Genomic DNA, 56958 nt, shown 5'->3' with positions numbered 1-56958 from the left:
CTGATTCTTGAGCAGCAAGTGCTCCAACCTCAGGAGAAGCTCCTGCCCCAAGACCTCTAGTCGTAGAAACACCGAGTTGTATTTTATTAGTGCATAAAGAATGTTCAAGCGATTGTGCATCAGTATTAGCTACTACAAAATTAGCACCTTGCAGATTAGCATTAATCATATTATTTACTGCATTACTACCTGCCCCCCCAATGCCAAAAACTGTAATGGTCGGCTTTAATACTATATTTTCAGGAGCTTTGATATTTAAAACCATGATACTCTTTATATTTTATATAATTAATGTTTAAGTATAATAAAAGATTTAGAAATTTCCATAAACTTTTTATGAAAAATGTGGATTATTTTATTTTATAGTGAATTCGCGTGAATTAGGGATGATATAGAAATTGTCCATAATTCACGCGAATTCACTATAAAATAGTGGAATGCCGTTATTATGACATGCTTTGATTAATGCTTTATCGTTAGTGGCTATAGGAAGTCCTTCATGCATGGCAGTTAATAAATAAGTTGTATCATATGCAGTAAGATTATTGGTTCTTGCAGTTTGTATAATTTCATGTATGGAAAAATTTAAATTTGATATATTAAGGGGGAGGAAAAAATCTATTATTTTAATAACCTCTACTAATTTTATTCTAGCACGTTTTTCTGCTATTAATATTACATTAGTTACTTCAAGTCTCCAAAGAGGCGGTACTATAAACTTATAACAATAATCTAATGTAAAATCTGAATATTTATCACGTTCATCATAAAAGAACCATGAGACAGTTATGGAGCAATCAGCTATAAACGGTTTAGGATTCACTATTTTCTACCTTCATCTCTAAGCTCGTTAATAGTATAAGGAGCTAATCTTTTGCCTTTGTGGAATTCTCATATTTGCTCTGCTATATTATCCATTTTAGGTTTTTGAGCTATAACTTTTACAACCGGCGTATTATGCTTACAAATGGTAATTTGCTCTCCATCTTGTACACGCTGTATTAGATCAGAAAAATGAGTTTTCGCTTCAAGTAGGTTAATTTGATAAGATAAATTTTGTTTCACATAGGTAATATAATAAATAGACTAATTTAATATTATCCTATTTATAAGATTTTGTACAGTAACATTAATAGTTTAAATTAATATCTTTATATCAAATCTAAGATTGACCAACCATTTTTTCAGGTACTATTATTTTATCAAATTCTGCTTCCGATAGAAAATTGAGTTTTTTAGCTGCTTCTTTTAAAGTGATCCCGTGCTTATACGCTTCTTTAGCAATTTTTGCGGCATTATCATAGCCTATATGCGGATTAAGAGCTGTAACAAGCATTAGAGATTTATCACGTAAATCATTAATGCGTGCTATATTGGGTTCTAATCCTTTAACACAGTGAGTAACAAAGCTATTTACGCTATCGGATAATAGCTCTATAGATTGTAGGATATTGTATATTATTACGGGTTTAAATACGTTAAGTTCAAGATGTCCGTTTGAGCCGGCAATAGTAACCGTAACATGATTTCCCATCACCTGACTGCACACCATTGTTAAAGCTTCGACTTGTGTAGGGTTTACTTTACCGGGCATAATAGAAGAACCAGGTTCATTTTCAGGTAAATGTAGCTCACCAAGACCGCATCTTGGACCGGAGCCGAGCAGTCTTATATCATTTGCTATTTTCATTAAGCTAACTGCTATAGTATTAAGAGTTCCTGAAAATTCTACTAGTGCGTCGTGAGCAGCTAGATTTTCAAATTTATTAGGAGCCGTCTTAAAGGGTTGTTTAGTAAACTCTGCTACTTTCTCGGCAAATTTTATATCAAAGCCTATTTTTGAGTTAATACCTGTACCAACTGCCGTTCCTCCTTGAGCAAGTAGATAAACTTTTTGTAGTGCATTTTCTATGCGTTCTAAAGCATACTCTATTTGTGTAATATATCCGGAGAATTCCTGTTTAAGAGTTAAAGGAGTTGCATCTTGCAAGTGGGTACGTCCTATTTTTATGATTTTGTTCCAATCTTTTGACTTATCCTGCAAAGAGGTAAGTATATTATTCAAAGCTGGTATCAGTTGCTGTTTAGTTGCAAGTACGGTTGCTATATGCATAGCGGTTGGAAAAGAGTCGTTGGATGATTGTCCTTTATTAACATGATCGTTAGGATGTACCGGAGATTTGCCGCCCTTCTTGCCTGTTAGTTCTTCGTTGGCAATAGAGGCAATAACCTCGTTCATATTCATGTTTGTTTGCGTTCCTGAACCTGTTTGCCAAACTACTAAAGGAAAATTATCCTCAAATTCGCCTTCTAAGATTCTATCCGTGGCTTTATCTATACTTATAGCGATTTTAGCTTCTAAATCACCAAACTCATGATTAACCTGTGCTGCACATTTTTTTAAAATAGCAAGAGCACGAATTAAAATTTTAGGCATTTTTTGCTTGCCTATTTTAAAATTTTCTAAAGATCTTTGAGTTTGAGCTCCCCAATAAAATTTTTCTTCTATTTGAATTTCTCCAAAAGAATCACTTTCGGTTCTGTAATTTTTCATAAATTGTTAAATGTTATATAATTATCTATTTTTTTCATAAAATGATCACTTACTGCATTCAAGTCTAATTGCTGGGCTAATTTAGCAAAGCTATAATATAATTTGTCTGTTAAAGAAGCTTTTTTTAGATTCTTAGCAATAAATATTAATGTGTTTTCTATCATAAGATTACGATTAAAACTATAAAATTTTTGCCAATGTTCGTTATATTTAGGTTCGGAAGATGCTATATAATCGGAATATATAGGTTTAGTAATTACTGCTTTACCTTGATATATATCAAATATAGTATCATTAATTAATCTTTCATTCTTGAGGTTATTGATCACTTTATCAAAAAAATTGTTTAATATAGCTGTTGTTATCTCTTTTTCTGTCAGTGCATTTATAAATATGTCTAATTGTTTTTCAACACTCTCGATAATTTGTTCATTTTGTCCCCTTTTCATGACTTTTTTCGCAAATTAATTGATATAATAAAAGTTTATGACTTTAATTTTATTAGACTAAATATTTATATCGAAGTAAATAAAAAACGATATTTGATTTATTAAAAATACTATTTATGTAATGAATAAAAAATTATAGAAGCGGCATTTGATACATTAAGACTTTCTACTTTCTGAGAAATAGGGATTTTGGCTAAATAATCACATGTTTCTGCGACTAATCTTCGTATGCCTTTATCTTCTGAGCCAAATACCAATACTATTTTGTCGGAAATTAATTTATCGCTAAAGTAGTCATTTGCAGAACCTGTTAGACCTATAATCCAAAAGCCGTGTTTTTTAAGATAATTCATACATGAGCGTAAGTTAGTAACTTTAATTATAGGTATTAATTCTAAAGTACCGCAAGCCGCTTTAGCAATGCCGCCGCTTTCATTCGGAGAATTATCTTGAGGTAATATTATAGCATTTATATCAAAAGCAGCGGCACTACGAATAATTGCTCCAATATTTTGTGTGTCTGTTATTTGATCAAGAATCGCAATTTTACATTTTGGGTTTGTTATATCTATGTCTTCTAAATTATAAGAAAAAATTGGTCTAATTTTTGCAGCTATTCCTTGATGTGTTTGGTTTCCCAGTAATTTAGATAAAATATCGTTATTAACAAGTTCATAAGATCTAGTACCTATTAATTTTTTGTTTGTATCAAAAATTTCCCTAGTGCATAAAATATTGTCAATTTGACGTTTTGGATTATTTAGAGCAGAAAATACAGGATGTTTCCCATACATATAATAACAATCTTTAGAATCAAGTTTTTTATTTTGCATCTTATTGAAAACCGTCAATAATTTGTTCTTGACAGAAACTACTATTTATTATAGAAAGTTACAATAAATAAATGTGCAAGCTGCCATTTGTTTATTTGATGATTCGGCAAGGAGTTTTATTAAGTCCTGATACTAATTATATATTGTATTTTACAGTGAATTAGTCTATTTAATACAGTAAAGTTCTTTAGGAGGGGTGGCCGAGTGGTCAATGGCAGCAGACTGTAAATCTGCCCGCGTGAGCGTTCGAAGGTTCGAATCCTTCTCCCTCCACCACTTAAATGGTTCAGGGAAGCATATCATTTTATTTAAAAATAAAACATAGTTGTATATATTTATAAATCTGAATAAAATTGATATGGCATTGTTAACAAAATAACTTTGAAATTATTTTATTAATAGTGCCACAATGCGGGTGTAGCTCAATGGTAGAGTTCCAGCCTTCCAAGCTGGCTGTGTGGGTTCGATTCCCATCACCCGCTCCAGAGATTAGTGGTAACAAATAAATTTAGCAAAAAAAATGCACTTATAAAAAATTAACTTGTATTAAACCTAAAAAATTGTAGAGAGTAATAATATGGCAAAAGCAAAATTTGAACGAACTAAACCGCACGTTAATATAGGTACGATTGGCCACGTAGATCATGGTAAAACTTCCTTAACAGCAGCAATAACTATAGTACTTGCTAAGACAGGTGGAGCACAAGCTACAGCGTATGATCAAATTGATGCTGCCCCTGAAGAAAAAGAAAGAGGTATAACTATTTCTACTGCACACGTAGAATATGAGACTAAAAATAGACACTATGCACACGTAGATTGTCCGGGACACGCTGACTATGTAAAGAACATGATAACTGGTGCCGCTCAGATGGACGGTGCAATATTAGTAGTTTCTGCTGCTGATGGTCCTATGCCGCAAACTAGAGAGCATATATTACTAGCAAAACAGGTAGGTGTACCTGCTATGGTAGTATTCTTAAATAAAGTAGATATGGTGGATGATCCTGATCTATTAGAATTAGTAGAGATGGAAGTAAGGGAATTATTATCAAAATATGGTTTCCCGGGTGATGAAATACCTATTATTAAAGGTTCTGCACTTCAAGCTTTAGAAGGAAAGCCTGAAGGTGAAAAAGCTATTAATGAGTTAATGGATGCAGTAGATAGCTATATACCGCAGCCTGTAAGAGCTACGGATAAACCTTTCTTAATGCCGATAGAAGATGTATTCTCTATTTCAGGAAGAGGTACTGTTGTAACTGGTAGAGTAGAGTCAGGAATAATTAAGGTAGGTGAGGAAATTGAAATAGTCGGTCTAAAAGATACGCAAAAAACTACCTGTACCGGTGTAGAAATGTTCAGAAAATTACTTGATGAAGGACAAGCCGGAGATAATGTCGGTATATTACTACGCGGTACAAAAAGAGAAGAAGTTGAAAGAGGACAAGTTCTCGCAAAACCTGGCAGCATAAAACCGCATGATAAGTTTGAAGCTGAAGTATATGTGCTTAGTAAAGAAGAAGGTGGACGTCATACCCCATTTACTAATGACTATCGTCCGCAGTTCTATTTTAGAACAACAGATGTTACCGGTACAATAAAATTGTCTGCTGATAAACAGATGGTTATGCCTGGAGATAATGCTACTTTTACAGTGGAATTAATTAAACCAATTGCAATGCAGGAAGGGTTAAAATTCTCTATACGTGAAGGTGGTAGAACAGTGGGTGCCGGCGTAGTAACTAAAATAAATAATTAATTTTATAAATACCTATTATTAAAAAATAATAGGTATTTATATTTTAAGATGTAATAGACATTTTTTTGAACCGGCTTATAGAGAAAAATTTGAAAGAGGTACGGAATGCAGAACCGCAGCGTATTAACAGACGTGAGGATTCGAGTACCGGATCGACATACAAATTACCTCTAGAAGTAAAGTTTGGAAAGATGTCTAAAAAATATCTTGCTGTTTAAATATTAGGTTTACTGAATGAAAAATAAAATCAAAATTCGTTTAAAATCATTTGATCACCGTAGTCTTGATCAAGCTACAAAAGAGATAGTTAGTGCTGTTAAAAGAACGTTTGCTAACATTAATGGTCCTATTCCTTTACCTAGAAAAATTGGAAGATTTACCGTAAATAGGTCTCCTCATGTACATAAGAAGTCAAGAGAACAATTTGAAATTAGAAAGCATAAAAGGTTATTAGTTATAGGTGATCCGAATCCGGCGGTTGTCGATGCTTTAAGTAAAGTTGATTTAGCAGCAGGTGTTGATGTAGTGATTGAATTAGAGAGTGGAGAATAAATGAGAACCGGTATAATTGCTCAAAAAGTTGGGATGACTAGTATTTTTAATGATAAAGGTGAAAGAATTTCTTTAACATTGGTCAAAGTTGATGATTGTCAAGTAGTAGGACATAAAACTCTAGAAAAACATGGATATAATGCTTTGGTTATAGGTGTAAAAGATAAAAAAATATCTAGAGTAACTAAACCTATGAAACAAGTTTTTGTTAATGCTAAAATAGCTCCTAAAACTAAATTAAAAGAATTTAGAATTTCTGAAGAGAATTTTATTGATATAGCAGCAAGTCTAGAAGTAGACCATTTTACGGCAGGACAATTTGTGGATATAACAGCAACTACTATAGGTAAAGGATTTGCCGGTAGTATGAAAAGACATAATTTTAGAGGTCTTGAAGCTTCTCACGGTGTTTCGATATCCCATCGTTCACATGGTTCTACAGGACAAAGACAAGATCCAGGAAAGGTTTTTAAAGGCAAAAAAATGGCTGGTCATATGGGATGTAACCAAGTTACTATTCAAAATTTGAAAATATTTGCCGTTGATAAAGAGCGTAAGCTTATTATGATTCAGGGTAGTATACCCGGTCACAAAAATTCGTATCTTTCAGTAAAAGATGCAATAAAAAAGATTGCAATAACTGTATAATAGATATTTAGACATGTTTGTTAAGGTTAAAGATTATCAAATTAACAAAACGCCATGCAATATTATTTATATAAAAGTTTTATATAAGACTGTATAAGGTTAAATAAAGATGAAAACTAAAATATTAAGTCTTGCTCATGAAGAAGTTGGTGAGATTAGCTTAAATGAAGAGATATTTGCTGTTGAATTTATCAGAGATGATATAATAAAGCAGGTTATTGATTGGCAGAGAGCTAAGGCAATGTCTGGTAACCACAAAACTAAAACAGTATCAGAAGTATTAGGAACCACAAAAAAACCTTTTAGGCAAAAAGGTACAGGTAATGCAAGACAAGGTTCCCTTAGATCGGTACAGATGCGTGGTGGTGGTGTGGCTCATGGACCTAGAGTACGTAGTCATGCAACAAAATTACCTAAAAAAGTACGAAAACTTGGTTTAATTCATGCTTTATCCGAGAAATGCGCTGAAGGAAAATTATTAGTAATAGATTCTTTAAGGCTAGATAAGCCTAAAACTTCTACTCTTGTAAATATATTAAACAAATTTCAAGGGAAAAGTTTCTTTATAATAGACGGCAATGAAGTAGATATTAATTTTTCTTTAGCTGCAAAAAATATTTATAATACTGTGATTGTTCCACAAATAGGAGCAAATGTTTATGATATAATACGACATGAATATGTCCTATTATCACAAGAAGCAGTGAGCGTTTTAGAACAGAGGTTAAGATGAGTTCTTATAAATACTACGATTTAATTAGAAAACCTATTATTACAGAAAAAACTACAACCCTTTCGGAACAAAATAAATATGCTTTTTATGTAGATAAATTTGCTGAAAAACTTACCATTAAAAAGGCTATAGAAGAAATATTTAAAGTAAAAGTAAAAAAAGTAAATATTTTAAACGTTAAAGGTAAGAAGAAAAGATTTAAAAGAATTATAGGGACTCAAATTAATAGAAAGAAAGCTATTGTTACATTAGAAAAAGACCATAATATCGATTTTGCCGGAGGAATTAAATAAATGGCTTTAAAAAACTTTAATCCAATTACTCCTTCTCTTAGAGAGTTAGTTCAGGTTGATAAAACTAGTTTATGGAAAGGCAGGCCTTTAAAGTCTTTGACCAAAGGTATATCTAAAACCGGTGGACGAAATAATCAAGGTAGAATTACTTCTTGGCACAGAGGTGGAGGACACAAAAAATTATATCGTATTATTGATTTTAAAAGAAATAAAATCGATATTTCTGCTATTGTTGAAAGAATAGAGTATGACCCTAATAGAACTGCTTTTATTGCTTTAATAAAATATGAAGATGGGGAATATTCTTATATTCTAGCACCGCAAAAATTATCTATAGGTGATAGAGTAATATCAAGTCAAGATGCTGATATAAAAATAGGAAATTGTTTACCTTTAAAGTTCATTCCTGTCGGTACTACTTTACATAATGTTGAAATGAAAGTCGGTAAGGGCGGGCAAATTGCAAGATCTGCAGGTACTTCAGTGGATCTAGTGGGTAAAGATTCAGGATATGCTCAGATTAAATTAAGATCAGGTGAATTGAGGTTAGTACCTTTAGATTGTAAAGCTACTATAGGTAGTATATCTAACCCAGATCAAAAAAATATTAATTTAGGCAAAGCAGGTAGAAATAGATGGTTAGGCTGGAAACCGCATGTTAGGGGTGTAGCAATGAATCCTGTAGATCATCCTCATGGCGGTGGTGAAGGTAAAACTTCAGGAGGTCGCCATCCTGTTACTCCTTGGGGGTTCCCAACAAAGGGTAAGAAGACACGTAAAAATAAACGTACTTCAAAATTTATCGTAAAGAAAAGAAAATAGATTTTAAATTAATTAGGTGTTAGTATGGCACGTTCAATATGGAAAGGGCCTTTTGTAGACGGTTATTTAATAAAGAAAGTTCAAAAATTAATGGAATCAGGTAAATCTGAAATGATTAAGACTTGGTCTAGAAGATCAACGATTTTACCTATTTTTGTAGGGTTTACCTTTTCTGTTCATAATGGAAATAAATTTATTCCGGTTTCTGTAAATGAAGAAATGGTTGGAAGGAAATTAGGTGAGTTTGCTCCTACTAGAACATTTCACGGTCATGGTGCAGATAAAAAAGTCAAAAGAAAGTAAAGATTTATATGGTACAGGAAAATAAAAATTTTGCTACGGCACAAGCTAAATCTATTAGAGTAAGTTCAAGGAAGCTCAATTTAGTTGCAGCCTTTATTAGAAATATGAAAGTATCTGAAGCATTGGTACAATTAACTTTTTCTCCTAAAAGAATTGCAAAAGTTGTAAAAGGTTGTTTACAATCTGCTGTTGCAAATGCTGAAAATAATTTAGGTTTAGATATAGATAGATTGGTTATTACTAAAGCGACTGTAGGTAAGGCTTTAGTAATGAAAAGAGTTATGCCAAGAGCCAAAGGAAGAGCAACTAGAATAAATAAGTTTTTTAGTAATCTTTATATAACTGTTACAGAAAAAGAGGATAATTAAAATGGGGCAGAAAGTTTGTGCACATGGTTTTAGAGTTGGACCGACTTTAATTAAAGGTTGGGATTCCGTGTTATATGCAGAAAAACATTATAAAACTCTTTTTATACAAGATTTAAAAATTAGGGGTTTAATAAATAAGGGTTTTAATCAAGCTCAAATTAGCAGAATTTTAATTGAACGTCCTTCTAATAAAAGTATTATAATTAATATTAATGCCAAAAAAGCAAATCTCATTATCGGTAGAAACGGTAGTGAAATTGATAAGCTAAAAAAAGCTATCGAGAAAATGACTTTTTTAAAAGAAGTTTATATAAATATTCACGAAGTCAGAAAATTTAATATAGATGCTGCTATAGTAGCTCAAACTATAGCACTACAGCTTGAAAAAAGAGTTTCTTTTAGAAAAGCCATGAAAACAGCAATTCAGGCTTCATTTAAACAAGGTGGACAAGGTATCAGGGTTAGTTGTTCAGGACGACTTGGAGGTGCTGAAATTGCTAGAACTGAATGGTATATAGAAGGAAGAATGCCGTTACATACTTTAAGAGCTGATATTGATTATTCAACAGCTGAGGCTATAACTACTTATGGAGTTATAGGGGTTAAAGTTTGGATTTATAAAGGTGAATATACAGAAAATAAAAGATATAATTAATTTTAAGTATTAAAATGTTAGCTCCAAAAAAACAAAAATTTAGAAAAGCTCATAAGGGTAGAGTTGCTTCAAAAGCAAAAGCAGGTACGACGCTTGCTTTTGGATCATTTGGTCTAAAATCTATAGACGGTTGGCGTGTTACTGCAAAACAAATAGAAGCAGGAAGAAAAGCTGCTACTAGATGTATGAAAAGGCAAGGAAGATTATGGATTCGCATTTTTCCAGATGTCCCCGTTTCTAAAAAGCCTGCCGAAGTAAGAATGGGTAAAGGTAAAGGTTCTCCTGAATTTTTTGCAGTTAGAGTTTCGCCTGGAAGAATTATGTTTGAAATTGAAGGGGTAGAAGAAAATGTTGCATTTAGAGCTTTGGAGCTTGCAAGTGCAAAATTACCTGTTAGAACAAGGATAGTGAGACGTTATGAATGATTTAAAATTATTAAGAAGTAAGTTATCTACTGAAACAATAGAAGAGCTTTATAAAAACCTTAATCTTTTAAAAAAAGAATTGTTTAATTTAAGATTTCAACAAGCTTTAGGTGACTTAAAAAATACTAGTAGGTTTTCGTTAGTCAAAAAGTCTATAGCACGTATTAAAGCTGAATTAACAAGAAGAGCTAATAGTGAGGGGTATTAAAATGCCGAAAAGAGTGTTACAAGGCGTGGTTATAAGTTCAAAAGCTGATAAGACGGTTACAGTAAAAGTAGAAAGAAAGTTTAAGCATCCTATTTATAAAAAATTTGTGAAAGTATCTAAAAAATATGCTGCTCACGATTCAGAAAATAAATATCAAGAAGGAGATAAAGTTAGTATAATTGAAAGTCGTCCTATCTCAAAAACCAAAACATGGTTAGTGGTAAATGAGGAATAAGGTTTTTAATCTTTGACTTTATAAGGTAGATTATTTATTTTATTGCTCATGTATAAAAAATTGGAAGTAGTTTATGATTCAAATGCAGAGCATCTTGGAAGTTGCAGATAATTCCGGTGCTAAAAAAGTTATGTGTATTAAAGTTTTAGGTGGCTCTCACCATATGGTGGCAAAGCTGGGTGATGTTATAGTTGTATCTGTTAAAGACGCTGTACCCGGCGGTAAGGTTAAAAAGGGTGATGTTTATAAAGGCGTGATTGTTCGTACAAAGACTGGAATAGTAAGACCTGACGGTAGTACAATAAAATTTGATAAAAACGCATTAGTGCTTTTGAATAAGCAAGATGAGCCTATCGGTACTAGGGTTTTTGGTCCTGTTACAAGAGAACTTAGAGCAAAAAAATATGTTAGAATAATGTCGCTTGCAGAGGAAGTATTATAAATGATTAAATTAAAAGTAAAAAAAGGTGATGAAGTTGTTGTTATTACCGGGAAGCACAAAGGAAAAAAAGGTAAAATATTAAAAGTTTTCCCGGAGGACAGTAAAGTAATTGTTTCTGGAGTAAATTTAGTAAAAAAGCATACTAAATCTAATCAAATGAGTGAAGGCGGGATAATAACTAAAGAATCACCTATACATATCTCAAATATTGCACACATCGATCCAAAAACCGGTAATCCTACCAAGGTAGCTTTTAAATTCTTAGAAGACGGTTCTAAGGTTAGAGTAGCAAAAAAATCAGGGGAAATTATCGGTAAGGAAGGTAAATAATGTTAAGATTTAAAGAATTATATCAGCAAAAAATTATTAAAAACTTACAAAAAAATTTTTCTTATAAAAATAAACACGAAATACCGCAAGTTAAGAAAATTGTTATAAATATGGGAGTAGGGGAAGCAACAGCCGATTCCAAAGTAATTAATAATGCAGTAAATGATCTTACTTTGATTTCCGGTCAGAAGCCAGTTGTAACGTTAGCAAGAAAATCTATTGCAGCTTTTAAGTTACGTGCAAATATGAAAATAGGTTGCAAGGTTACATTACGTAAAGATAGAATGTATGATTTTTTAGAGAGGTTAGTAATTGTTGCATTACCCCGTGTTAAGGAATTTCGCGGTTTTTCTTATAAAAGTTTTGATGGTAAAGGGAATTTTACTTTTGGATTAAAAGAGCAGATAGTTTTCCCTGAAATTAATTACGATAAAATCGATATAATAAGGGGTATGGATATTACAATCGTTACATCTGCTAAAACAGATCAGGAGAGTAAATTTTTGTTATCAGGGTTTAATTTACCTTTTTATAATTAATTTTTAGGATATATACAATGGCAAAAGTAAGTTCTATAAAAAAGAACGAAAGTAGGAAAAAAAAATCACAAAGTTTACATAATAAACGTTTAGCACTAAAAAGTAAAATTTATGATAAAAATATTTCATTAGAAGAGCGTTTTTCTTTGGTAATGTCGCTTGCACAATTACCTAGAAATTCATCATCTACTAGAATAAGAAATAGATGTGAGCTTACAGGTAGACCAAGGGGTGTTACAAGAAAGTTTGGTATATCGAGGAATAAGCTTAGAGAATTAATAGGCAGAGGCTTAGTTCCTGGTGTAGTTAAGTCAAGTTGGTAAAAGTCGATAGGTAAATCATATGTCAATGACAGATAATGTAGCAGATATGTTAACTAGAATTAGAAATGCTTATAAAAGCAAATTGATAAATGTTTCTTTTCCTAGTTCTAAAATTAAAACTTCAATTTTAGATGTTTTGCAAAAAGAAGGCTATATAAGAGATTATATAACTACTCACAAAAATAATATTAGTTATACTGAGGTAGCTTTAAAATACTCTGTTAATGGCGATGCTTCTATATGCGAAATTCATAGAGTATCAAAGCCTGGAAAAAGAGTATATTCTGCTATTAAAGATTTGAAAGGATATTATAATAATATGGGTATATATATTCTTTCTACTCCTTACGGTGTTATGTCTGATAGAGAAGCTCATATTAAAAATGTCGGCGGCGAAGTAATTTGTAAAGTATTTTAAGGTAAAAAATGTCACGTGTTGGAAAATTGCCGATTACTATACCTGAAGGTGTAAAAATTGGTTTAAATGATTTAGAAGTAAAAATATCCGGACCTAAAGGCGAATTATCAAAAACTTTTAAAGGTAATATAGCAATTTCATTGGCAGAAAATAAGCTTTTAGTAAAACCTTTAGCCGCAAATAAAAATGCACGTGCTATGTGGGGTACTGCAAGAAGCATAATATCAAATATGGTTACCGGCGTTAAAGAAGGTTTTAAGCTTAAACTCGAAATTAACGGAGTTGGTTACAGGGCGATGGTGAAAGGTAAATATTTAAATTTAATGCTTGCTAAAAGCCATAATACAAAAATTGAAATACCTTCAGATATTAAAATAGAGATGCCTAAGCAAAATATTATTATTCTTGAGGGAACAGATAAAGAAAAATTAGGACAATTTGCTTCAATTATTGTAAAACAGAGACCACCTGAGCCTTATAAAGGAAAAGGAATTAAATTTGAAAATCAATTTATACCACGTAAAGAAGGTAAGAAAAATTAAATTTAAGAGTTAAATATGCGTAGTGCTAAGCTAAAATTTGAAAAAAGAAAAAGTAGAATAAGACATAAAATATCTAAAACATCTAATAGAGTTAGATTATCAATATTTAAGTCAGGTAGACATATATATGCACAAATTATTGATGATTCTAAGTCTATAACGATTGCTTCTGCTTCAACTTTAGATGAGAAAATAAAAAAATTAAAAAAATCGTGTTGTAATATTGAAAATGCTATCAAAGTAGGCAAAGAAATAGCAAAAAAAGCTGATTCTGCAGGGATAAAAGACGTAGTGTTTGATAGAGGCGGATATAAGTATCATGGTATTGTAAAAGCTCTAGCTGATGCAGCTAGAGAGAAAATAAAATTTTAGGTTATAAGGTTGTAGTAATGTCTAAAGTTAAAAAAAATGACGAGACTTTAAGTGAAGTTTTAGTTGATGTAAATAGAGTCACAAAAGTAGTAAAAGGCGGTAGAAGCTTTGCTTTTTCTGCTTATGTAGTTGTCGGTGATAAAGCCGGCAGAGTCGGAGCGGGACACGGAAAAGCTAAAGAAGTCAATGAAGCTCGAGGCAAGGCAAAACAAGCCGCTAAAAAGAGAATGATAAAAGTGCCGTTATATCAAAGTAGGACTATTCACCATGACGTTGTCGGTAAAAGTGGAGCTGCTAAAGTGATTTTAAGAAGAGCTAAAGCAGGTACAGGCGTTATAGCCGGAGGATCTATGAGAGCAATTTTTGACTCTTTAGGCGTTCATGATATTGTTGCTAAATCAATAGGTTCAACGAATGTTTACACAATGATTGCTGCAACATTTGATGCATTAAATAAACTTGCATCACCAAAGTCTATTGCTATGAGAAGAGATAAAAAAGTAAATGAAATATCTGTAAAATCTGCTAACATTCAAGTTAATGGATAATGTTGCGTAAGTAAGGTGAAGTTATGAATAATAAGATCAATAATATAAAAATTACTCAAGTTCAAAGTGCTATAGGCCGTAAGTATAATCAAAGATTGATATTAATTGGGCTTGGTTTAAACAAAATTAATAAGAGCGTTATTCTTGCAAATACTAATTCAATCAAAGGGATGGTTGAAAAAGTAAAGCATTTATTAAAAATAGAGGATATGTAATTAGAGTTTTTCAATGAAATTAAATGAATTATATAATAATATAGGTGCTAAAAAAAATAAGAAAAGAATAGCACGCGGTATTGGTAGTGGTAAAGGAAAAACCGGCGGTAGAGGAATTAAAGGTCAAAAATCTAGATCTGGCGTTGCAATAAAAGGCTTTGAAGGTGGTCAAACACCCATGATCAAAAGACTACCTAAAAGAGGATTTAATTGTATTTCAACTAAAAAATACAATATAATAAATATTTATAATATTGAAGAAGCATTAGCTGATGGGCGTTTAAGTACTGATGATACTATTACGAAAGAAAAATTGGTAGAAGCCGGAGTAGTTAATAATAAAAATAATAAGAAATTAGTGAAATTATTATCTATTTGTAGTGATGATTTCGCTGCTCCTCTATCATTAAAATTAGATGCTTATTCTTCTAAAGCTAAGGATTTAATCAAGAAAGTAGGTGGGAAATTATTATAGTATATGGGGCAGAATTTTTCTAAAAAATCTGGTAATGATTTAGTTAGTCGCATTGTTTTTACTATTCTCATTCTTATAGTATGTAGATTTGGGGCTTTTGTACCTATACCTGGTATAGATTCCATTGCTTTAAGTAGTGTGGCTGCAAAGAATCAATCTGGAATACTCGGAATGTTTAATATGCTATCCGGAGGGTCACTAGGTAGAATGTCCATTTTTGCTTTAGCAATTATGCCATATATTACCGCCTCAATTATTATCCAATTAATGTCGGTTGCATATAAACCTTTGGAAAATTTAAAAAAAGAAGGGGAAGTCGGCAAAAGAAAAGTAAATCAGCTATCGAGATATTTAACAGTTCTGCTTGCTGCTTTTCAGGCTTATGGAGTTGCTATAAGTTTAGAGTCGATTGTAACAAATACCGGTCCTGTAGTAATTTTAGCAGGTTTTTTCTTTAGAGTTACAACTGTAATTACTTTAGTTGTAGGCACGATGCTATTAATGTGGTTAGGAGAACAAATTACACAACGTGGAATAGGTAATGGTACGTCTTTAATTATATTTATAGGTATAATTTCGGGAGTACCTAGTGCTATTATTAGTATGTTTGAATTATCAAGAAAAGGAGTATTATCGCCTTTAATAGCGATAGCTGTTTGTATTGGGGTATTTGTGTTAATAGCTATAATTATTTTTTTTGAAAAAGCCCAAAGAAGGTTATTGGTGCAGTATCCTAAAAGACAAGTAGGAAATAAAATTTATGGAGGCGAAGCAACCCATATGCCGCTCAAGTTAAATACTTCTGGTGTAATACCTCCAATATTTGCTAGTTCAATTTTACTATTTCCTGCTACGCTTGCTAATTTTTCTAATAGTAATTCAGAAACTATGGGCATGCTTACTTATTACTTAGGGCATGGAAAACCTGTGTATATTTTATTATATGTAGCATTAATTATGTTTTTTAGTTTTTTTTATACTGCAATAGTATTTAATTCTGAAGAAACTGCTAATAATTTAAGAAAATACGGTGCTTATATTCCAGGTAAAAGACCAGGAAAAAGTACGTCTGATTATTTTGATTATATACTTACAAGGCTTACGGTTATAGGTGGGATATATTTAAGTGTAATATGTGTAATTCCGGAGCTATTAATGAATAAATATGTAATCTCTCTTTCTTTAGGAGGTACGAGTTTTTTAATTGTAGTGAATGTGGTACTTGATACTATGACTCAGATTCAAACTTACTTATTTAGTAGTAAGTATGAAGGTTTAATGAAGAAAGTAAAATTAAAAAATTAAAGATGAGCTTAAGTAGTGATAGTAATTTTTTTAGGTCCTCCAGGAGCGGGAAAGGGAACACAAGGAAAAAAGATAGCTAAAAAAATTGATTTATCACATATAGCAATCGGTGATATATTTAGAACAATTATTAAAACATCAACTAGTAAAGCAGAGTTAATTAATAATTATGTTAAGCAAGGGGAGCTTATCCCTAATGGAATAGTTAATCAAGTAATCAAAAATTTTTTATTATCCTCTGAATATAAAAACGGTTACATATTAGATGGATATCCGCGTAATTTAGAGCAAGCGAAATTTTTTGAATCATTTATTAAAGAAAAAATTAAAATAATATATTTTGATGTTTCAGATGAATTATTAATTAAAAGAATTTTAGGAAGATATAATTGTAAAAATTGCGGTAAAATATATAATAGTTACTTCTTGCAGCCTAAAACTGATAATGTATGTGATATTTGCGGTTCAAGTACATTTGATTATAGAAAAGACGATAATGAAGAAGTAATAAAAAAAAGAATTGAAGTATATAAAACAGAAACATATCCGTTAATAGGTTATTATAAAAATAGTGGTAATTTTTATATAGTTAATGGAAGTAAAAATGAACAAGAAATAGAAATTGATATACAGAAAATACTAAAAATAAATTGACTTTATCAAAGATTTTTATATTATTTTTTAGTTACTAGTAAAATTTTGGAGATTATTTGTGGCGAGAATTGCAAGTGTTAATATTCCTGATAATAAACGTTTAGTTGTAAGTTTAACTTACATTTACGGTCTTGGGCCTACTATTGCAGCAGAGATCTGTAATAAAGCAAAAATATCGAAAGATAAAAAAGTAAAAGAATTGACAGATCAAGAGTTAGTAAGCTTACGTAATATTATTGAAAGTGAGTATAAAGTTGAGGGTGATTTAAGACGAGAAGTTACGCTTAATATTAAGAAAAAGAGAGATATAAGATGTTATCAAGGACTTAGACATATACGTAAGTTGCCGGTGAGAGGACAGAACACGCATTCTAATGCTCGAACTAGAAAAGGTAAAGCTATTGCGATAGCCGGAAAGAAAAAAGCTGTAAAATAATAGTTTAAGTATAGAGTATAAATAATGAATCAGACGGTTAAAGTTAAGAAAAAGAAAAAAACTATCACTCTTGGTGTTGTGCATATCCGAGCATCATTTAATAATACTATAGTAACATTTACTGATGTCCAAGGTAATACTATTTCTTCTGCATCGGCAGGAGGTAATGGGTTTAAAGGGGCAAGAAAAGCAACACCTTATGCAGCTCAAGTAACAATTGATAGAGCATCGGAAAAAGCAAAGGAATATGGTCTAAAAACTATTTCTATTAGGATTGGAGGACCGGGGGCTCAGCGTGAATCAGCAATGAGAGCTTTATTCGGACAAAATTTTGTGGTTACATCAATTTTAGATGTATCATCAATTGCTCATAATGGAGTAAGACCGCCAAAAAGAAGAAGAGTATAAGAGAATCATAGGTATTAAATGTTATTGTTAAGTAAAAATTGGAATACTTTAATAAAGCCGAATAAAGTCGCTTATGAAAATTTTCCAGAAACCAATAATAAAGCTAAAATTGTAGTTGAACCTTTAGAAAGAGGCTTTGGTTTAACACTCGGTAATGCTATGAGAAGAGTATTACTTTCTTCTTTACAAGGAGCAGCTATCACTTCTATAAAGATTCCTGCTATAGAACATGAATTTTCTTCTATACCCGGTGTAAAAGAAGATGTATCGGAAATGATTTTAAACATTAAAGGTATTGAAGTAAAAATGTATGTTGCGGAAAAACGTATCATGAAATTAAAAGCAACAGGACCTTGTGTTGTAACGGCCGGTATGATTGAAACAGGTCATGATGTAGAAATACTGAATCCGGATCATGTAATTTGTGATCTAGCTAAGGACAAGCAGCTTGAAATGGAATTAACTTGCAAGGTTGGTAAAGGATATGTACTTAGCACAAATAGTTATGAGGATAATTTACCTATTGGTGAAATAGCTATAGATGCTTTATTTAATCCGGTAAAGAGTGTTACTTATAAGGTAGAAAATACTAGGGTAGGTCAGGTTACTGATTATGATAAATTAATTATGTTGGTAGAAACTAACGGTGATTTATTGCCTGAAATGGCTGTAGGTTTAGCTGCACGTATTTTACAGGAGCAATTACAATTATTTATTTCTTTTGAAGAACAGGAAGAAGATAAGCAAGTTAAAACTGATGCTTTACCATTTTCACCTTATTTACTTAAGAGGGTTGATGAATTGGAATTATCGGTTAGATCGGCAAATTGTTTGAAAAATGATAATATAATATATATAGGGGATCTAGTAAAAAGAACGGAATCCGATATGCTGAGAACTCCAAATTTTGGTAGAAAATCTTTAAATGAGATTAAAGAAATATTGGCAAAGTTTAATTTAAGATTCGGTATGGATATACCGGATTGGCCACCGGAAAATATTCAGGAATTATCTAAACGTTATGAAGATTCTTATAATTAAGGACTAAAAAATGCGACATAAAATTAAAGGCAGAAAGTTAAATGTAACAAGTAGTCATCGGCAAGCAATGCTCGCTAATATGGCTGTAGCGCTTGTAACCCATGAGCAAATTAAAACTACTTTACCAAAAGCTAAGGAATTAAGACCTTATATTGAAACTCTAATTACTAAAGCTAAAAAAGCTGATTTAACGGTAAGAAGAAGCGTTTTATCAAAAATAAAAGATAAAACAGCAGTAGAAAAGCTTATAAATATTTTAGGTACCAGATATAAAGATAGACCTGGCGGTTATACTAGAATAATAAAAGCCGGATTCCGTTATGGTGATTTAGCACCGATAGCATATATTGAATTTGTAGATAGAGATATTAATGCTAAAGGAAATATACAGCAAGATGCTAATGAAGAAATTAAAAATTAAAATATAAGGGACTCGGTGATGGCTAATCATTCTTCAGCAAAAAAAGCTGCTAGACAAACAGTAAAAAGAACTCTAATCAATAAAAAACGATCTAGTGCAATAAAAACTTTTATAAAGAAAGTTGTACATGAAATCAGTCTTGGTAATAAAGAAAATGCTAATATAGCTTTATCTATTGCTCAGTCTAAGATAATGCAAGGTGTGAAAAAAAATATAATTAAATTAAATACCGCCTCAAGAAAAATCAGCAGATTATCAAGGCAAATAAAAAGTTTAAACGAAAGTAAATGATACTTTATAGTAATCTAAAAGCAAAAACTAATAAAATTTTGCTAAATTATTTATGTACTTCTTATTAATTATAAATGATGTTATTTTACTAATTAATAAAAAATATGGGCGATTAGCTCAGCTGGTAGAGTATCTCGTTTACACCGAGAGTGTCGGCGGTTCGAGTCCGTCATCGCCCACCAATCAAAAGTTTTTAGTATTTCAACGAAAATATCAAACAATGAGTGGAGCTTAAACTCAAGCTTTGCAGTTTTAAATGTTACAATAGTTAAACCTATTAAGAAAAACAGTATCTTTGTGAAATGCTAACTAAGTATATATTAGTTAATAATTTAATGCCATTGCTAGAAAATTACAAAGTAATTTTTTAAATTCCCAGGTTCTTCTATAGTTATAGTTTTTTATTGTGTAAATCAGGAAACATGTTCAATGTCATACAATAGACCTCTTCAGAAATTCTACTTCTAGAGGTAATTTGTATGTCGATCCTTACCACTCATCCTCACATACTAGTATGTACGCTCCGGTTCAAAGTGCAGTGTCTCTTTCAAATTCCTCTCTAAATCCTTATTTCTGAAGAAGTCTAATAAAGTTTATGTTAATTTGTTGACAAGAAGAAAATGAGAAGAGATTGTCCATTTAGAGATTGATATAGTTAGGGTTAAATAAAAATGGTATGCTATTAATTTGTCATCCCATGGCTTGATCACGGTATCCAAAACTTTTTGAGGTTGCCTGGATACCAGGAACAAGTCTTGGTATGACAGTTTATATCTTTTTTATCTCGCTTTAGCCATAGTTACGTATTAATATTACTACATTACTTGGCTATTGTTTTTGGAACCTGCGGTCAAGTAAGCTAGGATGACATAGGCGGAATCGATCCGCGTAATAATGCTATAGCGTGGTCAACAAGCCATGGTATAACACTGAATAAATTTCCTGATTCATACGATTTTTTAGAATCTTTCATATATAGCATAATTCATAAAGCTTGATACAAGCGAATTTTGTACTATTGCCTTTGCTCACATATTAATATACGCCTAGCTCGCTCGCCTTTAAATTTATCTTGTCAGCACCTTTCTGAATTCTACTGTAATTCTTTTCCGCATTATTTATTACTTTTGCCGTTATTTTTACTAGATTTTCAAAAAAATAGCAAAGTATAAATTGCATGAAGAAGTGGAAGTTAAAACAGCTAATAAAGTAAAATGATAGTTGTTTAAATACAATGTAACCAAAAGCTATTAATTTATTTAAAGTTAAAAAATTATTTGTTATTACAATTTTTAAACTTTTGCTTTAATTGTAATCAACTATTATTAATAAAAAATAACTTTTATGGAAGATATAGGCTCTGGGAAAAAAAGTGTGAAGTATACGTTTACGCTAAAAAATTACTTGATAAACTCGAAAATTTAAACACTAAAGTAAAAAATCCTATTGATATAGAGGAGGTTAAAAAAGGCATTTACTACGCTCGCAAATATCACGGTTCTCAAATACGTCAATCAGGTGATCCTTATTACTCCCATCCGATTGAGGTGATGACTATGCTTGCGGAGTTTGTAGCTGAAGCAGTTCCTAAGCTTTTTACGACCATAATGCTACAAGCTGTGTTACTTCATGATATTATTGAGGATATAGAATTAACTGAAGAAATGATTAATGGCATTTTTGGAGCAGAGGTAGCGAAATATGTAGAAGACCTAACTAGAATTAAACCTTACGGGAAAATCACTACTGAAGAAAGCTTCAATCTATTAATTAAACAGAAAAGATATAATACGGCACTTATAATAACTTTTTGATAGAATTCATAATATACAGACTTTAGGAGCGAAATCACTTGAAAAAGCTAAAAAAATTATTATGTATGATCTGTTCACTGGTGTAACCAAAGGTATTTTTTAATATATTACTACAATGTGAGTATGTACTACATCTATTATGGCTTTACCTACTATAGATGTTGCCATTGCAGCAACTGATACAAACATAAATGGAACTGTTGCAGAGGTGCTATAGTTGCCAACATAATACTACTTGCTATTAATCCGAGTACGCTAGCTGTGGTTTTATTAAAAAGAATCTTTCCTGTTACGTTGCTTATTTTCTTTATATTATCCCATGTTTTGAGGTCTTAATACTATTTATAATACTGGATGTTCTTGAGTTATTTTTTGTACTTTATACTCACTTTTATAAATAGTATTGGAGTGTTGTTCATGGTTTGTTAAGGCGTTTGTGCCTCTACTCATTAATTGTTGTATCCGTTCTTGCTCTATATATATAAATCATCTGTACTTTTTACTGTTTCTTGAGAAATTATATGCTCCAAGTTATGCCTTTGTATAACTTCTATATCATCCATACTTCTAAATATTGGAGGCTGCTTTTTAGGTACTGTGTCTATATTATTGGATAATGCCTTTACAATATCTAAATCTTTTTCTAGTGATTGTGCATATTTATTTTCTTCTTCTATAGGTCTTGCCATTTTATTCGCTCTATTTGTATGCCTTTAATCTATTTTAGGATGGCATTATATTAAAATTTGTTAATATAAATTACTTAAAATGCAAATTTAAGGTAAATCTTTATCATGAATTAGTGTTAATAGAGCAAAGAGAAATAAATAATAACATAAATTAACTAAAAGTGATTGTATTATTAAAAAATTCATATATTAATTAAGATACAACGTAATTTATTAATCATTATGTCAAATACGCTTAAGTTAGAAAATCACTATAATAAATTGTTACAAGATATTATGCTTAAAACATTAGAGCAGAATAAAACTGTAGCAACCTATTTAATACAAGAAGATTTTAGTAGTACTTTAGATGATCTGCAAAAAATAAACGAAAAGCTTGAAGAATATTGTAAGGTTTTTGCTCTGCTTGAAAGAATTAAAACCGAATTAGCTAAAGAAGATAAAGTATATAACTAATATATAAAAGGTGCAAGTTACATACATAGCCGCTCTTGAATAAGCATATATAAAGCTAGCATAGGTAAATCGTTTTAAAACCGGAAAATTTTTATAAAATATTGGACTAGTCGGGAATTCACTTGGAGAGAAAGTAACTACAATTAGTGGAATTAAGAGAATTTGCTAACCTTGTGTTATATTCTCTAATATTGATGGACTAGATAGAAGAAAAGTTAAAAATATCACTAATTGTGTTTTTAAAATTTTTAGTGGATGAAATTTATGGCATAAACACGTAAGTGCTAGTGCTACAAAAAATTCTACTATAGAAATAATGAAATTTTAATGTGTTACTGCTCCAGTGGTATAGTGTAACAAATCTTTAAGTATATTACTACAATGAATATAAACAAAATAAAACCATACTGGTTGTGCTAGTTGTGTTAAAAAATAATAGATTGCAGTCTTCTTATTAACTTTTTCTGCCATACAGGATTATTTTTTATCTTTGCTACATCAATTATATTACTATCTTTTATCGTTTCTTGTATTCTACGCTTAGCATCAACAAAATCCGGTGTTTCTCGCAAAGTAGTCCTAGCAGCATTACCTATTCATGCAATTCCTGCATCTACCCAAAAATGTAACTAAGGTTGCTGCGCCAAGGGCCACAGTTAATACTAAGCTAGCATACACCCCTACAAATGCTACGGCAGGAAAGTGTTTAAGAACTCCAACAGATTCCATTAAATATAATTTTGCTCCTACTCTTGCTCCCATGGATGACATACCTTGCACTACTATACGGCATATTGTTACTATCCAGGCACTAGCACACCTACTTGGGTATAAGTAGGAAGATTAGCCATAACGATGCAAGAAAATGATATTACAAATAGTGGTAATAATGACTGTGGATTTCCGAATAGATAGTAAGCCTATGCCTATAGTCTGTTTTTGTTCTCTGTTTAAACTTTTTTGTTTTTTTCGTATCCCCATTTTTTCTAAACAGTTAATTTATAGAAAGGTGGTATTAAGAAGATTTTAAGTCAAGGAAAAAGTTACAATGTTTTATAATTATACTTATTTAAAACTTCTTTGACTAATGAAGTTGTTATTTTTCTTTTGGAAATTAAAGCAAAATAGTTAATATTGTCTAATATTTCTATAATTTTAGAATATTCCCTAGGCAAATTTAATAAAAGAAAATCTATTATTTGCTCGGATATTGTTACCGAAGAAATAGCAAAATGCTTAAATATTAGAATTTTGATTAATTCATCGTCAGGTGAGTTTAATAGAATACTAAGTACTGATTTAATACGTGAAGATAAATCGGGTAAAGTAAAATTTCTGCTTTTATCAGATGTGGTAAGTAAAAGATATTTTTGTTTTTCGTTAATAATATTAAATATATGAAGTAATGTTGGTTCTTGCCAGTTTTCAATATCTTCAATGATGAAAGCATTATATTTTTCTGAAATTTCTTCATTAAAAAAAATATCTTTAATAATATAGGCATTGCTTAAATTTTGCCATATTTTGGTTAAATGAGTTTTACCTGACGAAGAAGGTCCTTGAATTAATAAAGTAAATTTATAAGGGTTAACGCCAAAGCCATGCTGCCAATTTTTTATAATATTATAAGCTTGATCGTTAGAACTAGAAACAATAAATTCATCAGGATGATATTGATTAGAAGTAGTAAAACGAAATATATATTGCTGCACTGTTATAAGAATTGTTTAGCTGTCTATTCGATAGAATTTGCTAGATTTATAAAATTTAATTAGATTCAAAAGTAAAATTTTTGTAATTCCTGCAATCGGTATAGCAAAAAATATTCCAATAATTCCTAATAAACTGCCGCAGGCAAAAATTGAGAATATAATCCAAAGAGGATGCAACCCTATTTTATCACCGATAATTTTAGGGGTAAAAATATAAGACTCGCAAATATTTCCAACTAGATAAATTATCATTATATATAGTAATTTGGTAGTTATACCAAAAGTTAAATAGCCGATAATTAGAGTTAAAAGAAACGATATAAAAGTACCAAGGAAAGGAATAATAACTAAAAATCCTGTTAAAATGCCAAGTAAAAGAGCGAGATCAATACCTATTACGGTAAATGCAATACTATAATAAGTAGATAATAATAAGCAAATATTTAGCTGTCCTCTTATGTAAGCAGATAACAGATTATTAATTGCCGATAATATCTCAAGGATTTTCGGTCGGGTTTTTATAGGTAATAATGATTTCATGTTTGCAATAATTTTAGCCCAATCACGTAGGAAATAGAATAATATTATAGGTATAAGTAAAAATAAAACAAATATGTTAATAGTTATTATAGTATAACGCCAAAAATTATTAGCAATACTGCCAAGTATAGTAAATATACTATTTATAAAATTGCTTAAAGAATTCTTAATTTTATCGGCAATATCAGGTTCTATCGAATAAATTTTTACCATTATAGGCGGTAATATTTCTGCCTGTAAATAATTGTTATATTTTGGAATATTATTTATAAAAGTGAAAATTTGTCCATAAATTATTGGCACTAAAATAGTTAAGCTTAAGAAAAATATGCTCAAAAATATCAGATAAATTATGCTTGATGCAAATTTATTTGATATTTTAAATTTTGATTCGATAAAACCTATAGCAGGTTGTAGTAAGTAAGATATTATAAATGCAATAAAAAATGGCTTTACTGCGTCTGAAATTAGCATAAAACCGCTTATAAAAAGCCCTAAAAAAACTAGCCAAAATATAACGGTTCTATTCATATTTTCTCATTTTCTATATGAAGATCAACTTTAAAAAGAGCTAGGCGTTCACAAGGCGAAGATCACAGTACTTAATACGTGAGAACTGAAGCTCTTGTAAAACGATGACGCCAATTTTTGAAGTTGATCGAGTATTAAGGTTTTTTAACTACTTGTACGGTAGCAGGACGAAGTAGTCTATCTCTAATTTTATATCCTGATTGCATTAAAGTAATAATACTATTCGGTGCATAATCAGGATGTTCTACCTGTGCAATTGCATTATGTAAGTTATAGTCGAACATTGATCCTATTTCTGGTTTTATTTCTTCAATATGGTGTTTATGAAAGATTTTGTCTAGCTCATCTTTAGTCATCTGAACGCCTGCAATAATATTTGTGACTTCTACATCAGAATTTGCCGGTTTATGTGCTAATGCTCTTGAAAGATTATCACTAACATTTAGTAGTTCTTTAGCAAATTTAGCAATTGCATAATCTTTTGCTTCGTCACGTGCTTTTTCTAAACGCTTTCTTGTATTGTCTATTTCGGCAGTAGTTCTTATTAGCTTATCTTTTAGCTCTTCAATCTCAGCTTTTAACGCTGTTATCTCTTCTGGATTTACCGTTTCAACTATCTCTTCAGCAATATCATTTATTGTTTGTTCATTATTTTCTATATTATCGTCTACCATATTATTTATACATTTATGTTCTTTTTTGAGATGTATATAGATATAATAAAAATTTTTTCAATGGTATACTCGTTTAATTTGAAAAATTAGTTTTGTTGTTTTATATTTTTTGATCCTCACGTATGTTGATGTACGCTGCGGTCCAACAATATGAAACGCCTTACTCTTTTCCAAATTAAACTTCGTCTACTATTTATTTTTACTTATGGAGCACAAATTGTATTATGAGACAGTCAGGAAGAAAAAGCAACCAATTACGTCCTATTTCATTAGAATTATCCCCGCTTATTAATGCGGAAGGTTCATGTCTTATTAAAATTGGTAATACACATGTCATGTGTAGTGCTACTTGTGAAACTACCGTACCGCCATTCTTGAGGGGACAAAATCAAGGTTGGATTACTGCCGAGTACGGTATGCTTCCCGGTTCTACATCACAGCGTATTAAAAGAGAAACGACATTCGGAAAACAAGGCGGAAGAACGCAAGAGATACAGCGTTTAATAGGTAGGGCGATGCGATGTGTAATTGACGTGAAGAAACTCGGCGAGAGGCAATTTATCATAGATTGTGATGTTATTAATGCTGACGGTGGTACTAGAACTGCAGCAATAACAGGGAGCTACGTAGCATTGCACCTAGCTATTAGGTCCTTGATGAAAAAGAGAGTTTTGAAGGTAAACCCGTTAATTAGTCAAATTGCGGCTATTTCTTGTGGTATATATAAAGGTGAGGCGGTACTAGATTTGGATTATTTAGAAGATAGTGATGCGGACGTGGATAGTAATTTTGTGTTTGCAGGTAACGGTAATTTAATCGAAGTACAAGGCACGGCAGAGAAAAATCCTTTTTCCGAAGAGCAGTTTTTAGCAATGTTAAAACTTGCTAAAGGCGGAGCTGCGGAATTATTTAAACTACAAAATCAGGTACTGCTTGGATCTTAGAAAGTTGCTAAGTGGGTCAGTTTTCCCGTCATTGCAATAATTTATAACATTTTTTTATTATTTCTCTGGATTGCTGTATCGCTTTACTCCTCGCAATGACGGTGCAATGTATCCACACAACCAATCTTCCGCGCGAATAACGTATTTATTAAGCGTATGAATTATCATTAAAAGCAATATGTTCACCTGATAATATAATTATCTTATCTCGATTGGTATTATTTATAAATACCTTATGATTAAGATCTGTTACTTTAACACTACTATGTAGTTCTAAGATTAATTCCGCAACATTGCCTAGGCTTTCAAACGTAACACGCTGATTAGCTCCAATGGTTATTTTATCAGGGGATATATTAATATTTGCTGTTCTACTTTCTTCGGTAAAAGTAATAGTTCTATATTTTGGATTGTTCATATTTTCCTCTTTGAATGAATTTTAAGTTATAAAATCATTACTATAATATTCCATATACTACTTCAATTAAAAATTTTTAACCTAGCTCTCTACTCAATTTATGATTGCCATCATAGTATATTTTTTAAATTTAAGCGGCTATGGTATTAAGATTATATTATTGTTTAGTATGCCTTATAATTATTTTTGATATTAATAAGGTACATGCTTTGGTATGGTTGTTAGAGTAGGGAAGATATAGATATATTGTAGGGGGTAATAAAGTTAATAAGGTATCAAAAAACGAGAAAAAGCAAAGAGAAGAAGCCGTTTTATATATAATAGCAAGAGTAGCTTATCTATGGGGATGCCTCAAAAAAGTAAGAGATCAGCCGAGTCTGCATGCAAAAATCTTACGACAAATAAAAAGATTAGAGCAGAAGATAGTAGAATTATCCTCTGATCAATATGAGAGCACTTTGTAAGTAGTACTGTAGAATACGGTATTACCGATAATCAAAATATTGGAGTACATTTTTTGTACAAAGAAGATAAATTTTTGAATGAAAAAAACATAAGCACGGATGCTTCTATTTACTATAAATTGAAGCTATTTAAAGGAAGCTATTTAAAGATAAAAATTTTGTTATTGCGGCTCAGCCTAAAATTTTAATCAGTAAGAGTAAAAAACTTAAAGAAGATTTTTTAGGCGAGATATCTTTACTAATGGGAATGTCTAAAAATATCCGCCTTGTTACTATTTTTAATCAAAATATATTTAGCTTTTGATATTCAATTAATATTAGTTCTAAGAAGATGTATTATAGTTTTTCTACTTGTGAAGGGATTAAATTTAAAATGGCATAATGCTTACAAGTTTTACAAAATACCATACTCGGCAAAATTATGGCTATATATAATAGTTCAGTTTATGAGCAGTTAGGAATTGCAAAGATAATTAATTTTGGTAAAGAGAATAGAAACTTGTTAACTGCTCAAATCGGTTATTTTTGGGATCAGAGTCTTTCAAATAAGCAATATAAAATATCAGGTATAAGTTTTTCAGCATGGTTAGATGTATAAATGAAGATATAATATTACAGATAATCAGAGATAAAACTTATTAGGTAAAAAACAAGCTAATAGTTTAAAAGCTATGACCGAAGAAGCAATTATCGATAATTAATGATTGATATATTATATATGAAAATAGAATATTGCCGCTAATAAGCAATATTTCTTATATTAAAATTTATAATTATTCTTATATACAAGCCTATGTAGTGAATGGTTATTGTATATATGAAGATGTTCATGGTAATACAAAACTGCTATAAATGATCTAAAAATATTGTTTAGTAATAATATTTTTAGAGCTATAATGCTGATCAAGAGATATTATTTTTATAAATTATTAGAAAAAATCTCGCCTATTTAACTAGTATCAAAGCAAAATATGTTCTTGAATTTAAAGTTGGACCGATTATTGCTAAGAATATTAATTATACCAATAAAATAATAATATTTTTCGTCGTGTTTATAGCCACATTGATTTATCTGCCGGTTTTATTTTATGTTGCTAATAATATAAGCTATTGTTTGCACAATATTTTAAAATCTCTGTTATTTATAAGGACAGTAAGATAATCACCTTCGGTGGGGTTATATGGATTGAAAAGTGTATCCGGTGTCATACCGTGGTTTCACGGTATTCAGAAAATAATTAAAAATACTAATATTAGTATTTTTAACTGGATCCCGCGATCAAGTTGCGGGATGACAGAGGTAGAATCGCTTCACAAAACAAGTAGTACTAAAAATCATTCGGTGGAATCACAAATTTTTCAAAATGAGCAGAAAGCTTTACCGGTTTATACAGTTTTAGTATCGTTATATAAAAAATTAAGTAAGTTAAGGTCAATAATTAAAAATATTTCATTAATTAATTGTCCAAAAGATAAGCTAGGCGTTAAAATTATTATCGAAGATGACAATTATTTGATGATTAAAGAAATAGTGTTATATAATTTATCGTCTTATTTTCATGTTATATCTGTTCCAAAAAGTCTACCAAACACTAAGCTGAAAGCCCTTAATTGTGCTCTAGAATATTCACGTGGCGAGTATCTAGTAGTATATGATGCTGAAGATAAACCTGAACAGCTACTTAAAGCTCTAGCAATGTTTAAAAACTTGCCTCTAGAATATGCTTGTCTTCAAGCTAAGCTTAATTTTTATAATAAAAATGAGAATATTTTAACCAAAATGTTTAATATAGAATATAGTTTATGGTTTGAATATATCTTGAAAGGATTAAGTTTGCTAAAACTTCCTACATCTCTTGGGGGTACTAGTAATAATAATCATTTTAAAACGGATATATTAAATAAGCTTGGCAGATGGGATGTTTATAATGTAACAGAAGATGCCGGTCTTGGTATAAGAATTGACTCACAGAACTATAAAGTAGCTATTCGTGATTCCTATACTCTAAAAGAAGCTCCGAATAGTTTAGGTAATTTGCTAAATCAAAGATCACGTTGGATTCAAGGCTTTTTGTAAACATTTTTGGTATTTAAAGTACAAAAAAATACCAAAAGTTTACTTTGTCGCAAGTAATAACAATTTATATTTTCATCGGCTTATCTACTTATAATTTTTGGAGTTTACCCTTTATAATATTTTCTATTGTTATAAATAAAAATCTATAATTAATTATTTATGGCTTATTAATAGTATTTTTCGCTTTTATATCTATATGGTACAGCTCTATATATGATTAAAAAATTCTTTAAAAAGCGGGAAAGTAAAATTTCAGGATATAGTAGCTTTGATCTTATGGGCTAGTTATTTTATATTACATACTGTAGCTTCATATAAAGCAGTATTTGAAATAATTTTCTACCCTTTGAATTTGAAATGGCGTAAAACTAAACACGGCACTAGTTTAGAGGATTTTGAGAAAGAATAGACCTCTAATAAAAAAATTTTTATTCTTACCCCTTGAACTAACAAAAATAAAACATATATAAGTATGTGCATATTAAAGATTTAATAATTATTGGAGGTTAAAATGTCTTTTAAACCATTACATGATAGAATTGCAATAAAGCCTATCGAACAAGAAGAAAAAACTAAAGGTGGAATTATTATTCCGGATACTGCAAAAGAAAAGCCGATGCAAGGCGAAGTAGTAGCCGTAGGTAATGGTATTCGTAATCAAAAAGGCGAAATTCATCCTTTAGAGCTAAAAGTAGGCGATAAAGTTTTATACGGTAAATGGGCAGGCACCGAAATTGAAATTAAGGGCACAAAACTGATCGTTATGAAAGAAAGCGACGTATTTGGTATTATTAATTAATTATTTATTTATTTTAAGGAGAAATTAAATATGACAACAAAACTTATTAAACACGGCTCAAAAGCTCGTGAGCAAATGCTAGAAGGTATTGATATACTTGCAGATGCAGTAAAAGTTACTTTAGGTCCAAAAGGCAGAAATGTACTTATCGAGCAATCATTCGGTTCACCAAAAATTACCAAAGACGGTGTGACAGTTGCAAAATCGATCGAGTTAAAAGATAAAATTAGAAATGCGGGAGCTCAGCTATTAAAATCCGCTGCTACAAAAGCTGCAGAAGTAGCCGGTGATGGTACTACTACAGCTACGGTACTTGCTAGAGCTTTGGCTCGTGAGGGTAATAAGCTAGTAGCTGCCGGTTATAATCCTATGGATTTAAAGCGTGGTATGGATTTAGCGGTAAACACAGTAGTAGAAGAAATTAAAAAATCCAGTAAAAAAATCAATAGCCAAGAGGAAATCGCACAAGTCGGTACTATCTCTTCAAACGGTGATAAGGAAATCGGTGAGAAAATTGCCAAGGCAATGGAAGAAGTTGGTAAGGAAGGCGTGATAACTGTTGAAGAAGCAAAGAATTTTAGTTTCGATGTTGAAGTAGTTAAAGGTATGATGTTTGATAGAGGTTATCTATCACCATATTTTGTAACAAATTCTGAGAAAATGGTTGCTGAGCTTGAAAATCCTTTCATCTTAATATTTGAGAAAAAATTATCAAATTTACAACCAATGTTACCTATACTTGAGGCTGTAGTACAATCACAACGTCCGCTATTAATTATTGCTGAGGATGTTGAAGGCGAAGCTCTTGCAACGCTTGTAGTCAATAGATTACGTGGTGGTTTAAAAGTTGCGGCAGTAAAAGCTCCCGGTTTCGGCGATAGAAGAAAAGCAATGATGGAAGATATTGCTATCCTAACTAAAGGTGAGCTTATTACTGAAGATTTAGGTATGAAGCTTGAAAATGTGAGTATTAAGAGTCTAGGGACGGCAAAAAGAGTAACAATTTCTAAAGAAAATACCATAATTGTTGACGGTAACGGTGATAAGAAAAATATTGAAGATAGAGTATTACAAATTAAATCTCAAATAGCTGAAACTACTTCTGATTATGATAAAGAAAAACTACAAGAGCGTTTAGCTAAACTTTCCGGTGGTGTTGCCGTATTAAAGGTTGGCGGTGCTACGGAAGTTGAAGTGAAAGAGCGTAAAGATCGTGTTGAAGATGCACTTGCTGCTACAAGAGCGGCAGTTGAGGAAGGTGTTGTTGCCGGTGGCGGTGTAACATTACTTCATGCATCACAACCTTTAACAAAGCTTAAAGTAGAGAATAAGGATCAACAAGCAGGTATTGAAATAGTAATAGAAGCTTTAAAAGATCCGCTAAAACAGATTGTTGAAAATGCCGGTGAAAACGGTGGCGTAGTAGTTGGTAAATTACTAGAACATAAGGATAAAAATTATGGTTTTAATGCTCAAGATATGCAATATGTTGATATGATTAAAGCAGGAATTATTGATCCGGCTAAAGTAGTGCGTACCGCGCTTCAAGATGCTGCTTCTGTTGCTTCGTTAATTATTACCACGGAAGCTTTAATTGTTGATGAACCTTCTGATAAGGCAGAGCCAATGCCAATGCGTGGCGGTATGGGCGGTATGGGCGGTATGGATTTCTAAGTCTATATTTCTTATAAGATAGGTTATGCAATAGATCTAATAAACCTGTTTTGTTGTGTTGCTCATTTCCTTCATTGTAAAGAGGCATTGTTGCGTGGACTGCAAAACCTGTTCAATGTCATATCGTGGTTTAACCACGGTATCCAGAAGACAACTCAACTAAAAATATAATATTAGCATTTTAAACTGGATCCTGCTACAAGCTTGCAGGATGACAATTAAGAAACTGGGCTACGCAGACAATGTCTGCTCTGCAATGACGATTTTAACAATGTGCAGTACAACACATTATTAAGTCGAGTAAGGGCACTGAAAAACTGATTTATGCAACAAATGGGTTTTAAAGCGATTCTTTGCTTAATTTGAAAATAAACTTTGTAATAAAACTCTTCCTCAAAAAATAAAATATAGGATTTCTTGCAAGTATTTTTTAATTAATTATAATAGCTCAACCTTTGGTATTTATCCTATGGGACTGTTAACAAAGTAATTTTAAAGCTCATTAAATTCTTTTTAGCTGCAAATTATAAGATTTAATTTTTGTTTAAAAATCTCTTTAATTATCAATTAAAGTTATTTTGTTCACAGCCTTATATAGGATGATCGAAAGGTTTAAAGCGGTTTTACGCTTTAATTATTAAGAATAGATTTCTTGTTGCAGTTATAGGCAAGGTTAATCTATAATATATATATTCGTTTAATTTAAGAAATTAGTAATAACTGTTTCTAGCTTTTGGTCGGTTAAACTATGCTAACTAAAATTAGTAAGGTTTTAGAAAAATTACTATTCTTATTTTAAAAAATCTTATAATTTATACAATTAAGAAAGACTAAAATTTATATATCAAACTTAAAAAATTAGGTTCTAAAAGCAGTCTAAGTAATGTGAATTTAGGATAAAAAATAAAATAATAGGGTAGCGCGAAGCTCGCCACAAACTTAGTTTTTCCTATTAATATTAATTAAAGCTGGGTTTTATTAATATTTACTAAAAATAGCAAATTAATTAGAAATATTAATAGAACTTAATCAAATTTATTGCTTTAATTGGTGTTTAGTTATTCGTAAGTATAACTATTAACTGGATTAGTATAAATGAGGTAGTTTTGCTTCAAAGGGTTATTAAACATTTAAGTCATAATTTATCTAAACATGATATTGCTGCTCAAATAACAGGTAGGATCAAACATCCAATATCAATTTTATATAAATTATATCGTAACGGTATAAAGTTAGAAGAATTAACAGATATTTTTGTGATAAGCATAGTGGTAATAGATGAAGAGAAATGTTATAAAGCTTTAAAAGTAGTTCATGATCTTTATGAGTATGAAAAGGATAAATTTAAAAATTATATTCTTAATCCTAAACCAAACGGCTATCAATCTTTGCATACTATTATCATAACTGAGGATAATGATAAAATAGAGGTACAAATACGTGATCATAAGATGCATTATCATGCAGAGAGCAGTGAAGCTGAAATATAAAAATAGTTTTTAGCTGGTATACACTTCTTTTTTTCTAAAGTATATGCCTACTCCTTTAGGAAAAAGGTTGAAATAATGAATGTCCAAGATGAAAGACGGCTTCTATCTTGGGTACAAATTTAATTTATTTTTTTATTTTGTATTATTTTGAAGTTGAAAAAAGAAATTGCGTAAACCAACTTTTTGAAATATTGCTTTTGCTATGAGTAAGAAGCTTGCTATAGTTTCTTTTACTGTTTCTAAAACCTTGTCCGTAGATTTAGCATTTATAAGTTTGTAAATTATGTAGGCGATCAAATACTTTAATAAGTGCGATATCATATCTTTGTTCTTGGGTTAATAAATTTAACATTTCACCGGAGCTAATTTTACCGTACGGCTTAATTCTTGTTAAACGTTCTACGCTATTGGTAATATTCTTATCAAAAATTTTGCTAATATCAGTATGTTGTAAGTATTATATCCTCTGTAGTATCATGAAGAAGGGCAACATTTATCATATATGATTTGCAAAGTTTAGGCTCTTCAAGAGCTGTAAAATCTGCAAGCATGATTGCAGCTTCTATAGGATGAGAATAATAGGCTTCCCTGATTGACACATTTGAGCAACATGATATTTATAAGTATAATAAAGACCTTCCTCAAATTTTTTTCTGCCAAATATCAATATCTTCCATAAACCTACTAATTATTTAAACTTCTTTTAAAAGGAGTATATGCATACAATTAGTATAAAATATTTTTATAAGAAAATTAATAAGATTTTAGCAAAACATAATATTTGTTTTTTAAATTTATTGATAATCAATAGTTAAGCACAAGTTAAACTATATCTTGATTTTTAAATAGGATTATATTTTGGTGATTTTTTACACAGTTACATTACATTAATATTAATTTTTGTTAACATGATAAATTGAATATATTACTATAATAATAGCTAGTGTCTTAAGTAAAACTTAATAAAAAGAAAAGCATTTTTTATTTATTCTCAAATATTTTTTTCACTTTAGTGGTTTATAACTTCTGGTAATGTATTAAAAATTTAGTAAGCATTGTTAATTGTAAAGATAGATTATTATTTAATCTATTTTTATATATTGCAATACAATTTAAATTAAGGGTAAATTATGACTAAAAAACTAGTTGATCACAAAATAGCTCCTAATAAAGTAGAGTACGATAAGAAATTTTTGCATGTCTTAGGTATTCCCCCATATTATGGGGCAGTAACCTTACCGAAGACAATGGCTTGAGTTTGTGAAGAATTAAAGTTGTTAAAGGATAGCTCACAGAAAAATGAGATGGAAGGAGGGAAAAATTCTTATGCAGAAATGTGACAATTTTCATCTGACAAAACATTTGATTGGAGAGATGGAAGCAAGTACCATCATGTTCATAAAGTAAAAGCCGGTGAGATATACATTGGGATTATACCATGGCACATAAAACACGTGGTTATACATATGTGATCACTGATCATCTTTCTACGGATTACTCAATAATTCTTCCGGAAAGAGAAGCAGGATTTCGCGTTCTTTTAGAAAGATGGATAGTCGCTGATACTGGCATAGTATTTCATCAATCATAGGTTCTTGAATATGAAGCAAGTTTAGGCAGTGAAGGACCTGGACATGGGAACCATCATCACAATGCTTAATTAAGCTTTAAAGCAACTTAGTAGCGAATGGTTATGCGCTAAGCGACTCAAAGCTTTGTTGTGCGGATACCCAAGTCGTCATTGCGAGGAAAAATTGAAAATTTTGACAAAGCAATCTCAGACCAAAATCTTGAGATTGCCAAGCTTCTTTCAGTTGCTTGCAATGACGGTTTAGTATCCACGCAACAAAGCTTAAATCCTTGCATTACTTCTACTTAAAGCTTTTAGGCCTTCCTTTAAGCCGTCTTTTATAAATGAAATTTTAGCTTGTTTGCCGTCTGCGGTAATTAGTTCTATATAATTATCGTTTGATAAAATCATGTCTAGATCGTCTTTTGTAATAATAGCTAAAGCCTGACAGCCGTTTACTGTACAATTTACGTATTTTCCGGCTGCTATTCGTTTGTCACCGCTATTAATAATTGTACCTGCCGGAATTTGAACATTTGACGGGACTATTTCTATTATTTTTAATTCCTGTTCTTCTTGTTCCCCATTGAAATAACCTATGTGATAAATGGCTAATATTTCCTTTTCCTTATCTGTCTCTAGATTGTTAATTTGTTGTGATAAGAAGCAAAGTTGTTTTTTCTCATTATTAAGAGTACAATTTAAAGTCCAAGCTCCGTACTTTTTTGGTGCTGTTGATGCGTTGACATTTCCTATGCTATACAAAACAAAAGTGCTGGTTATTATAAATAATCCACTAAAAACAAAAGCAATTTTTTTTATACAATCTTTCATATAATTTTTAACCTTTTTAAAATATTTTCTTTTCCTAAAATTTCTGCAATCTCAAATACACTAGGTGATGCAGTCATACCTGTTATTAAAGCTCTTACCGGTTTCATAATGTCATTCAGCTTTAAGTCGTTTGCTGCTGCTATTTCTTTAAATTTATTCTGTACGGATTCCTTATCAAACTGCTCAAGTTCGCTTAAGTTTTCTATAATTTGTTTGATTAAATTCTTATCGCAATTTTCTATAATTTCTTTTGAATCTTGGTTGTAGATGATAGGCGAATCTACTAGATAAATTTGAGCAAGGCGTGTTAGTTCTAGTAATGTCGCACTTCTAACTAACAAGCTTGGCATTGCTTGTTTGATATAGCCTATTTCCTGCTCACTAACCTTAAACTTCTTTGGCAACTCTACTGTTAGGGGTAATTTGTACGTCAATCCGGTACTCGCGTCCTCACGTATGTCTATATACGCTGCGGTGCTGTGTTCCGTGTTCCCTTCCAATTCCTTCCTATAAGCGAGCTTCCGAAGAAGTTTATTATAATTTTGTTCTAATATCTCTACAGTCTTTGAAGTTAAGCTATCATTGTCAAGCATTCTTAAGTAATGAGCGTTAAGGCTATTCATCTTGGCAAAATCAAGCTTAGAAGGTGATTTACCAAGTGAATCAAGATTAAACCAGTCTATAGCCTGAGTCATTGAGATAATTTCATCGTCGCCGTGACTCCATCCAAGACGCAGTAAATAATTACATAAACTTTCCGGTAAATATCCCATGTCCTTATAAGCTTCAACGCCTAATGCTCCATGCCTTTTGGATAATTTTGCTCCGTCTGCTCCATGAATTAACGGTATATGGGTCATGCTCGGTACTGCATATCCGAAAGCCTGATAAATAGCGAGTTGTCTTGCTGCATTGGTTAAATGATCGTCACCTCTAATAATATGAGTTATACCCATATCATGATCGTCTACTACAACGGCTAGCATGTAAGTAGCAGTGCCGTCTGCTCTTAATAGTACCATATCGTCTATATGAGAGTTTTCAATTACTACCTCACCTTGTAAGGTGTCATGAATTGTTATGCTACCCTCTCTTGGAGTTTTGAGACGTATTACCGGCTTAATATCAGTAGGATAGATAGATGGATCTTTATCACGCCACTCGCTATTAAAAATAAAATGCTGTTTATTTTCTAAAGCTTGTTGTCGCTGTCTTTCTATTTCTTCTTGGCTAGTAAAACAATAATATGCTTTACCGTTTTGCAGTAATTTTAGTGCAGCTTCTTTGTAAAGATTATTACGTTTAGACTGGAATATAACCTCACCGTTCCAATCAAGCCCTAGCCATTTTAGACCTGAGAATATAGCTTCTACCGCTTCTTTAGTTGACCTTTCTTTATCAGTGTCTTCAATGCGAAGCAAGAACTTACCGTTATGATGCCTTGCGAACAAATAATTAAAAAGGGCGGTTCTTGCTGAACCTATATGTAAAAATCCCGTTGGTGACGGAGCAAATCGAGTAATTACGCTATTAGTCATTTATTATCTTTTTTAAATATATACTAAGAACTGTGTCATACTGTGGTTTGACCACGGTATCCAGAAAACAACTAAACATACTAGTAATATTTAGTATGTTTAACTGGATCCTGTGATCAAGTCAGCTTTGTTGTATGGATCAGTTTTTGCGTCATTGCAAGGAAATTGCATAGCAATTGACGTAGCAATCCAGTAAAAAATGTTAAAGTGAGAATTTTTTATTATTTTTCTGGATTGCCACACTCCTTACAGTCGCTCGCAATGACGATTCGGTATTCATGCAACAAGGCTGATCAAGTTAGTTAGGATAACACATACTCTTTCTCCCCAAACACATAAAATAATTTACATCTATATCATCGCTTAATTTCCATTCATTTTTAGCCAGATCATATACCAAGCCTTTCAGCTCTTTAATTTCAATTTCGGTATCCGTAAGCATTTCGTAAATTTCCAATGGTTTTAGGAATTTGCTATAATCATGAGTGTTTTTTGGTACCCAACCTAAAATATATTCGGCAACTATTATTCCAAGTATATAAGCTTTTTTAGTACGGTTAATTGTAGAAATTATTGCCATACCGTTTGGCTTAATATGCTTCACCAAATTTAGTATAAATTGCTGTACGTTTTCTACATGTTCAATAACCTCAAGACAAATTACCACATCATATAGTTGGTCACTTTCTAATTCTTCTATAGTAGACTGTAAATAATTTATCTTTACGCCGTTTCCCTTAGCATAAGCAGTTGCCGTTTCAATATTACTTTGCAGTGCATCAATGGCTGTAACGTTAAAACCTTGAGCCGCTAAAGGCGTTGCAATTAACCCCCCACCGCAACCGACGTCTAATATTTCTAATTTAGAAATATCGTTAGACATCTTCTCAAACTCTACTTCTAGAGGTAATTTGTACGTCAGTCCGCTGCTCGCATCCTCACGTACTTCTATGTATGCTGCGGTGCTGTGCTGCATGTTTCCTACAAATTCCTCTCTATAAGCAAGTTTGGAAAGGTGTCTATTGTAATGCGTAGTTATTTTCTCTATTATATATTCAAGGCGAATAGGGTTTATTCGGTGTAAGATACCAAATTCTCCGTCCTTATTCCACCAATTATGAGAAATTTTCTCAAATTTTTCTAATTCTTTTTTATCGATTGAAGACATAGTCTATGATTCTTTCCAATGTCATCCCGTGGCTTGACCACGAACTCCATAAGTCCAGCCTAAGAACTTTAGTAGATCCCGTGGTTAAGCCACGGGATAACAAGAGGTTATACAACAAACATATATAATATACTCAGATGACTTTAATAATACTAGCATTAATTTTAATTAGCTGCATATTTGCCCCGCTTGGCTGCATTGCCTTATGGAAGAGATATATTTATTTCGGTGACGGGCTTGCTCATAGTAGTTTTTTAGTGGCTAGCATAAGTATTATAGCACATGTTCCATTAATATATTCAGGCATAATAGTTGCAATGCTTTTTTCATTTTTTGTGTTTATTTTTAAAAATAATTCTGAAAAAAACGCAGTTATTAATTTGATTTCTAGCTTTATGCTAGCTGTTGCTTTAGTTATTAATTATTTTACTTCTTTGCAGAATAATATAGTGAATTTGTTGTTTGGGGATATTTTATCCATATCTTTTAATGATTTGATGATACTTGCAATAGTGCTAATAACTATTATAGGCTTTATAGTATATTTTTATAATCAAATTCTTCTTATCATTATCAATAGAGATATTGCCGTCATAAAAGGCTTAAAGGTTAATATTATTGAGCTAATATTTTTACTTCTTCTCTCATTATCGATATTTTCTGCTATAAAGATTGTCGGAGTACTTATGGTAACTGCTATTTTACTGATTCCTGCAATGATTGCACGGTTTGTAGCATATAGCCCCTCCCAGATGATTATAATATCAATTCTTGTATCTTTATTTATTAATTTTTGTGCCGCATTTAGCTCTTTCTACTTTGATTTACCTTTAACTCCATTGTTTATTATATTAGGTACGTTTATTTATGGTTTGTTGTATTTAAAGCAATTATTATGAACAAAAATGAATTTACTGAATATGTCAAAGAGTTGTTAGAACCATATGGTTTAGTAGCCGTTCGTGCAATGTTTGGTGGATAAGGATGGTGTTATGATAGGAGTTATTAAGAGCAATGAATTATATTTTAAGTCAGACCTAAACACTTATGAATATTTTCAATCTTTCGGTTCTGAGTCATTTGTATATCAAAGTAAAGGTAAACTTGTCACTCTATCATATTGGAAGGTGTGACTGACCTGAAATTATGGAGGATCAAGAGTTATTAGGTAAGTGTTGTAAATTAGTTTTGAATGCTGCTATAGTAGTCAAAAGAAAAAATAAATGTCGCCCCGTGGTTTGATCAGCGTTGTTGTGTGTGGCGTTTTTTCCCATCATTGTGAGAAGACGTAATAGGCGTCGACGAAGAAATCTCAGGCAAGATTCCTGAGATTGCCACGCGCCTTGCAGTTGCTCGCAATGACGTTAGAACCTACCCACGTTTTTCATAATCTCAAGATAATCAATTTTGCCGCTTGTAAGTAGAGGTATTTCTGAATCAGTAATAATTACTTCCGGTAAATGTAGTAAAGAAATTTGAGCTTTAGATACAGCATCTGCAAAGTTCTCTCTATTTATATCGGAACCGGTAGTAAGTAAAATAATTTTTTCTCCGTGCGTTTTATCGGGAATAGAAATAGCAGAGTGCAAGGAATCAGGATCAATTTCGCTTGCAAGTTCTTCAATTTTTGTAAGAGATATCATTTCCCTTGCTATTTTAGCAAAGCGTTTTAAACGTCCTAAAATTGTTATATATCCTTCAGAATCGATTTTGACTATATCGCCTGTATCATACCATTCTTTATAAGTACGGTGACCTTCTAAGTTCAAGTAACCAAGCATGATGTTAGGACCCTTAATGAATAAACGTCCCCCTTCATTTATTCCCTCTACTTTCTCAAGCTTATAATCGATTTGCGGTAATAATCTTCCTACCGTACCTGCTTTATTATGCATAGGGGTATTGCAAGCTATAATAGGTGAGGCTTCTGTAATCCCATATCCTTCAAAAATACGTATGCCGTACTTATTAAGCCAAAATTGTCTTGTAGATTCTTTTAATTTCTCACTACTGGCAAATATGTAGCGTAATGAGTAAAAATCATATGGGTGAGCATAATTAGCATAACCATTTAAAAAAGTATCGGTAGAAATTAATATAGTTGCTCCAATATCGTATATAACTTCAGGAATGCTACGATAATGTAGTGGAGAAGGATATAGAAACAGCTTAATCCCGTTTAAAGTTGTAATAATTGCACCACTAAAACCAAAACAATGAAATAGCGGTAGTGCATTAAATACTATATCTTCAGGGCTAAAAGGTACTTTAGCAGTTATTTGATATCTATTAGTTTGTAAATTTCTGTGAGATAATAATACAGCTTTAGGTTCACCTTCAGTACCCGAAGTAAAGAGTATCACTGCCGGTTTTTCGTCATCACGATTACGACAAAAATAATTGTAATAAGTTTGGGCACAATAACTTCCTATTTTGGCTTTTAGTTTTAGAGCTGTACCAATCTGATTTTTGAAATCTTCTAAATATATTATTTTAATACCGAAATCTAATAAGTTAGTTATTAATTCATGTAAATTTGCTTTCTCAATAAATTGTTTTGAAGTGTAAACTACTTTAATTTGTGCAAGTTTACAGGAGTTAATAATAGTACTTATGCCACTGCTCCAGTTAATTATAGCAGGAACATAACCGCTAGATTGCATAGCATAAAAAGTAATTAACGTATTCGTAGTATTAGGCAACATTAAGCCTAAATTTCTGCCAAAGATATTATTCTTTTTGATTAAATCACCTAGGATAAAAGATTTTAATATTAAATCTCGATAAGTAACCGCATTTTTTTCAAAATCATCAACTATTTTTTTCTTAAATCCATGAATTTTAGCAGCTTCTATAAGAGATGAGAATACAGTATTTTTATAGTCTGAACTCTCAAACATCATGTCAGCCATGATATCATAAAGAGTCCTAGATATATAACTGCGTCGTTCTTGATTGCTTGCAGCATCCATATTAGCGAATTTTACCGGCGGTAAAACGGTTATAGTAATTTTAGGAAATATTTTTCTTTTTAATATGTTTTTTAATTTTGATAAATGAGTAAATTGAGTACCATCTATTCTAACCGGTAAGACGGTAGCACCGGCTTTATCAGCAATCATTCCCGGTCCTTCGTATATTTTCATTAAAGAGCCGGTAACGCTTATTCTACCTTCAGGGAAAATTGCTACTTTCTGATCCTTTTGTACTTCTTTTACTAAAGTCTTTATTGCCATTGGGTTACTTGGATCAACCGGCAAAGTTCTTGCCATACGTAAAAACGGTTTAATCCACCATATTTTTTGTATATCGGGACTAATTGCAAAAGTCATTTCGGCTCGTAAGTAAGTAGCAATTAGCGGCGGATCTAGATATGAAATATGGTTAGCGACCACTACTACTTTTTTACCTGCTTTTTGAAAATTTTCAAATCCTTTAACTTCAACCTTATACATAAGATCAAAACAGATTTGGAATATTCTTCGCAATAGCTTAAACGGAATAATTTTAACTTCAGGTATTAAACGGTAAATATGTATAGTAACGATTATATTAGCTAGGCTAATAAATAATATAATCCAGGGTATAGTGAAATTTAGGTAAAATAATAAAGATAGAATTATTGTTGATCCCACCATGAAAATGGAATTAATAAGATTGTTAACGGCAATAATGCGACTACGATGAGCAGGGTTTGCGTAATGCTGTAATATCGCAAAAAGAGGAACGATATATAATCCGCCTATTGCCGCTAAGAACAATAAATCTATAACTATTCGCCAATTATGTCTTTTCGATAAAAATACTAAAATACTTTTTAGCTGAGTAGGTTCGTAGTTAACTGAGCTAATTCTACTTGCAAAGAACAAATCAATACCGAAAATACTAATGCCTAGGGCTGAAATAAATAGATATTTAACGGTAATCTCATCTTCAAATATTTTGCTACATAAAAACGAACCACCCCCAACACCAAGCGAGAAAACCGCTAAAAATAAATTAGCAACATTCTCATCAGCTTTTAAAGTTATCTTAGCAAGTAAAGGTATTTGAGAAATTATAGCAGCTCCGATAAACCAAAACCATGAAATACCAAGTATAGCTAAATATATCTGTTTTTTTGCTTTAGCATATTTAATCATATTTATGCTTTCATCTATAATATTAAAACTTATTTTAATATTACGATTTGCATTTTTAGATTTTGGTGCAAAAAGGCTTATAATAAAGCCAAGAAAAGCGATGGTAATTAAGGAATAAATTATAAAATTATTGCTGATTGTATAATAGCTACCGATTATAGTGCCGATAAAAATACTGATAAAAGTTCCGGCTTCAACAAAGCCATTAGCTCCAAGTAGTTCATCTTTATTTAGGTTATCAGGTAATACGCTATATTTGATTGGACCGAAAAAAGTAGAATGTATACCCATTAGGCAAATAGAACAAAACAGGATTAGCAGATTATTGTGATGAAATCCGTAAATTGCAAAGGCAATTATACCGATTTCACAAATCTTAATAATTTTAATAAGATTTGCACGCTCATATTTATCGGCAATTTGTCCTGCTATGCTTGCGAATATTATAAAAGGTAATACAAAAGTAGCATTAGCAATTAAAACAAGTAGATTATTATATTTACTTAAAGCTCCTGAAATACCATAAGTTATAAGGATTACCAAAGCATTTTTTAATATATTATCATTAAGACAACCGCATAACTGCACTATAAAATTCGGTAAAAATCGTCTATCTTTGAAAAGATATAATTTGTTTGTATCCATGATATAAAATATTTTAAATGCCAATTTGTTGGGTGACTCTTATGTTATTCCTGTGAAAACAGGAATCCAGTAATTAAAAATATAAATACAGTAAGTTTTTAAAACTAAAAACTTGATTTATCTCGCTTTACCCTAGATTCCCGCCTATGCGGGAATTACATAAGCGAGCTATGCAATAAAACCTAAACTTCCCAAATATTAGCAATTTATATTAATATGTCAAATGTGGTGCTTATTTACTTTCTGTTTCTAAGCGTCTTGATTTTATTAATTCATCTACAAAAGAAATTTTTTCGTCCGTAGAATCAGTGTAATGTTTTACTATTGTTTGTAATGCAGATAAAGCTTGGCTTGTAGTATCTTTCGTTTTAACTTTCTTTCTTCTTTGCAAATTCTTTTTTAAGGCAGTTGATAAATTATCAAATTTAGCTGGTGATTTGACTTTTTTCGGTGCTTCTTTGATATCTTTGGTAGATGACATAAATAATTATCTTTTCACAGTAGCATTATTATATTATATTGGATACTTGGGAAAATAAAACTATAAATAATTTATGAATCAAAGTAATATAATCTCTCCTGAGTTACTGGATGAGAGAAGAAATATTGCAAGGCAAGGGGGTGGTGAAGCTAGGATCAACGCACAACATCAAAAAGGTAAGTTAACTGCACGAGAACGCATAGAAGTATTATTAGATCCGAATAGTTTTACCGAAACAGGTATGTTTGTATCCCATAGATGCGATAATTTTGGGATGCAGGATAAAAAGTTTTTAGGTGACGGCGTTGTAACAGGACACGGTACGATAAACGGTAGGTTGGTATTTATTTATAGCCAAGATTTTACCGTGCTCGGCGGCTCTCTCGGCGAATATCATGCTAAGAAAATCTGCGATATTATCGATCAAGCTATAGAAACCGGTGCTCCCGTAATCGGTATTAACGACTCAGGGGGAGCAAGAATTCAAGAAGGGGTTGATGCTCTGGCCGGATACGGTGAATTATTTCAGCGTAATGTTTTAGCGTCAGGTGTCATCCCTCAAATTACCTTAATTATGGGACCTTGTGCCGGTGGTGCGGTATATTCTCCTGCCTTAACCGATTTTATATTTATGGTTAAGAATAGTTCTTATATGTTCGTCACCGGTCCCGATGTAGTAAAAACCGTTACGGGTGAAGAAGTAAGCCAAGAAAAGCTCGGCGGAGCTAGGATGCATACCACTAAAAGCGGCGTTGCCGATCTTGCATTCAACAATGATATAGAAGCATTGCTTGAAATTCGTAAATTCTTTAATTTCCTCCCGTCATCTAATCGTAGTCCTCTTCCTGTTCGTTCGACTGTTGATCCTGCCGATAGAGTTGATATGTCTCTTAGCACGTTAATACCTAACACTCCTAATAAGCCTTATGATATGAAAGAACTTGTTGAGCGTATCGTTGATGAGGGAGAATTTTTTGAATTACAACCTGATTTTGCTAAGAATATCATTATTGGCTTTGGTTATATGGAAGGTTATCCGGTAGGATTTGTGGCTAATCAGCCTTTGCATTTAGCAGGATGTTTAGATATAAACGCCTCAAGAAAAGCAGCAAGATTTATTAGATTTTGTGATGCTTTTAATATTCCTATAGTAAGCCTTGTTGATGTACCTGGATTTTTGCCTGGTACATCCCAAGAGCATGATGGTATTATTAAACACGGGGCTAAGCTGTTATACGCTTATGCGGAAGCTACAGTGCCAAAGATTACTGTAATTACCCGTAAGGCTTATGGAGGTGCTTATATAGTTATGAACTCCAAGCATCTTAGAGGCGATATAAACTATGCTTGGTTTAATTCGGAAATCGCTGTTATGGGGGCGGAGGGAGCAGCTGAGATAATATTTAAGGAAGAATGTAAAAACCCTGAAGCTAAAAAACAAAAAATCGATGAATATAGGAAAGTAGTAACTTCACCTTTTGTTGCAGCATCTAGAGGATATTTGGATGATATTATAAGACCGCAAAATACTAGATGGCGAATATGTAAGGCGTTAAATTTCCTGCGTACTAAAAAAGTAGAACTGCCTTGGAAGAAGCATGATAATTTGCCGCTTTAGCTGTCATCCCGTAGCTTGACCACGGGGTCTCAGGGTACAGTCTGTAACACAAGACCCCGTGGTCAAGCCACGGGATGACATTAGGATACAAAAAACTATGAATAAACCATTATTTGATAAAATTTTAATTGCTAATCGTAGCGAGATCGCCGTTAGGGTAATACGTACCTTAAAAAAGATGGGGATAAAGTCGGTTGCAGTATATTCTGAAGCAGATACAAACTCAATGTATGTGCAGCATGCAGATGAGGCTTATTATATAGGTGATTCCCCTGCAACGGAAAGTTATTTATCTATTAAAAATATTATTTCAGCGATTCGTGAAAGTGGCGCAAGTGCAGTACATCCAGGTTACGGTTTTTTATCAGAAAATCCAAATTTTGCCAATATTCTTAAAAGAGAAGGTGTCGTTTTAATAGGACCGAGTGCCGGAACTATTAAAAAAATGGGCGATAAAATCGAAGCAAAAAAGATAGCGATAGAAGCCGGAGTTAGCACCGTGCCGGGTTACATGGGAACTATAAACGATGTTAAACAAGCTATAGATATTGCTAAAGAGATTGGTTTTCCGGTAATAGTAAAAGCGGCTGCTGGCGGTGGTGGGCGTGGTATGAGGGTGGTGAATAATCCCGCTGAAATGGCCAATGCTTTTGAGTCGGCCAAGCTTGAAGCAGCCAATAGTTTTAGTGATGATAGATTATTTATTGAGAAGTTAATTCAAACTCCCCGTCATATCGAAATTCAGCTAATTGCCGATCAATACGGCAATAGTGTATGTCTTGGAGAGCGGGAATGTTCAATACAGCGTCACCATCAAAAAGTAATTGAAGAAGCACCAAGTTCTTTTATTACTGAAGATATAAGGCAAGAAATGTATCGGCAGGTAATATCCTTATCTCAAAAAGTGGGATATTATTCGGCTGGTACTGTTGAGTTTATAGTAGATAGCAATAAAAATTTCTATTTTTTAGAGATGAATACTAGGTTGCAAGTCGAGCATCCTGTTACTGAGCTAATTACCGGTATAGATATCGTTGAAGAGATGATACAAATCGCAGCCGGTGAGAAATTATCATTTACGCAAGATGACATAAAATTAAAAGGTTGGGCATTTGAATCACGAATTTGTGCCGAAAACCCAAGCCGAGGTTTCTTACCTTCTAGCGGTAGAATTATAGCTTATTCCGAACCTGCAAAGAGTCCTAATATCCGTATAGATACAGGGATTGGGCTTGGCGGTGAAGTCAGTATGTTTTATGACTCAATGATTGCAAAATTATGTACTTACGGTGAAACAAGAAAGCAGGCAATTGAGCTAATGCATTCTGCTTTGAGTTCTTATATAATTAACGGTATTGCTCATAATATCAGTTTCTTAGAAGCGGTAATACTACATCCACGCTTTGTTAGCGGCGATATTTCTACTGCTTTTATTCAAGAAGAATATCCTGACGGTTTTTCCGGAGCTAGTCTAACTTCAGAAGTAACTACCGTATTTTTAGCAACGGCTATTTTTATTTATATATCGGAGCAAAGACGTGCTTCTTTAATTTCTGGCAATATTAACAATCAGGCTAACAAAATAGGTACAAGGTGGGTAGTAACTATCGATGATAAACTATTTCCCGTATTAATTACACCTGTTGAAGACGGCTATAATATACGTCACGAAAGCGATAGAATATATATTCGTAGTAACTGGAATTTAGGTAATGAGCTTTTTACGGCTATAATTAACGGTAAAAAGACAAATGTAAAAATTGAGAATATCAGAACCGGTTATTTATTATCGCATGCCGGTATTAGCGTGAAAGCCTTTGTACGTTCTCCTCGTATATCAGAACTTGAAGCGTTGATGGTCTCAAAGGTAGTGGTAGAAGAAAGCTGCGAACTACAAGCTCCTCTAAGCGGTCAGATTGCTGTGATCAAGGTGAAAGAAGGGCAGGAAGTGACGGCAGGACAAGAAATTATGATTTTAACTGCTATGAAAATGGAAAACCTGATTCTTGCCGAAAGAGACGGGAAAATAGCTAAAATTTTTGTTAATGAAAAGGATAATGTTGTAAGAGGGCAGGTATTATTAGAATTTGCTTGATATACTAGGTTCTGTAAATAATAATTCAATTATTTATATTTTCAGATATTTTGTAGCAAAAATTAATAAGATGTTTGTAGTAATAGTTGTTCCTATTTCAAAACAATCTTATAATTTGCAGCAAAGAAGAGCAAAAATAGATTAATTTTCCTTATAATAATTAGAGCTTTTATGTATTTTACTATACATGTCTATAGCTTCTTTATAATTATTTCCTTCCGTAAGATTTGGATGAGCCATGGTTCCTCCATATTTTGATTAGATTTTTTTATCAAAAAGTATGTATTACCACGAAATATAATTCTCATGTTGCGTGGTAATATATATGTATCTAATAAATATGTAAGAGATGTTGTCGTCATTGCGAGGAAAAATTGTAAGTTTTGATGAAGCATTCTAGTTAAAAATACTAATAATATTAGTATTTTTAACTAGACCCTGTGGACAAGCCACAGGGTAACAATTAGGGAACTGGTCCACGCAACAATGCATATGTGGGAATGACATAAGAGTAGGCAATGAAGCAATCTTATTGTAGGAATGACATTATCAAAGCTCAGAATCAAATATTTTTATATCACCGCCTAAAGACGTTTCTTCATCAAGTCCCTCAAGGGCAAAAGTACGAAATATACTTGATTTAGAAGGAATATGTTCTAACCTAGAGCCTGTGTTAGGTTTTTCAGTTTCAACCTTAAAATCAGAAACATAGCCCTCGTCTTTTACACAGTATTTGTATTTATTGGAATTTTCTTCCCGCTAGAATAATCTTCTAACAGTGCTTTAATTTCTGCAAAATCTTGTAAATCTTTAGATAGTTGTTTTTTGAATTTAGAAAATTTTTTGCTTTATTTGTTCTGATCTGATGCAGGCATTAAAGGTGGATACATCTTGATTGCCGTTAATCTTTGCCCCTGCATCTAATAACGTTTTTACCGCATTTAAATTACCGTATATTACTGCTATTTCTAGAGCTACATCTAAATTAGCATTTTTAGATAAAAGATACTTTGCAATTTCTTTTCTATTTTTTAAATTTATGGTACTTAATAGTGTGTTAAAACGATATTCAGTATTAACATCAAAACCGTGTATTTTAACAAATTTTTTAATTACTTCAAGCTTATTTTCGTTTATTGCTTTAAAAAAGATTTGCTTATATTTAATGCTGTCCTGTCTTTAGGATGAAACGCATCAAAATATTGTTTTAAATACCCTAAGAGTTATTACATTTTCTTTTTTTAATTTTTAAACCCCCCGGGAGCTGTGGAAGAGTTGTGCATGATAATTTACCTTAAATTAATTTATAGCGTGCGTACTATAGATTAATCTAAGTAAATTATCAATATCTTAATTGATAGTAAAAAAATTTACAATTTCTTAACTTTAAGTTGTATTTGATGGTTCTTTAATTCTACTTTACTTACATAATCAGGCGTGAAATTTTTAGCAAACTCGCCTAAAGTTTGTTCTTTAATAAAGTCTCCATAATTATCAATGATCTTAGATAAATCAAACTCGCTTATTATCTCAATTAAAATTTTGTCAGTGATAGAGAAATCAGCATCTTTTCGAGCCTGTTGTATAAAGCGTACAATGTCTCTTGCGTATCCTTCTTCTATTAACTCAGGTGTTAGCTCTAAATCAAGTATTAACAGGCTACTATTATTCTCAAAACTTGCTGCTCCTTTAATATGTGAATACGGCTCTAAAACTAGCTTATATTCGTCACTATTTAAAGTTGCACCGCATATAGCTAAACCGCCTGCGATAGCTTCCCACTCACCTTTTTTAGAAGCGGCTATAATCTCTTTCATTTTATGCGGCAAACGTTTACCAAGTATTGGGAAATTAATCGATAGTTTCTTGCTTGCGTAATTCTCTAGATCGTCACGATAAATGACCGCCTTAACATTAATTTCATCTTTAATTAAATCTTCAAAATCTTTGAGATTGTTATTATGTTTACTGATAATAGCTATGCTAGCAAGTGGCTGTCTTACCCTGATATTTTCAGTGCTTCGGATAAATAGGCTATTACTGCAAATATCAAGCACGTTATCCATAGTAGCAACCAGCTCGTGATTTATTTCAAAGTCTGAGAGAGTAGGGTAGTTGCAGAGATGTACGCTAATCGCGTCATTGCGCGGCACTGAAAGTGCCGTGGCAATCTTATGAGATACTCCTGAAATTGCTTTGTCAAGACTTGTGTCTTTCCTTGCAATGACGTTTGATTCTCCTGAGAGTGCCATGTTGTTACGCTCCTCACAATGACGTAATCCTTTATATATCGCTTCCGAAATCATAGGTACTAGTGCCGACATCGCAATAGCCATGGTGTCTAAACATGAATATAGAGTATTATAAGCATTTTGCTTATCTGTATCTTTTTCGCTTTTCCAAAATCTAGCTCGGCTTCGTCTTATATACCAGTTATTCAACACTTCAAAAAATTCTGAAACTGTATGATAAGCTGTTTGCGTATCGAAATTATCTAAGCTTTCTTCAATTTTTTGTACGGCTATTTTAAGTTTAGATAATATATAAACATCAAGTACGTTTTTAGAGCGAAAATTAAGCTCGCCTTTAAGCGAATCGGCATTAGCATACATCGTAAAGAAATGGTAAGCATTCCATATAGGTTTGATAAATAGACGAAGCGTATCAAATACCATTTTGCCGTCTTTATCAATTAATAGCTCCTGACCTTTAACAACATTTGAAGATAACATCGTAACTCTTAAAGCGTCAGAACCGTATTTATCAAATAGCTCCAGCGGATCGGCGTAGTTATTAAGACGCTTTGAAAGTTTTTGACCTGTAGCGTCTAAAATTACGCCGTGGCATATACAATTTAAAAACGGTGGGTGATCAAATAAAGCGGTAGATAGCACCATTAAAGTATAAAACCATCCGCGTGTTTGAGCTGAATACTCAACTATAAAATCAGCCGGGAAATGATCCTCAAACCACTCTTTATTTTCAAAAGGGTAATGGACTTGCCCATATGGCATTGAACCGCTTTCAAACCAGCAATCAAACACGTCTTCTATTCTACGCATTGTTGATTTACCGGTTGGATCGTTGGGATTTGGTCTTGTCAGTTTATCGATAAACGGACGATGTAAATTAGTAACTTTAACACCAAAATCTTTCTCTAATTCCTCTATAGAGCCGTAAACGTCTATGCGTGGATATTTTGGATCATCGGACTTCCATACAGGCAGCGGCGTTCCCCAGAATCTATTACGGCTTATCGACCAATCACGAGCATTTTCAAGCCACTTACCAAATAAATTATCTTTAATATGGGAAGGTATCCAATTAATTTGCTGATTTAACTCTACCATTCTATCTTTAAACTGCGTAACCTTTACGTACCATGACGGAACAGCCTTATATATAAGAGGCGTATCTGTTCGCCAGCAATGAGGATAATTATGAATATACTGCTCGGTTTTTAGCCAATTTCCTTGCTCTTTCAGTTTGATTATTATTTTGTCATTTGAATCAAATACTTGTAAGCCCTCTAAATCAGGAATTTCTTTAGTGAATTTACCGCTATTATCAACAGGACAAACAAGCTCAATACCTTTCGATTCACAAAGTATTTGGTCATCTTCACCAAAGCCTGGAGCCATATGTACGACTCCTGTGCCGTCACCCTCAACTACGAAATCGCCTGCAAATATCTTGAAGCTGTTTGGATGATTCTCGAAATAGTTGAATAAAGATTTATAGTTCAATCCTTGAAGTTCTGCGCCTTTAATTATCTCAAAATTTTCTTCACCGCTAAGTCCTAATTCTTTAGCATATTTAGAGACGGAAGAGGCAGCTATTATATAACAAACATCATTTTTAGGGACTAATGCATAATCTATATCACTACCGACTGCTAAGGCTAAATTTGACGGCAATGTCCAAGGTGTTGTCGTCCAAGCAAGTATACGGTATTCTTTAAAAGATCCTTTGGTCGTAGCCACGGGATGACATAGTACAAAACTCACCGTTACAGCTTTATCGGCTCGCTCACGATAAGAATTATCAAGTCTTGTTTCAAAATTAGAAAGCGGTGTTTCGCATGCCCATGAATAAGGCATTACCCGCACAGATTCATACAATAACCCCTTGTTATATAACTCCTTAAATGCCCAAAGTATGGATTCCATAAAATTCTTATCCATTGTTTTATAAGAATTTTTAAAATCCACCCATCTTGCTTGACGAGTTATATATGCTTCCCAATCATTAGCATATTTCATTACCGAAGCTCTGCAATGTGCATTAAACTTCTCTATACCAAAATTAGCTATTGCAAGACGCCCTGAAATGCCAAGTTCTTTCTCTGATTGCATTTCAGCAGGAAGACCATGACAGTCCCAGCCAAAGCGACGCTCGACTTTCTTACCTTTTACGGTTTGATATCTAGCATATACGTCTTTGATAAAGCCGGTAAGCAAATGACCGTAATGCGGCAAACCGTTTGCAAAAGGCGGGCCGTCATAAAAAATAAATTCTGACTCTTCGTTCCTATCATCAATAGATTTTTGGAATATATTATTGTCTTGCCAAAATTTTAGTATCTCTCGCTCTAAGCCTGCAAAATCAGCATTCGAGCTAACTTCAGGATAATATTTAGTATTTGTCATTATTTTAGAAATTATCTTTAAAAATATCTTAATTATATGCAAAAGAGGCCATAATACAAGAATTTTTAAGGTATTTAAGAAAGTAATAAGGTGTATTACAGATTAAAAGATGATATAGAAATTTTGTCTAACTCAATTCATTTCACTATTCGTTACTACCTATCGTTTCAGCTTCATAAGCCGATAATATTTGTGCTTCGTATCCTAAATATTTCTGCTCTTCATTTAAATATTTAAACGTTACTTCAACTCTAGTATATTTTGTTAAATCGCTAAGGCACTGTGCTTTAGCATCACTTGCTACTTTATTACTTAAATTTAATAGGAGCTTTTGTTTTTGCTCTAAATTAATAGTTTTCATAAGAGCTAGAAAATCACATATTTTAAAATATTAAATTCTTTATTGTTATCTTTATATTATTAATATCTTTATTATATTTTACTTCGTTAAATTTTTTCACTTGAATCTCTTTATACTTAGGTACATTCTTATATTTAGTAATAGTACGGCTCTTTATCATCTCTTTCTCTATCTGTGCTTTTTTATAAATTGGCTCATAGCCCTTAATTTGCCTTATACATACGTTATAATTTAATAGTTGGATATATAAATTGGTTTTGCTAAAGAAATATTTTTCCTAGGTGGATAAGTATATAATATTAGCTTCGGCTTGATTTGTTTAGTTTTTTCTATAAGCTCTTTTTCTAAATATTGTTGTTCTTCGGTATAGGAGATTTCTTTTAAACCTACATATTTCTTTTCTGTTTTATAAGAATAATATTTGTCATCATTTATCTTCTCTTGATGATCTAAATTATTTTTATACGCTTTAGCAAGTTTAGAGAAAAGTATCTTCAGTGTTTTTGAATTTTCACCGAAATAACTTATAGGGATAACTTGATTATTAACTAATGTTCTATCATGTTCTTTATTAGAATATTCTTTTTTAAATTGAGTTTTCATATTATATGAATTAGCGAATCAAAACAACATTGCAACTTAATTGTAAGCTAGCCCAAGCTTTGTCTGCTGTATATATCGGATAATTTTTTTCCTGTCCTTTTTCTGCCGCAAAAGTAAAGCCATCAAGGAAGAAGAATCAAGAATTATTGTTATGAGAAGACATTATTGGGTTACAAATTAAAATTTAGAATTTTCTTTATTCGCTTCTTGATATTTCTGCTTTAAAAATTCATCAACAAATGATTCTGATTTAGAACCATGTTGTTTAAACAATGCTTGAGCTTCTTTTACAGCCTTATGACAAGTGATTAAATGTAATTTATTATTAACTTTATTTATAAGTTTCATAGCACTTTTATATTTGATATGGAGTTAATATTACCCATTAAGCATATCTACGTAAACATTCTAACTATGGGAATATTTGAAGGGGCGAGTAATTTTTTCATTTGTGAGAAAGTTTTTACTATATTTTCTACGGCAGTCTCAATAAATTTATCGGTTTCAATATAATTTTCTGATTCGTCTTGGATATAGAAAAGAATAGATGAAACATAAACCGAGAGCAATAAGCTTCTTTTGGTATAATAGTTAAAATCAAGAGATTTATCATCGGCATAACGCCAAATAGCATCACAACTACGGAATGCAACTTCAGTTCCTTGTATTGGGTTTAATGCAAAATAAGCGGCATTCTTACTATGCATAATAGGAAGTACGATTTTGACCCTAATCTTTACGGCTAAAGATATTTTTTCTCTTATTTTTAATGGTTCTGCTATGATCTTTAAGTTTTCTAGCATCATTTTATCTAAATACTCTTCCAAGAATCCTACTATTTCGGATAAACCTTCTGGAAAAACTATTAAGCTATAGCCTTTTGCAAAACCACATTTTTCTTCTGCTTCTTCGAGTAGTTTATTATTCCATTCATTAAACGGTAATAATTCTAATAAAGATTGCACAAAGCTTATTTTTTTGATAAGGTGTTCTTCTTGAATGCTCATATTTTAAACCTTGACATATAATTTAATTATAGGGTATAGTTCAATAAACCACAATATCTAATATCTTTATTATAAGGAGAGTAATTTTAGTGATACTTGTAAATGTTCACGCCGGTAATTGTGATAATACGCTTAAGAATTTTAAGAAAAAGCTACAAAGAGAGCTTTATTTTCGTAAGATGAAAGAACAGCGTTATTATGAAACACCTTCAGCGAAGCGTGTTCGTAAAGCACAAGAAGCAGCGAGAAGACAGAGAAAATTTGCTCGTAAAAAAATGTTTGATGAATAAAATTTCAAGCAATTTGCATACTAAATATAAAGCTAGAAATATTAATATTTCTAGCTTTTTTTATTGTCATCTAGTTGCTTGACCATGTGTTTTGTACGAATGTTCGAGATGTCATTCCTGCGAAAGCAGGAATCTAAAAAATAGCCATACAAAATTTTACGTGTTTGATGAAATAAATATAATAAAAAACAAGTTTTTATATGTTTGACTGGATTCCCGCTTCCGCGGGAATGACATAAAAACAATCAGTGCAACAATACCCCACTTTTACAGAAATGACAATGAGGTACTTAAAACTTGAAATATTTCCAATTAGCTTTTTTTTATGTTATAAAAAACTGTTATGGTCATATAAACAGTATCTATGCTTAGTTATCTTAAACAAAATTTACATTCTTATTTTTCTAATAGAGTACTAATTTTTATTTTAGCAACAGCAGCTATTATTTTTGTTTGTGCTACTTTTTCTGTGATATCTTTAGAATCAAAGAATTTTAGTACGATTATTGGATTTTTATTAGTTGATTTAGCAATTTTTTTAATTTTAGGTGTTTTACTAACTCAAAAATTTTTTACTAAAAATAATAATAACGATAGTTCTAAATTACAAAATCGTATTGTAATTGCCTTTAGTTTAGTTGCAGCTATTCCAACTATAATTGTTTCGGTATTTTCTGTTTATTTTTTTAATCTTAGTGTTCAAGCTTGGTTTGATAAGAAGATTTCTACGGTTCTTGATCAATCTGTGATAGTTGCAGAATCTTATATTGCCGAGCATAAATTACAGCTAAAAGAAACGGCTTTAGCTGTTGCTGAAGATTTAAGCGATATGTATTACGATTTAATTCACAATCCCGCTTTATTTACTAAAACACTGAATACTGAAGCAGAGATGCGTTCGCTTGATGAGGCTATAGTTTTAAACAAATCTACTAATACTATAGTAGCTAATAGTTATTTAAGTTTTTCATTATCATTTGCAACTATCCCTGCACATTTAATTAAAAAAGCGGATTTAGGTGAACCGGTGGAAGTAAAATCCGATCCAACCAAAATAAGGATGCTGATTAAATTAAAAGAGTATAATGATGTGTATTTATTAGTCGGTAGATTAGTAGATAATAAAATTATCGACCATGTAGATGCAACTAACGGAGCAGCTGCCGAGTATAATAGCCTTAAAAATGAAATAGATAGTATACAGATTAAGTTCTCTATAATGTTTATCTTTATTGCCTTATTACTTCTTTTTGTCGCTATAAGTTTCGGGGTTATATTTACTGCTAAAATAGTAAAACCTATTAAAAAATTAGTTACTGCAACCGATAAAGTTAAAGACGGCGATTTAACGGTACAAGTGCCTGAAAATGAAGTAGATAAAGACGAAATAGGTACGCTTTATGTGACATTTAATAGAATGATTAAGCAGCTTTCTCGCCAGCAGCGTGATTTGGTTATAGCACAGAGGGCTATGGCTTGGTCGGATGTTGCAAAAAAAGTAGCCCATGAAATCAAGAATCCGTTAACTCCTATTTTACTTGCTTCTGAAAGATTACTGAAGAAATTTAGCCCTGAAATTAAGGAAAGGGTAGAATTTGAGAATTATTTAAAAATGATTATTCGCCATACTAACGATATTAAAAATATAGTATCCGAATTTGTTCTTTTTGCACGTCTTCCTGCTCCTAAATTTACGGAGAGTGAATTAGTTTATTTAGTTAAACATATTGTTGAAGCACGTAAATTACTTAATGATAATATTTTATATAAATTTGAGTCTAACGTAGAACAATTTGATTTTATGTGTGATGCTACCCAAATAAATCAAGTTATGATCAATTTGTTAAAAAACGCAGAAGAGTCAATAGAAGGACGAGAATCCGGAAAAATAGAAGTTACTATAGATGCTAAAGACGATTTTATTAGTGTTATTGTAACGGATAACGGTAAAGGATTCCCGCCTGAGCTAATAGGCAAAGCTACCGAAAGCTATGTTACGACCAGCAGTAAAGGTATGGGAGTAGGGCTTGCTATAGTTAAAAGAATAGTCGAAGAACATTGTGGCATTCTAGATA

At 31.9% G+C, this 56958-nt stretch carries 66 protein-coding genes, 3 tRNA genes and 4 pseudogenes (2 of these 73 running past the window's edge); 49 read left to right on the top strand and 24 right to left on the bottom strand.

Features of this window, described 5'->3' with window-relative positions; all coding sequences use genetic code 11:
* The 6 genes and pseudogenes from ftsZ to rlmB all read right to left on the bottom strand — a co-directional run.
* Positions 1–265, bottom strand: partial view of a cell division protein FtsZ gene (ftsZ, locus tag QUD19_RS00475; RefSeq protein ID WP_498808166.1) — the 5' end (the start) only. 1094 nt of this gene lie to the left of the window's left edge; only the first 265 of its 1359 coding nucleotides appear in the window; its start codon is at positions 263–265; the stop codon falls past the left edge of the window.
* A 144-nt stretch (positions 266–409) separates the two neighbouring features.
* On the bottom strand, positions 410–826 hold the full coding sequence (locus QUD19_RS00470) for a type II toxin-antitoxin system VapC family toxin (RefSeq protein WP_498808640.1): 417 nt from the start codon (positions 824–826) through the stop codon (positions 410–412).
* Positions 823–1065 (bottom strand): annotated as a pseudogene (locus tag QUD19_RS00465) (type II toxin-antitoxin system Phd/YefM family antitoxin). Before QUD19_RS00465 ends, QUD19_RS00470 begins: the two are co-directional and overlap by 4 nt.
* 97 nt (positions 1066–1162) lie before the next feature.
* Entirely contained in the window at positions 1163–2554 is a 1392-nt protein-coding gene (fumC, locus tag QUD19_RS00460) for a class II fumarate hydratase (RefSeq protein WP_498808165.1), read from the bottom strand.
* A complete protein-coding gene (locus QUD19_RS00455) occupies positions 2551–3003 on the bottom strand; it encodes a hypothetical protein (RefSeq protein ID WP_498808164.1) in 453 nt (150 codons plus the stop codon). The genes fumC and QUD19_RS00455 overlap by 4 nt, the downstream gene beginning before the upstream one ends.
* A gap of 110 nt (positions 3004–3113) precedes the next feature.
* Positions 3114–3836, bottom strand: a complete 723-nt coding sequence (rlmB, locus tag QUD19_RS00450) for a 23S rRNA (guanosine(2251)-2'-O)-methyltransferase RlmB (protein WP_498808163.1) — start codon at positions 3834–3836, stop codon at positions 3114–3116.
* Positions 3837–4026: 190 nt separating this feature from the next.
* Here rlmB and QUD19_RS00445 point away from each other — a divergent pair.
* The 34 genes and pseudogenes from QUD19_RS00445 to QUD19_RS00280 all read left to right on the top strand — a co-directional run.
* Positions 4027–4112: transfer RNA gene (locus QUD19_RS00445), tRNA-Tyr, on the top strand.
* 135 nt (positions 4113–4247) lie between these two features.
* Positions 4248–4321 (top strand) — tRNA-Gly (locus tag QUD19_RS00440).
* 92 nt (positions 4322–4413) lie between these two features.
* Entirely contained in the window at positions 4414–5598 is a 1185-nt protein-coding gene (tuf, locus tag QUD19_RS00435) for an elongation factor Tu (RefSeq protein ID WP_498808162.1), read from the top strand.
* A 55-nt stretch (positions 5599–5653) separates the two neighbouring features.
* A pseudogene (locus QUD19_RS00430) lies at positions 5654–5795 on the top strand (palindromic element RPE1 domain-containing protein); the annotation flags it as partial.
* A 37-nt stretch (positions 5796–5832) separates the two neighbouring features.
* Positions 5833–6150, top strand: a complete 318-nt coding sequence (gene rpsJ / locus QUD19_RS00425) for a 30S ribosomal protein S10 (protein ID WP_012153050.1) — start codon at positions 5833–5835, stop codon at positions 6148–6150.
* The gene (rplC, locus tag QUD19_RS00420) at positions 6151–6798 is read left to right on the top strand and encodes a 50S ribosomal protein L3 (RefSeq protein ID WP_498808161.1); all 648 of its coding nucleotides are present in this window, start codon (positions 6151–6153) and stop codon (positions 6796–6798) included.
* 109 nt (positions 6799–6907) lie between these two features.
* Entirely contained in the window at positions 6908–7531 is a 624-nt protein-coding gene (gene rplD / locus QUD19_RS00415) for a 50S ribosomal protein L4 (RefSeq protein ID WP_498808160.1), read from the top strand.
* Positions 7528–7824 (top strand): 50S ribosomal protein L23, encoded by a 297-nt coding sequence (gene rplW, locus QUD19_RS00410; protein ID WP_498808159.1) that lies wholly within the window; start codon positions 7528–7530, stop codon positions 7822–7824. Before rplD ends, rplW begins: the two co-directional genes overlap by 4 nt.
* Complete coding sequence (gene rplB / locus QUD19_RS00405) at positions 7825–8646, top strand: 50S ribosomal protein L2 (protein WP_498808158.1); 822 nt, start codon at positions 7825–7827, stop codon at positions 8644–8646.
* A 24-nt stretch (positions 8647–8670) separates the two neighbouring features.
* Positions 8671–8949, top strand: a complete 279-nt coding sequence (gene rpsS, locus QUD19_RS00400; protein WP_008580964.1) for a 30S ribosomal protein S19 — start codon at positions 8671–8673, stop codon at positions 8947–8949.
* Positions 8950–8957: 8 nt separating this feature from the next.
* Positions 8958–9317 carry a 50S ribosomal protein L22 gene (gene rplV, locus QUD19_RS00395; RefSeq protein WP_498808157.1) on the top strand — a complete coding sequence of 120 codons (360 nt, stop codon included), beginning with the start codon at positions 8958–8960 and terminating at the stop codon, positions 9315–9317.
* Between the two features lies 1 nt (position 9318).
* Positions 9319–9972 carry a 30S ribosomal protein S3 gene (rpsC, locus tag QUD19_RS00390; protein WP_498808156.1) on the top strand — a complete coding sequence of 218 codons (654 nt, stop codon included), beginning with the start codon at positions 9319–9321 and terminating at the stop codon, positions 9970–9972.
* Between the two features lie 14 nt (positions 9973–9986).
* Entirely contained in the window at positions 9987–10397 is a 411-nt protein-coding gene (rplP, locus tag QUD19_RS00385) for a 50S ribosomal protein L16 (RefSeq protein ID WP_498808155.1), read from the top strand.
* A complete protein-coding gene (gene rpmC / locus QUD19_RS00380; RefSeq protein ID WP_498808154.1) occupies positions 10390–10605 on the top strand; it encodes a 50S ribosomal protein L29 in 216 nt (71 codons plus the stop codon). Before rplP ends, rpmC begins: the two co-directional genes overlap by 8 nt.
* Before the next feature lies 1 nt (position 10606).
* Positions 10607–10840 carry a 30S ribosomal protein S17 gene (rpsQ, locus tag QUD19_RS00375; RefSeq protein WP_498808639.1) on the top strand — a complete coding sequence of 78 codons (234 nt, stop codon included), beginning with the start codon at positions 10607–10609 and terminating at the stop codon, positions 10838–10840.
* 73 nt (positions 10841–10913) lie between these two features.
* A complete protein-coding gene (gene rplN, locus QUD19_RS00370) occupies positions 10914–11282 on the top strand; it encodes a 50S ribosomal protein L14 (protein ID WP_498808153.1) in 369 nt (122 codons plus the stop codon).
* The gene (gene rplX, locus QUD19_RS00365; RefSeq protein WP_498808152.1) at positions 11283–11612 is read left to right on the top strand and encodes a 50S ribosomal protein L24; all 330 of its coding nucleotides are present in this window, start codon (positions 11283–11285) and stop codon (positions 11610–11612) included.
* Positions 11612–12151, top strand: a complete 540-nt coding sequence (gene rplE / locus QUD19_RS00360; protein WP_498808151.1) for a 50S ribosomal protein L5 — start codon at positions 11612–11614, stop codon at positions 12149–12151. Before rplX ends, rplE begins: the two co-directional genes overlap by 1 nt.
* 17 nt (positions 12152–12168) lie before the next feature.
* Entirely contained in the window at positions 12169–12474 is a 306-nt protein-coding gene (gene rpsN, locus QUD19_RS00355) for a 30S ribosomal protein S14 (RefSeq protein ID WP_008580947.1), read from the top strand.
* Positions 12475–12493: 19 nt separating this feature from the next.
* The gene (gene rpsH, locus QUD19_RS00350; RefSeq protein WP_498808150.1) at positions 12494–12892 is read left to right on the top strand and encodes a 30S ribosomal protein S8; all 399 of its coding nucleotides are present in this window, start codon (positions 12494–12496) and stop codon (positions 12890–12892) included.
* A gap of 8 nt (positions 12893–12900) precedes the next feature.
* A complete protein-coding gene (rplF, locus tag QUD19_RS00345; protein ID WP_498808149.1) occupies positions 12901–13434 on the top strand; it encodes a 50S ribosomal protein L6 in 534 nt (177 codons plus the stop codon).
* A gap of 15 nt (positions 13435–13449) precedes the next feature.
* Positions 13450–13806 carry a 50S ribosomal protein L18 gene (gene rplR, locus QUD19_RS00340; RefSeq protein WP_498808148.1) on the top strand — a complete coding sequence of 119 codons (357 nt, stop codon included), beginning with the start codon at positions 13450–13452 and terminating at the stop codon, positions 13804–13806.
* Positions 13807–13823: 17 nt separating this feature from the next.
* Positions 13824–14354, top strand: coding sequence for a 30S ribosomal protein S5 (rpsE, locus tag QUD19_RS00335; protein WP_498808147.1), 531 nt, complete (start codon positions 13824–13826; stop codon positions 14352–14354).
* A 23-nt stretch (positions 14355–14377) separates the two neighbouring features.
* A complete protein-coding gene (gene rpmD / locus QUD19_RS00330; protein WP_498808146.1) occupies positions 14378–14569 on the top strand; it encodes a 50S ribosomal protein L30 in 192 nt (63 codons plus the stop codon).
* A 13-nt stretch (positions 14570–14582) separates the two neighbouring features.
* Positions 14583–15044 (top strand): 50S ribosomal protein L15, encoded by a 462-nt coding sequence (gene rplO / locus QUD19_RS00325; RefSeq protein WP_498808145.1) that lies wholly within the window; start codon positions 14583–14585, stop codon positions 15042–15044.
* Between the two features lie 3 nt (positions 15045–15047).
* Positions 15048–16349 (top strand): preprotein translocase subunit SecY, encoded by a 1302-nt coding sequence (gene secY / locus QUD19_RS00320; protein WP_498808144.1) that lies wholly within the window; start codon positions 15048–15050, stop codon positions 16347–16349.
* Positions 16350–16364: 15 nt separating this feature from the next.
* The gene (locus QUD19_RS00315; protein WP_498808143.1) at positions 16365–17003 is read left to right on the top strand and encodes an adenylate kinase; all 639 of its coding nucleotides are present in this window, start codon (positions 16365–16367) and stop codon (positions 17001–17003) included.
* Positions 17004–17061: 58 nt separating this feature from the next.
* On the top strand, positions 17062–17439 hold the full coding sequence (gene rpsM, locus QUD19_RS00310; protein ID WP_498808142.1) for a 30S ribosomal protein S13: 378 nt from the start codon (positions 17062–17064) through the stop codon (positions 17437–17439).
* Between the two features lie 24 nt (positions 17440–17463).
* Positions 17464–17847, top strand: coding sequence for a 30S ribosomal protein S11 (gene rpsK, locus QUD19_RS00305; RefSeq protein ID WP_498808141.1), 384 nt, complete (start codon positions 17464–17466; stop codon positions 17845–17847).
* 18 nt (positions 17848–17865) lie between these two features.
* Complete coding sequence (locus QUD19_RS00300) at positions 17866–18888, top strand: DNA-directed RNA polymerase subunit alpha (RefSeq protein WP_498808140.1); 1023 nt, start codon at positions 17866–17868, stop codon at positions 18886–18888.
* A 10-nt stretch (positions 18889–18898) separates the two neighbouring features.
* Entirely contained in the window at positions 18899–19309 is a 411-nt protein-coding gene (rplQ, locus tag QUD19_RS00295; RefSeq protein WP_103897619.1) for a 50S ribosomal protein L17, read from the top strand.
* Positions 19310–19327: 18 nt separating this feature from the next.
* A complete protein-coding gene (gene rpsT / locus QUD19_RS00290) occupies positions 19328–19600 on the top strand; it encodes a 30S ribosomal protein S20 (RefSeq protein ID WP_392506771.1) in 273 nt (90 codons plus the stop codon).
* 106 nt (positions 19601–19706) lie between these two features.
* Positions 19707–19782, top strand: a tRNA-Val gene (locus tag QUD19_RS00285).
* Between the two features lie 1162 nt (positions 19783–20944).
* Positions 20945–21475, top strand: a pseudogene (locus QUD19_RS00280) (HD domain-containing protein); the annotation flags it as partial.
* A 412-nt stretch (positions 21476–21887) separates the two neighbouring features.
* On the opposite strand, the gene QUD19_RS00275 reads toward QUD19_RS00280, so the two are convergent.
* Positions 21888–22103 carry a hypothetical protein gene (locus tag QUD19_RS00275; RefSeq protein WP_498808139.1) on the bottom strand — a complete coding sequence of 72 codons (216 nt, stop codon included), beginning with the start codon at positions 22101–22103 and terminating at the stop codon, positions 21888–21890.
* A gap of 222 nt (positions 22104–22325) precedes the next feature.
* Between QUD19_RS00275 and QUD19_RS00270 the strand changes: the two genes are divergently transcribed.
* A complete protein-coding gene (locus tag QUD19_RS00270; RefSeq protein WP_498808138.1) occupies positions 22326–22559 on the top strand; it encodes a hypothetical protein in 234 nt (77 codons plus the stop codon).
* 425 nt (positions 22560–22984) lie between these two features.
* Here QUD19_RS00270 and QUD19_RS00265 read toward each other — a convergent pair whose 3' ends face one another.
* From QUD19_RS00265 to grpE, 4 genes are all read right to left on the bottom strand, one after another.
* The gene (locus QUD19_RS00265; protein ID WP_498808137.1) at positions 22985–23131 is read right to left on the bottom strand and encodes a hypothetical protein; all 147 of its coding nucleotides are present in this window, start codon (positions 23129–23131) and stop codon (positions 22985–22987) included.
* Positions 23132–23602: 471 nt separating this feature from the next.
* Positions 23603–24271 carry an HdaA/DnaA family protein gene (locus QUD19_RS00260; protein ID WP_498808136.1) on the bottom strand — a complete coding sequence of 223 codons (669 nt, stop codon included), beginning with the start codon at positions 24269–24271 and terminating at the stop codon, positions 23603–23605.
* Positions 24272–24286: 15 nt separating this feature from the next.
* A complete protein-coding gene (locus QUD19_RS00255; RefSeq protein ID WP_498808135.1) occupies positions 24287–25342 on the bottom strand; it encodes an AI-2E family transporter in 1056 nt (351 codons plus the stop codon).
* 134 nt (positions 25343–25476) lie between these two features.
* Positions 25477–26016, bottom strand: coding sequence for a nucleotide exchange factor GrpE (gene grpE, locus QUD19_RS00250; RefSeq protein WP_498808134.1), 540 nt, complete (start codon positions 26014–26016; stop codon positions 25477–25479).
* 224 nt (positions 26017–26240) lie between these two features.
* On the opposite strand from grpE, the gene rph reads away from it, so the two are divergent.
* Entirely contained in the window at positions 26241–26960 is a 720-nt protein-coding gene (gene rph, locus QUD19_RS00245; RefSeq protein ID WP_498808133.1) for a ribonuclease PH, read from the top strand.
* A gap of 148 nt (positions 26961–27108) precedes the next feature.
* Here rph and QUD19_RS00240 read toward each other — a convergent pair whose 3' ends face one another.
* Positions 27109–27378: a hypothetical protein gene (locus QUD19_RS00240; RefSeq protein WP_498808132.1), complete on the bottom strand. Its 270-nt coding sequence runs from the start codon at positions 27376–27378 to the stop codon at positions 27109–27111.
* A 517-nt stretch (positions 27379–27895) separates the two neighbouring features.
* Between QUD19_RS00240 and QUD19_RS00235 the strand changes: the two are divergent.
* The 7 genes and pseudogenes from QUD19_RS00235 to QUD19_RS00205 all read left to right on the top strand — a co-directional run bounded on the left by QUD19_RS00235 (position 27896) and on the right by QUD19_RS00205 (position 35138).
* Positions 27896–28440, top strand: a pseudogene (locus QUD19_RS00235) (hypothetical protein).
* Between the two features lie 588 nt (positions 28441–29028).
* Positions 29029–29919, top strand: a complete 891-nt coding sequence (locus tag QUD19_RS00230; protein WP_498808131.1) for a glycosyltransferase family 2 protein — start codon at positions 29029–29031, stop codon at positions 29917–29919.
* A gap of 268 nt (positions 29920–30187) precedes the next feature.
* A complete protein-coding gene (locus tag QUD19_RS00225) occupies positions 30188–30328 on the top strand; it encodes a hypothetical protein (RefSeq protein ID WP_498808130.1) in 141 nt (46 codons plus the stop codon).
* A gap of 102 nt (positions 30329–30430) precedes the next feature.
* Positions 30431–30718: a co-chaperone GroES gene (locus QUD19_RS00220; RefSeq protein ID WP_014363181.1), complete on the top strand. Its 288-nt coding sequence runs from the start codon at positions 30431–30433 to the stop codon at positions 30716–30718.
* A gap of 30 nt (positions 30719–30748) precedes the next feature.
* On the top strand, positions 30749–32392 hold the full coding sequence (gene groL / locus QUD19_RS00215) for a chaperonin GroEL (RefSeq protein ID WP_498808129.1): 1644 nt from the start codon (positions 30749–30751) through the stop codon (positions 32390–32392).
* 1106 nt (positions 32393–33498) lie between these two features.
* On the top strand, positions 33499–33882 hold the full coding sequence (locus QUD19_RS00210) for a RelA/SpoT-related domain-containing protein (protein ID WP_498808128.1): 384 nt from the start codon (positions 33499–33501) through the stop codon (positions 33880–33882).
* Between the two features lie 1130 nt (positions 33883–35012).
* Positions 35013–35138 carry a hypothetical protein gene (locus tag QUD19_RS00205; RefSeq protein WP_498808127.1) on the top strand — a complete coding sequence of 42 codons (126 nt, stop codon included), beginning with the start codon at positions 35013–35015 and terminating at the stop codon, positions 35136–35138.
* Positions 35139–35734: 596 nt separating this feature from the next.
* On the opposite strand, the gene QUD19_RS00200 is transcribed toward QUD19_RS00205, so the two are convergent.
* The 3 genes from QUD19_RS00200 to ubiG form a co-directional block, all read right to left on the bottom strand.
* A complete protein-coding gene (locus QUD19_RS00200; protein ID WP_498808126.1) occupies positions 35735–36286 on the bottom strand; it encodes an invasion associated locus B family protein in 552 nt (183 codons plus the stop codon).
* Positions 36283–37824 carry a glutamate--tRNA ligase gene (gene gltX / locus QUD19_RS00195; RefSeq protein ID WP_498808125.1) on the bottom strand — a complete coding sequence of 514 codons (1542 nt, stop codon included), beginning with the start codon at positions 37822–37824 and terminating at the stop codon, positions 36283–36285. Before gltX ends, QUD19_RS00200 begins: the two co-directional genes overlap by 4 nt.
* Positions 37825–38122: 298 nt before the next feature.
* The gene (ubiG, locus tag QUD19_RS00190; RefSeq protein WP_498808124.1) at positions 38123–38992 is read right to left on the bottom strand and encodes a bifunctional 2-polyprenyl-6-hydroxyphenol methylase/3-demethylubiquinol 3-O-methyltransferase UbiG; all 870 of its coding nucleotides are present in this window, start codon (positions 38990–38992) and stop codon (positions 38123–38125) included.
* A 137-nt stretch (positions 38993–39129) separates the two neighbouring features.
* On the opposite strand from ubiG, the gene QUD19_RS00185 reads away from it, so the two are divergent.
* On the top strand, positions 39130–39891 hold the full coding sequence (locus QUD19_RS00185; protein ID WP_498808123.1) for a metal ABC transporter permease: 762 nt from the start codon (positions 39130–39132) through the stop codon (positions 39889–39891).
* A gap of 93 nt (positions 39892–39984) precedes the next feature.
* On the top strand, positions 39985–40125 hold the full coding sequence (locus QUD19_RS00180; RefSeq protein ID WP_498808122.1) for a hypothetical protein: 141 nt from the start codon (positions 39985–39987) through the stop codon (positions 40123–40125).
* A gap of 231 nt (positions 40126–40356) precedes the next feature.
* Here QUD19_RS00180 and QUD19_RS00175 read toward each other — a convergent pair whose 3' ends face one another.
* Together QUD19_RS00175 and QUD19_RS00170 are read right to left on the bottom strand one after the other, a co-directional pair.
* The gene (locus QUD19_RS00175; protein WP_498808121.1) at positions 40357–43779 is read right to left on the bottom strand and encodes an acyl-[ACP]--phospholipid O-acyltransferase; all 3423 of its coding nucleotides are present in this window, start codon (positions 43777–43779) and stop codon (positions 40357–40359) included.
* A 232-nt stretch (positions 43780–44011) separates the two neighbouring features.
* Positions 44012–44260, bottom strand: a complete 249-nt coding sequence (locus QUD19_RS00170; protein ID WP_498808120.1) for a hypothetical protein — start codon at positions 44258–44260, stop codon at positions 44012–44014.
* Positions 44261–44333: 73 nt separating this feature from the next.
* Here QUD19_RS00170 and QUD19_RS00165 point away from each other — a divergent pair, with 73 nt between their 5' ends.
* Both QUD19_RS00165 and QUD19_RS00160 read left to right on the top strand, forming a co-directional pair.
* The gene (locus QUD19_RS00165; protein ID WP_498808119.1) at positions 44334–45878 is read left to right on the top strand and encodes an acyl-CoA carboxylase subunit beta; all 1545 of its coding nucleotides are present in this window, start codon (positions 44334–44336) and stop codon (positions 45876–45878) included.
* A 97-nt stretch (positions 45879–45975) separates the two neighbouring features.
* The gene (locus tag QUD19_RS00160) at positions 45976–47973 is read left to right on the top strand and encodes an acetyl-CoA carboxylase biotin carboxylase subunit (protein ID WP_498808118.1); all 1998 of its coding nucleotides are present in this window, start codon (positions 45976–45978) and stop codon (positions 47971–47973) included.
* A gap of 831 nt (positions 47974–48804) precedes the next feature.
* On the opposite strand, the gene QUD19_RS00155 is transcribed toward QUD19_RS00160, so the two are convergent.
* From QUD19_RS00155 to QUD19_RS00125, 7 genes are all read right to left on the bottom strand, one after another.
* Positions 48805–49068: an ankyrin repeat domain-containing protein gene (locus QUD19_RS00155; protein ID WP_498808638.1), complete on the bottom strand. Its 264-nt coding sequence runs from the start codon at positions 49066–49068 to the stop codon at positions 48805–48807.
* Positions 49069–49343: 275 nt separating this feature from the next.
* Positions 49344–52622, bottom strand: coding sequence for an isoleucine--tRNA ligase (gene ileS / locus QUD19_RS00150; protein ID WP_498808117.1), 3279 nt, complete (start codon positions 52620–52622; stop codon positions 49344–49346).
* A 145-nt stretch (positions 52623–52767) separates the two neighbouring features.
* Positions 52768–52983, bottom strand: coding sequence for a hypothetical protein (locus tag QUD19_RS00145; protein WP_498808116.1), 216 nt, complete (start codon positions 52981–52983; stop codon positions 52768–52770).
* A gap of 22 nt (positions 52984–53005) precedes the next feature.
* Positions 53006–53143, bottom strand: a complete 138-nt coding sequence (locus QUD19_RS00140; protein WP_498808115.1) for a hypothetical protein — start codon at positions 53141–53143, stop codon at positions 53006–53008.
* A gap of 71 nt (positions 53144–53214) precedes the next feature.
* Positions 53215–53586, bottom strand: a complete 372-nt coding sequence (locus tag QUD19_RS00135) for a hypothetical protein (protein ID WP_498808114.1) — start codon at positions 53584–53586, stop codon at positions 53215–53217.
* A 177-nt stretch (positions 53587–53763) separates the two neighbouring features.
* A complete protein-coding gene (locus QUD19_RS00130) occupies positions 53764–53934 on the bottom strand; it encodes a hypothetical protein (RefSeq protein WP_498808113.1) in 171 nt (56 codons plus the stop codon).
* Positions 53935–53981: 47 nt separating this feature from the next.
* Complete coding sequence (locus tag QUD19_RS00125) at positions 53982–54593, bottom strand: COQ9 family protein (protein WP_498808112.1); 612 nt, start codon at positions 54591–54593, stop codon at positions 53982–53984.
* 89 nt (positions 54594–54682) lie between these two features.
* Here QUD19_RS00125 and rpsU point away from each other — a divergent pair, with 89 nt between their 5' ends.
* Together rpsU and QUD19_RS00115 are read left to right on the top strand one after the other, a co-directional pair.
* The gene (rpsU, locus tag QUD19_RS00120; protein WP_012148483.1) at positions 54683–54883 is read left to right on the top strand and encodes a 30S ribosomal protein S21; all 201 of its coding nucleotides are present in this window, start codon (positions 54683–54685) and stop codon (positions 54881–54883) included.
* A 364-nt stretch (positions 54884–55247) separates the two neighbouring features.
* Positions 55248–56958, top strand: partial view of a sensor histidine kinase NtrY-like gene (locus QUD19_RS00115; protein ID WP_498808111.1) — the 5' portion only. The gene runs 89 nt beyond the window's last position; only the first 1711 of its 1800 coding nucleotides appear in the window; it begins with the start codon at positions 55248–55250; the stop codon falls past the right edge of the window.

Source organism: Candidatus Rickettsia kotlanii (assembly GCA_030295365.1).
GTDB classification, from domain to species: Bacteria; Pseudomonadota; Alphaproteobacteria; order Rickettsiales; family Rickettsiaceae; genus Rickettsia; species Rickettsia kotlanii.
The sequence above is the reverse complement of the archived record's forward strand: the minus strand, read 5'-3'. Positions and strand labels throughout refer to the sequence as shown.

Bases quoted from the DNA above. Each gene is read 5' to 3' on its own strand.
- fumC (WP_498808165.1), bottom strand. From the start codon at position 2,554: ATGAAAAATTACAGAACCGAAAGTGATTCTTTTGGAGAAATTCAAATA.
- QUD19_RS00455 (WP_498808164.1), bottom strand. From the start codon at position 3,003: ATGAAAAGGGGACAAAATGAACAAATTATCGAGAGTGTTGAAAAACAA.
- rlmB (WP_498808163.1), bottom strand. From the start codon at position 3,836: ATGCAAAATAAAAAACTTGATTCTAAAGATTGTTATTATATGTATGGG.
- tuf (WP_498808162.1), top strand. From the start codon at position 4,414: ATGGCAAAAGCAAAATTTGAACGAACTAAACCGCACGTTAATATAGGT.
- rpsJ (WP_012153050.1), top strand. From the start codon at position 5,833: ATGAAAAATAAAATCAAAATTCGTTTAAAATCATTTGATCACCGTAGT.
- rplC (WP_498808161.1), top strand. From the start codon at position 6,151: ATGAGAACCGGTATAATTGCTCAAAAAGTTGGGATGACTAGTATTTTT.
- rplD (WP_498808160.1), top strand. From the start codon at position 6,908: ATGAAAACTAAAATATTAAGTCTTGCTCATGAAGAAGTTGGTGAGATT.
- rplW (WP_498808159.1), top strand. From the start codon at position 7,528: ATGAGTTCTTATAAATACTACGATTTAATTAGAAAACCTATTATTACA.
- rplB (WP_498808158.1), top strand. From the start codon at position 7,825: ATGGCTTTAAAAAACTTTAATCCAATTACTCCTTCTCTTAGAGAGTTA.
- rpsS (WP_008580964.1), top strand. From the start codon at position 8,671: ATGGCACGTTCAATATGGAAAGGGCCTTTTGTAGACGGTTATTTAATA.
- rplV (WP_498808157.1), top strand. From the start codon at position 8,958: ATGGTACAGGAAAATAAAAATTTTGCTACGGCACAAGCTAAATCTATT.
- rpsC (WP_498808156.1), top strand. From the start codon at position 9,319: ATGGGGCAGAAAGTTTGTGCACATGGTTTTAGAGTTGGACCGACTTTA.
- rplP (WP_498808155.1), top strand. From the start codon at position 9,987: ATGTTAGCTCCAAAAAAACAAAAATTTAGAAAAGCTCATAAGGGTAGA.
- rpmC (WP_498808154.1), top strand. From the start codon at position 10,390: ATGAATGATTTAAAATTATTAAGAAGTAAGTTATCTACTGAAACAATA.
- rpsQ (WP_498808639.1), top strand. From the start codon at position 10,607: ATGCCGAAAAGAGTGTTACAAGGCGTGGTTATAAGTTCAAAAGCTGAT.
- rplN (WP_498808153.1), top strand. From the start codon at position 10,914: ATGATTCAAATGCAGAGCATCTTGGAAGTTGCAGATAATTCCGGTGCT.
- rplX (WP_498808152.1), top strand. From the start codon at position 11,283: ATGATTAAATTAAAAGTAAAAAAAGGTGATGAAGTTGTTGTTATTACC.
- rplE (WP_498808151.1), top strand. From the start codon at position 11,612: ATGTTAAGATTTAAAGAATTATATCAGCAAAAAATTATTAAAAACTTA.
- rpsN (WP_008580947.1), top strand. From the start codon at position 12,169: ATGGCAAAAGTAAGTTCTATAAAAAAGAACGAAAGTAGGAAAAAAAAA.
- rpsH (WP_498808150.1), top strand. From the start codon at position 12,494: ATGTCAATGACAGATAATGTAGCAGATATGTTAACTAGAATTAGAAAT.
- rplF (WP_498808149.1), top strand. From the start codon at position 12,901: ATGTCACGTGTTGGAAAATTGCCGATTACTATACCTGAAGGTGTAAAA.
- rplR (WP_498808148.1), top strand. From the start codon at position 13,450: ATGCGTAGTGCTAAGCTAAAATTTGAAAAAAGAAAAAGTAGAATAAGA.
- rpsE (WP_498808147.1), top strand. From the start codon at position 13,824: ATGTCTAAAGTTAAAAAAAATGACGAGACTTTAAGTGAAGTTTTAGTT.
- rpmD (WP_498808146.1), top strand. From the start codon at position 14,378: ATGAATAATAAGATCAATAATATAAAAATTACTCAAGTTCAAAGTGCT.
- rplO (WP_498808145.1), top strand. From the start codon at position 14,583: ATGAAATTAAATGAATTATATAATAATATAGGTGCTAAAAAAAATAAG.
- secY (WP_498808144.1), top strand. From the start codon at position 15,048: ATGGGGCAGAATTTTTCTAAAAAATCTGGTAATGATTTAGTTAGTCGC.
- rpsK (WP_498808141.1), top strand. From the start codon at position 17,464: ATGAATCAGACGGTTAAAGTTAAGAAAAAGAAAAAAACTATCACTCTT.
- QUD19_RS00300 (WP_498808140.1), top strand. From the start codon at position 17,866: ATGTTATTGTTAAGTAAAAATTGGAATACTTTAATAAAGCCGAATAAA.
- rplQ (WP_103897619.1), top strand. From the start codon at position 18,899: ATGCGACATAAAATTAAAGGCAGAAAGTTAAATGTAACAAGTAGTCAT.
- rpsT (WP_392506771.1), top strand. From the start codon at position 19,328: ATGGCTAATCATTCTTCAGCAAAAAAAGCTGCTAGACAAACAGTAAAA.
- QUD19_RS00275 (WP_498808139.1), bottom strand. From the start codon at position 22,103: ATGGCAAGACCTATAGAAGAAGAAAATAAATATGCACAATCACTAGAA.
- QUD19_RS00270 (WP_498808138.1), top strand. From the start codon at position 22,326: ATGTCAAATACGCTTAAGTTAGAAAATCACTATAATAAATTGTTACAA.
- QUD19_RS00255 (WP_498808135.1), bottom strand. From the start codon at position 25,342: ATGAATAGAACCGTTATATTTTGGCTAGTTTTTTTAGGGCTTTTTATA.
- grpE (WP_498808134.1), bottom strand. From the start codon at position 26,016: ATGGTAGACGATAATATAGAAAATAATGAACAAACAATAAATGATATT.
- rph (WP_498808133.1), top strand. From the start codon at position 26,241: ATGAGACAGTCAGGAAGAAAAAGCAACCAATTACGTCCTATTTCATTA.
- QUD19_RS00240 (WP_498808132.1), bottom strand. From the start codon at position 27,378: ATGAACAATCCAAAATATAGAACTATTACTTTTACCGAAGAAAGTAGA.
- QUD19_RS00220 (WP_014363181.1), top strand. From the start codon at position 30,431: ATGTCTTTTAAACCATTACATGATAGAATTGCAATAAAGCCTATCGAA.
- groL (WP_498808129.1), top strand. From the start codon at position 30,749: ATGACAACAAAACTTATTAAACACGGCTCAAAAGCTCGTGAGCAAATG.
- QUD19_RS00205 (WP_498808127.1), top strand. From the start codon at position 35,013: ATGACTAAAAAACTAGTTGATCACAAAATAGCTCCTAATAAAGTAGAG.
- QUD19_RS00200 (WP_498808126.1), bottom strand. From the start codon at position 36,286: ATGAAAGATTGTATAAAAAAAATTGCTTTTGTTTTTAGTGGATTATTT.
- gltX (WP_498808125.1), bottom strand. From the start codon at position 37,824: ATGACTAATAGCGTAATTACTCGATTTGCTCCGTCACCAACGGGATTT.
- ubiG (WP_498808124.1), bottom strand. From the start codon at position 38,992: ATGTCTTCAATCGATAAAAAAGAATTAGAAAAATTTGAGAAAATTTCT.
- QUD19_RS00185 (WP_498808123.1), top strand. From the start codon at position 39,130: ATGACTTTAATAATACTAGCATTAATTTTAATTAGCTGCATATTTGCC.
- QUD19_RS00180 (WP_498808122.1), top strand. From the start codon at position 39,985: ATGATAGGAGTTATTAAGAGCAATGAATTATATTTTAAGTCAGACCTA.
- QUD19_RS00175 (WP_498808121.1), bottom strand. From the start codon at position 43,779: ATGGATACAAACAAATTATATCTTTTCAAAGATAGACGATTTTTACCG.
- QUD19_RS00170 (WP_498808120.1), bottom strand. From the start codon at position 44,260: ATGTCATCTACCAAAGATATCAAAGAAGCACCGAAAAAAGTCAAATCA.
- QUD19_RS00165 (WP_498808119.1), top strand. From the start codon at position 44,334: ATGAATCAAAGTAATATAATCTCTCCTGAGTTACTGGATGAGAGAAGA.
- QUD19_RS00160 (WP_498808118.1), top strand. From the start codon at position 45,976: ATGAATAAACCATTATTTGATAAAATTTTAATTGCTAATCGTAGCGAG.
- ileS (WP_498808117.1), bottom strand. From the start codon at position 52,622: ATGACAAATACTAAATATTATCCTGAAGTTAGCTCGAATGCTGATTTT.
- QUD19_RS00145 (WP_498808116.1), bottom strand. From the start codon at position 52,983: ATGAAAACTATTAATTTAGAGCAAAAACAAAAGCTCCTATTAAATTTA.
- QUD19_RS00140 (WP_498808115.1), bottom strand. From the start codon at position 53,143: ATGATAAAGAGCCGTACTATTACTAAATATAAGAATGTACCTAAGTAT.
- QUD19_RS00135 (WP_498808114.1), bottom strand. From the start codon at position 53,586: ATGAAAACTCAATTTAAAAAAGAATATTCTAATAAAGAACATGATAGA.
- QUD19_RS00130 (WP_498808113.1), bottom strand. From the start codon at position 53,934: ATGAAACTTATAAATAAAGTTAATAATAAATTACATTTAATCACTTGT.
- QUD19_RS00125 (WP_498808112.1), bottom strand. From the start codon at position 54,593: ATGAGCATTCAAGAAGAACACCTTATCAAAAAAATAAGCTTTGTGCAA.